At 63.7% G+C, this 56,159-nt stretch carries 53 protein-coding genes (1 of these 53 cut by a window edge); 17 read left to right on the forward strand and 36 right to left on the reverse strand.

From position 1 onward, the window contains the following. Positions 1–951 (reverse strand): acyl-CoA dehydrogenase family protein (locus B2Z70_RS07295; RefSeq protein WP_292982162.1); only part of this gene is annotated, 951 nt, incomplete at its 3' end. Positions 952–1,041: 90 nt separating this feature from the next. Between B2Z70_RS07295 and hemB the strand changes: the two genes are divergently transcribed. The 3 genes from hemB to B2Z70_RS15480 are packed head-to-tail and all read left to right on the forward strand — an operon-like array spanning position 1,042 to position 3,478. Continuing rightward, positions 1,042–2,028, forward strand: a complete 987-nt coding sequence (gene hemB, locus B2Z70_RS07300; RefSeq protein WP_292982163.1) for a porphobilinogen synthase — start codon at positions 1,042–1,044, stop codon at positions 2,026–2,028. Then, positions 2,021–3,157 (forward strand): trans-sulfuration enzyme family protein, encoded by a 1,137-nt coding sequence (locus tag B2Z70_RS07305; protein ID WP_009800786.1) that lies wholly within the window; start codon positions 2,021–2,023, stop codon positions 3,155–3,157. The genes hemB and B2Z70_RS07305 overlap by 8 nt, the downstream gene beginning before the upstream one ends. Positions 3,158–3,196: 39 nt before the next feature. Then, a complete protein-coding gene (locus B2Z70_RS15480; protein ID WP_518167575.1) occupies positions 3,197–3,478 on the forward strand; it encodes an MJ0042-type zinc finger domain-containing protein in 282 nt (93 codons plus the stop codon). Here B2Z70_RS15480 and B2Z70_RS07310 read toward each other — a convergent pair. The 5 genes from B2Z70_RS07310 to B2Z70_RS07330 are packed head-to-tail and all read right to left on the reverse strand — an operon-like array spanning position 3,475 to position 6,857. Further along, on the reverse strand, positions 3,475–4,107 hold the full coding sequence (locus tag B2Z70_RS07310) for a trimeric intracellular cation channel family protein (RefSeq protein ID WP_009800784.1): 633 nt from the start codon (positions 4,105–4,107) through the stop codon (positions 3,475–3,477). The genes B2Z70_RS15480 and B2Z70_RS07310 overlap by 4 nt on opposite strands. Next, positions 4,104–5,111, reverse strand: coding sequence for a TIGR00341 family protein (locus B2Z70_RS07315; RefSeq protein WP_009800783.1), 1,008 nt, complete (start codon positions 5,109–5,111; stop codon positions 4,104–4,106). The genes B2Z70_RS07310 and B2Z70_RS07315 overlap by 4 nt, the downstream gene beginning before the upstream one ends. A 5-nt stretch (positions 5,112–5,116) precedes the next feature. Beyond that, on the reverse strand, positions 5,117–5,986 hold the full coding sequence (locus B2Z70_RS07320; protein ID WP_292982164.1) for an NAD(P)-dependent oxidoreductase: 870 nt from the start codon (positions 5,984–5,986) through the stop codon (positions 5,117–5,119). Between the two features lies 1 nt (position 5,987). Beyond that, positions 5,988–6,377, reverse strand: coding sequence for a cupin domain-containing protein (locus B2Z70_RS07325; protein ID WP_292982165.1), 390 nt, complete (start codon positions 6,375–6,377; stop codon positions 5,988–5,990). A 9-nt stretch (positions 6,378–6,386) separates the two neighbouring features. After that, the gene (locus B2Z70_RS07330) at positions 6,387–6,857 is read right to left on the reverse strand and encodes a flavin reductase family protein (RefSeq protein WP_292982166.1); all 471 of its coding nucleotides are present in this window, start codon (positions 6,855–6,857) and stop codon (positions 6,387–6,389) included. Positions 6,858–6,941: 84 nt separating this feature from the next. Between B2Z70_RS07330 and B2Z70_RS07335 the strand changes: the two genes are divergently transcribed. From B2Z70_RS07335 to B2Z70_RS07365, 7 genes are all read left to right on the forward strand, one after another. Continuing rightward, complete coding sequence (locus tag B2Z70_RS07335) at positions 6,942–7,853, forward strand: flagellar motor protein MotB (RefSeq protein WP_292982167.1); 912 nt, start codon at positions 6,942–6,944, stop codon at positions 7,851–7,853. A gap of 109 nt (positions 7,854–7,962) precedes the next feature. After that, on the forward strand, positions 7,963–9,795 hold the full coding sequence (locus B2Z70_RS07340; protein WP_292982168.1) for an SLC13 family permease: 1,833 nt from the start codon (positions 7,963–7,965) through the stop codon (positions 9,793–9,795). 37 nt (positions 9,796–9,832) lie between these two features. Then, positions 9,833–10,579: an arginyltransferase gene (locus B2Z70_RS07345; RefSeq protein WP_009800777.1), complete on the forward strand. Its 747-nt coding sequence runs from the start codon at positions 9,833–9,835 to the stop codon at positions 10,577–10,579. 60 nt (positions 10,580–10,639) lie between these two features. Then, complete coding sequence (locus B2Z70_RS07350; protein WP_009800776.1) at positions 10,640–11,761, forward strand: TRAP transporter substrate-binding protein; 1,122 nt, start codon at positions 10,640–10,642, stop codon at positions 11,759–11,761. Between the two features lie 3 nt (positions 11,762–11,764). Further along, complete coding sequence (locus B2Z70_RS07355; protein ID WP_292982169.1) at positions 11,765–12,547, forward strand: TRAP transporter small permease subunit; 783 nt, start codon at positions 11,765–11,767, stop codon at positions 12,545–12,547. Positions 12,548–12,557: 10 nt separating this feature from the next. Continuing rightward, positions 12,558–14,132, forward strand: a complete 1,575-nt coding sequence (locus B2Z70_RS07360; protein ID WP_292982170.1) for a TRAP transporter large permease — start codon at positions 12,558–12,560, stop codon at positions 14,130–14,132. After that, positions 14,125–15,267 (forward strand): AI-2E family transporter, encoded by a 1,143-nt coding sequence (locus B2Z70_RS07365; RefSeq protein WP_292982171.1) that lies wholly within the window; start codon positions 14,125–14,127, stop codon positions 15,265–15,267. Before B2Z70_RS07360 ends, B2Z70_RS07365 begins: the two co-directional genes overlap by 8 nt. Before the next feature lie 2 nt (positions 15,268–15,269). Here B2Z70_RS07365 and B2Z70_RS07370 read toward each other — a convergent pair whose 3' ends face one another. The 12 genes from B2Z70_RS07370 to folK form a co-directional block, all read right to left on the reverse strand. After that, on the reverse strand, positions 15,270–16,283 hold the full coding sequence (locus B2Z70_RS07370) for a M48 family metallopeptidase (protein ID WP_292982172.1): 1,014 nt from the start codon (positions 16,281–16,283) through the stop codon (positions 15,270–15,272). Positions 16,284–16,310: 27 nt separating this feature from the next. Next, positions 16,311–16,871 carry a LemA family protein gene (locus tag B2Z70_RS07375; RefSeq protein WP_292982173.1) on the reverse strand — a complete coding sequence of 187 codons (561 nt, stop codon included), beginning with the start codon at positions 16,869–16,871 and terminating at the stop codon, positions 16,311–16,313. Positions 16,872–16,959: 88 nt separating this feature from the next. Further along, positions 16,960–19,200: a DNA topoisomerase IV subunit A gene (parC, locus tag B2Z70_RS07380; protein ID WP_292982174.1), complete on the reverse strand. Its 2,241-nt coding sequence runs from the start codon at positions 19,198–19,200 to the stop codon at positions 16,960–16,962. Positions 19,201–19,309: 109 nt separating this feature from the next. After that, positions 19,310–20,038 (reverse strand): DNA repair protein RecO, encoded by a 729-nt coding sequence (recO, locus tag B2Z70_RS07385; RefSeq protein WP_009800769.1) that lies wholly within the window; start codon positions 20,036–20,038, stop codon positions 19,310–19,312. Beyond that, a complete protein-coding gene (era, locus tag B2Z70_RS07390) occupies positions 20,038–20,961 on the reverse strand; it encodes a GTPase Era (protein WP_292982175.1) in 924 nt (307 codons plus the stop codon). Before era ends, recO begins: the two co-directional genes overlap by 1 nt. Beyond that, a complete protein-coding gene (gene rnc / locus B2Z70_RS07395; protein WP_009800767.1) occupies positions 20,954–21,640 on the reverse strand; it encodes a ribonuclease III in 687 nt (228 codons plus the stop codon). The genes era and rnc overlap by 8 nt, the downstream gene beginning before the upstream one ends. Positions 21,641–21,658: 18 nt before the next feature. Continuing rightward, a complete protein-coding gene (gene acpS / locus B2Z70_RS07400) occupies positions 21,659–22,066 on the reverse strand; it encodes a holo-ACP synthase (protein WP_009800766.1) in 408 nt (135 codons plus the stop codon). Further along, a complete protein-coding gene (locus B2Z70_RS07405) occupies positions 22,063–22,821 on the reverse strand; it encodes a pyridoxine 5'-phosphate synthase (protein WP_292982176.1) in 759 nt (252 codons plus the stop codon). Before B2Z70_RS07405 ends, acpS begins: the two co-directional genes overlap by 4 nt. Then, a complete protein-coding gene (gene pyrE / locus B2Z70_RS07410; RefSeq protein ID WP_292982177.1) occupies positions 22,821–23,405 on the reverse strand; it encodes an orotate phosphoribosyltransferase in 585 nt (194 codons plus the stop codon). Before pyrE ends, B2Z70_RS07405 begins: the two co-directional genes overlap by 1 nt. Beyond that, positions 23,402–25,645 (reverse strand): RelA/SpoT family protein, encoded by a 2,244-nt coding sequence (locus B2Z70_RS07415; protein WP_292982178.1) that lies wholly within the window; start codon positions 25,643–25,645, stop codon positions 23,402–23,404. Before B2Z70_RS07415 ends, pyrE begins: the two co-directional genes overlap by 4 nt. A gap of 5 nt (positions 25,646–25,650) precedes the next feature. Beyond that, positions 25,651–26,028 (reverse strand): DNA-directed RNA polymerase subunit omega, encoded by a 378-nt coding sequence (gene rpoZ, locus B2Z70_RS07420; protein ID WP_009800762.1) that lies wholly within the window; start codon positions 26,026–26,028, stop codon positions 25,651–25,653. Between the two features lie 49 nt (positions 26,029–26,077). Then, positions 26,078–26,671 carry a 2-amino-4-hydroxy-6-hydroxymethyldihydropteridine diphosphokinase gene (gene folK, locus B2Z70_RS15455; RefSeq protein ID WP_293011636.1) on the reverse strand — a complete coding sequence of 198 codons (594 nt, stop codon included), beginning with the start codon at positions 26,669–26,671 and terminating at the stop codon, positions 26,078–26,080. Between the two features lie 4 nt (positions 26,672–26,675). Between folK and B2Z70_RS07425 the strand changes: the two genes are divergently transcribed. Both B2Z70_RS07425 and B2Z70_RS07430 read left to right on the forward strand, forming a co-directional pair. Then, positions 26,676–27,248, forward strand: coding sequence for a LabA-like NYN domain-containing protein (locus B2Z70_RS07425; RefSeq protein WP_009800760.1), 573 nt, complete (start codon positions 26,676–26,678; stop codon positions 27,246–27,248). Then, on the forward strand, positions 27,238–27,900 hold the full coding sequence (locus B2Z70_RS07430) for a uracil-DNA glycosylase (protein ID WP_292982179.1): 663 nt from the start codon (positions 27,238–27,240) through the stop codon (positions 27,898–27,900). The genes B2Z70_RS07425 and B2Z70_RS07430 overlap by 11 nt, the downstream gene beginning before the upstream one ends. 12 nt (positions 27,901–27,912) lie before the next feature. On the opposite strand, the gene smpB is transcribed toward B2Z70_RS07430, so the two are convergent. Both smpB and dapA read right to left on the reverse strand, forming a co-directional pair. After that, positions 27,913–28,383 (reverse strand): SsrA-binding protein SmpB, encoded by a 471-nt coding sequence (gene smpB / locus B2Z70_RS07435; protein ID WP_009800758.1) that lies wholly within the window; start codon positions 28,381–28,383, stop codon positions 27,913–27,915. Further along, complete coding sequence (dapA, locus tag B2Z70_RS07440) at positions 28,380–29,252, reverse strand: 4-hydroxy-tetrahydrodipicolinate synthase (RefSeq protein ID WP_009800757.1); 873 nt, start codon at positions 29,250–29,252, stop codon at positions 28,380–28,382. Before dapA ends, smpB begins: the two co-directional genes overlap by 4 nt. Positions 29,253–29,398: 146 nt before the next feature. On the opposite strand from dapA, the gene B2Z70_RS07445 reads away from it, so the two are divergent. Next, on the forward strand, positions 29,399–31,579 hold the full coding sequence (locus B2Z70_RS07445; RefSeq protein WP_292982180.1) for a lytic transglycosylase domain-containing protein: 2,181 nt from the start codon (positions 29,399–29,401) through the stop codon (positions 31,577–31,579). A 2-nt stretch (positions 31,580–31,581) separates the two neighbouring features. Here the strand turns inward: B2Z70_RS07445 and B2Z70_RS07450 are convergent, their stop codons facing one another. Further along, positions 31,582–32,562: a threonine ammonia-lyase gene (locus B2Z70_RS07450; RefSeq protein WP_292982181.1), complete on the reverse strand. Its 981-nt coding sequence runs from the start codon at positions 32,560–32,562 to the stop codon at positions 31,582–31,584. A 107-nt stretch (positions 32,563–32,669) separates the two neighbouring features. Between B2Z70_RS07450 and B2Z70_RS07455 the strand changes: the two genes are divergently transcribed. From B2Z70_RS07455 to B2Z70_RS07465, 3 genes are all read left to right on the forward strand, one after another. Continuing rightward, positions 32,670–34,343, forward strand: a complete 1,674-nt coding sequence (locus tag B2Z70_RS07455; protein ID WP_009800754.1) for a long-chain-fatty-acid--CoA ligase — start codon at positions 32,670–32,672, stop codon at positions 34,341–34,343. A gap of 137 nt (positions 34,344–34,480) precedes the next feature. Beyond that, complete coding sequence (locus tag B2Z70_RS07460; protein WP_009800753.1) at positions 34,481–34,663, forward strand: superinfection immunity protein; 183 nt, start codon at positions 34,481–34,483, stop codon at positions 34,661–34,663. A 65-nt stretch (positions 34,664–34,728) separates the two neighbouring features. Continuing rightward, positions 34,729–36,141: a methyl-accepting chemotaxis protein gene (locus tag B2Z70_RS07465; protein WP_292982183.1), complete on the forward strand. Its 1,413-nt coding sequence runs from the start codon at positions 34,729–34,731 to the stop codon at positions 36,139–36,141. Between the two features lie 60 nt (positions 36,142–36,201). Here B2Z70_RS07465 and B2Z70_RS07470 read toward each other — a convergent pair whose 3' ends face one another. The 8 genes from B2Z70_RS07470 to B2Z70_RS07505 all read right to left on the reverse strand — a co-directional run bounded on the left by B2Z70_RS07470 (position 36,202) and on the right by B2Z70_RS07505 (position 47,627). After that, entirely contained in the window at positions 36,202–36,870 is a 669-nt protein-coding gene (locus tag B2Z70_RS07470; protein ID WP_292982184.1) for a nitroreductase family protein, read from the reverse strand. Between the two features lie 47 nt (positions 36,871–36,917). Then, entirely contained in the window at positions 36,918–37,952 is a 1,035-nt protein-coding gene (gene tdh, locus B2Z70_RS07475) for an L-threonine 3-dehydrogenase (RefSeq protein ID WP_009800750.1), read from the reverse strand. Positions 37,953–38,048: 96 nt separating this feature from the next. Further along, entirely contained in the window at positions 38,049–39,239 is a 1,191-nt protein-coding gene (locus tag B2Z70_RS07480) for a hypothetical protein (RefSeq protein ID WP_292982186.1), read from the reverse strand. 83 nt (positions 39,240–39,322) lie between these two features. Beyond that, positions 39,323–40,738 carry an amidohydrolase family protein gene (locus tag B2Z70_RS07485; protein ID WP_292982188.1) on the reverse strand — a complete coding sequence of 472 codons (1,416 nt, stop codon included), beginning with the start codon at positions 40,736–40,738 and terminating at the stop codon, positions 39,323–39,325. 88 nt (positions 40,739–40,826) lie between these two features. Beyond that, positions 40,827–42,032, reverse strand: coding sequence for a glycine C-acetyltransferase (locus B2Z70_RS07490; RefSeq protein ID WP_009800747.1), 1,206 nt, complete (start codon positions 42,030–42,032; stop codon positions 40,827–40,829). 38 nt (positions 42,033–42,070) lie between these two features. Next, positions 42,071–43,717 (reverse strand): thiamine pyrophosphate-dependent enzyme, encoded by a 1,647-nt coding sequence (locus B2Z70_RS07495; protein ID WP_292982190.1) that lies wholly within the window; start codon positions 43,715–43,717, stop codon positions 42,071–42,073. 63 nt (positions 43,718–43,780) lie between these two features. Beyond that, on the reverse strand, positions 43,781–45,460 hold the full coding sequence (locus B2Z70_RS07500; protein WP_292982192.1) for a cache domain-containing protein: 1,680 nt from the start codon (positions 45,458–45,460) through the stop codon (positions 43,781–43,783). Between the two features lie 91 nt (positions 45,461–45,551). Then, positions 45,552–47,627, reverse strand: a complete 2,076-nt coding sequence (locus B2Z70_RS07505; RefSeq protein ID WP_292982194.1) for a TonB-dependent receptor — start codon at positions 47,625–47,627, stop codon at positions 45,552–45,554. 124 nt (positions 47,628–47,751) lie between these two features. On the opposite strand from B2Z70_RS07505, the gene B2Z70_RS07510 reads away from it, so the two are divergent. Continuing rightward, complete coding sequence (locus B2Z70_RS07510) at positions 47,752–50,355, forward strand: M14 family metallopeptidase (RefSeq protein WP_292982196.1); 2,604 nt, start codon at positions 47,752–47,754, stop codon at positions 50,353–50,355. 58 nt (positions 50,356–50,413) lie between these two features. Here B2Z70_RS07510 and hisIE read toward each other — a convergent pair whose 3' ends face one another. The 7 genes in view from hisIE to hisG are tightly spaced (at most 1 nt apart) and all read right to left on the reverse strand, a layout consistent with a single transcriptional unit that may run on beyond the window. Next, entirely contained in the window at positions 50,414–51,022 is a 609-nt protein-coding gene (gene hisIE / locus B2Z70_RS07515) for a bifunctional phosphoribosyl-AMP cyclohydrolase/phosphoribosyl-ATP diphosphatase HisIE (protein ID WP_009800741.1), read from the reverse strand. After that, a complete protein-coding gene (gene hisF, locus B2Z70_RS07520; protein WP_009800740.1) occupies positions 51,019–51,786 on the reverse strand; it encodes an imidazole glycerol phosphate synthase subunit HisF in 768 nt (255 codons plus the stop codon). The genes hisIE and hisF overlap by 4 nt, the downstream gene beginning before the upstream one ends. Next, a complete protein-coding gene (gene hisA, locus B2Z70_RS07525) occupies positions 51,780–52,505 on the reverse strand; it encodes a 1-(5-phosphoribosyl)-5-[(5-phosphoribosylamino)methylideneamino]imidazole-4-carboxamide isomerase (protein WP_292982199.1) in 726 nt (241 codons plus the stop codon). Before hisA ends, hisF begins: the two co-directional genes overlap by 7 nt. Continuing rightward, positions 52,502–53,101 carry an imidazole glycerol phosphate synthase subunit HisH gene (gene hisH / locus B2Z70_RS07530; protein WP_292982201.1) on the reverse strand — a complete coding sequence of 200 codons (600 nt, stop codon included), beginning with the start codon at positions 53,099–53,101 and terminating at the stop codon, positions 52,502–52,504. The genes hisA and hisH overlap by 4 nt, the downstream gene beginning before the upstream one ends. Then, positions 53,101–54,297: an imidazoleglycerol-phosphate dehydratase HisB gene (hisB, locus tag B2Z70_RS07535; RefSeq protein WP_292982203.1), complete on the reverse strand. Its 1,197-nt coding sequence runs from the start codon at positions 54,295–54,297 to the stop codon at positions 53,101–53,103. The genes hisH and hisB overlap by 1 nt, the downstream gene beginning before the upstream one ends. Continuing rightward, positions 54,294–55,598, reverse strand: coding sequence for a histidinol dehydrogenase (gene hisD / locus B2Z70_RS07540; protein WP_292982205.1), 1,305 nt, complete (start codon positions 55,596–55,598; stop codon positions 54,294–54,296). Before hisD ends, hisB begins: the two co-directional genes overlap by 4 nt. A gap of 1 nt (position 55,599) precedes the next feature. Then, positions 55,600–56,159, reverse strand: the 3' portion of a protein-coding gene (gene hisG, locus B2Z70_RS07545; protein WP_292982207.1) for an ATP phosphoribosyltransferase. The gene runs 328 nt beyond the window's last position; 560 of the gene's 888 nt are visible here — the last part of the coding sequence; its start codon lies off the right edge, out of view; its stop codon occupies positions 55,600–55,602.

The following is a 56,159-nucleotide window of genomic DNA, read 5'->3' on the forward strand; positions in this document are numbered from 1 at the left end:
CATGGCGCAATGCATGGCGGCTGACGGATCCTTGCGATCCACGCTGTCAGCCGCACGCAAGAGCATCATGCGCGACGCATCAAGCTCGGTGACCATGTCGGCCAGCTTGAACTGGGTGGCCTGGAAGTCTGCGATATTGCGACCGAACTGGCTGCGCTCCTTGGCGTATTGTGTGGCGAGATCCACGGCTTCCGCGGCGCCGCCCAGCGAACAGGCGCCGATATTGATGCGACCGCCATTCAGGCCCTGCATGGCGAAGCCGAAGCCCTGCCCTTCCTCACCGATCCGGTTCTCGACCGGCACACGGCAATCTTCAAAGGTGACCACGCGGGTCGGCTGGGAATTCCAGCCCATCTTGCGCTCATTCGCCCCGAAGCTCAGGCCGGGCGTGTCCTTCTCCACGATGATTGTGGAAATGCCCTTGGGGCCATCCTCGCCGGTGCGGCACATCACGGCGTAAAGATCGCTCGTCCCTGCGCCGGATATGAAGGCCTTCGAGCCATTAAGCACATAATGATCGCCATCCCGCACCGCCTTGGTGCGCAGATTGGCGGCGTCGGACCCTGCGCCCGGCTCGGTCAGGCAATAGGATGCGATCTTGTCCATCCGGGTCATTTCAGGCAGCCAGCGCTGGCGCTGTTCGTCATTGCCCCAGCTGTCGATCATCCAGCTGACCATGTTGTGGATGGAGATGAAGGCTGCAGTGGATACGCAACCGCGCGAAAGTTGTTCAAAGATCAGGGCTGCATCAACCCGGCTCATGGCCGACCCGCCTACATCCTCACGGGTGTAGATGCCGGCGAACCCCATCTCGGCCGCCTCGCGCAGCACATCCACGGGGAAGTGCTTGTCCTCGTCCCATTGCGCCGCATGGGGCTTGAGACGATCGTCGGCGAACTTGCGGGCTGCGTCCTGAATCAGCGCTTGCTCTTCTGACAGCTCGAAATGCACGGGGAAACCTCCTAAACAGACCGGGTTGGACCGGCTCCGACCGCGAAAAACGCGATGTGTTCTGATTTGCTGCAAGCGAGATAGACCAAGATGGCCGCTTTTCCCACCACCCGTATGCGCCGAATGCGCGCTCATGACTGGTCTCGCCGCCTGATGCGCGAACATGCGCTGACGCCGAACGACCTGATCTGGACGCTGGTGGTGTCTGACAAGGCGGACCCGACCGAGCCTGTCGCCTCCATGCCGGGCGTGGAGCGCCTGAGCGTGAAGGCGGCCGCCGACGCGGCCCGTCGGGCCCGCGATCTGGGCATTCCGGCCATTGCGATCTTCCCCCATATCGATCCGTCCCTGAAGGATGAAAACGGGCGTGAGGCGGACAATCCGGACGGTCTGGTGGCGCAGGCCATCAAGGCGATGAAGGATGCGGCTCCTGAAGTGGGAATCATCTGCGACGTCGCGCTCGACCCCTTCACCGACCATGGCCATGACGGTTTGATCGAGGATGGCGTCATCCTCAATGACGCGACAGTCGAACGCCTGTGCAGCCAGGCGCTCATGCAGGCGGCTTCGGGCGCCGACGTGGTCGCTCCGTCGGACATGATGGATGGGCGAATCGGATCGATTCGCGAGGCGCTCGACGCTGAGGGCTTCCAGGACACGATGATCATGTCCTACGCCGCAAAATACGCTTCGGCCTTCTATGGCCCCTATCGCGACGCCATTGGCAGCGCCACCGCGCTCCAGGGCGACAAGAAGACCTACCAGATGGACCCCGCCAATACCGACGAGGCGATCCGCGAAGTCGCGCTCGATATCGATGAAGGCGCGGACATGATCATGGTCAAACCGGGATTGCCCTATCTCGATATCGTGGCGCGCCTGAAAGCGACCTTCGAGATGCCGACCTATGCCTTTCAGGTCTCGGGCGAATACGCCATGATCCAGGCCGCCGCGCAAAACGGCTGGATTGATGGCGAACGCGCCATGCTCGAAAGCCTCCTGGCGTTCAAACGCGCCGGCGCAGACGGCGTCCTGACCTATTTTGCACCGAAAGCGGCGGAACTCCTCAATGGCTAAGCGTCCCGAAACTCTCGCCGCCCAGGCCCTGCATCAGACCGACCGGGAGACCGGCGCGGTGATCCCGCCTGTCCACCCCGCCACCACGTTCATGCGCGACCAGAAGAACGCGCTGGTGGGCGAGATGGATTATCGCCGCCCTCAGGGCCCGACCGAAGTGCAGGCCGCCAAGGTCCTGGCCGCTCTTGAGAATGCTGCGGATGCGCGCCTGTTCAGCTCCGGCCTGGCGGCGATCTCCGCCGTGCTCGACACGCTGGAGGTCGGCGCGCATGTGGTTGCGCAGACCGAGATGTATTACGGCGCGAAGAAGCTCCTGCATCACCTCGCCTCAAAGGGCCTCATCTCGCTGAGCTTCTTTGAACCGCACGATATCAATGGTCTGAAAAAAGCGGTCCAGGGCGGCCGGACCGAGCTTGTGTGGATCGAGACGCCCGCCAACCCCAGCTGGGCGATCGTCGATATCGCGCGCGCCGCCGAGATCGCGCATGAGGCCGGGGCGATGCTGGGCGTTGACAGCACATGCGCCCCGCCCTGCACCACACGCGCTCTGGATCTGGGGGCCGACCTCGTCATGCATTCGGCCACCAAATATCTCAACGGGCATTCCGACGTGCTGATGGGGGCTGTGGCGACGAAGGAACACAATGAGCGTTGGGAAAGACTGTGCACGGGACACAGCCTGTCAGGGGCGATCCCGAGCGCGTTCGACAGCTGGCTGATGATGCGTGGCCTGCGCACCCTGTTCGTCCGTTACGAACGCCAGAGTCGCAACGCCATGCAGCTCGCGCAGACCCTGAGCCAGCACAAGGCGGTCAGCCATGTGCTCTATCCTGGTCTGGAAAGCCATCCGGGCCATGCCGTCGCCGCGCGTCAGATGACGGGCGGTTTTGGCGGCCTTCTCTCGATCCGGCTCAAGGGCGGCGCGGATGCAGCACGCAAGCTGTGCGCCTCCACCAGGGTGTTCCTGCAAGCCACATCCATTGGCGGCGTGGAGAGCCTGATCGAGCATCGCAAGCCGATTGAAGGGCCTAGCAGCCCGACACCGGACGATCTTGTACGGCTGTCATGCGGAATAGAAGCGGCTGAAGACCTGATAGACGACCTTGTGGTTGTTCTTGACCATCTGTGATATACCTCAGAGACGAATTCGCATGTTTTGAGGATTATTATGTACAGGTGTCCGAATTGTCAGACGCCGCTTGAAGTGTCCGCACTTTTCAGCCTGATCTCATCCAGACACGCACGATGTTCGACGTGCGGTCACCTCTATCGATGGGAGTTTTCGCCGCCCATCTTGTTGTTGATGCTGGCTCTGGTCGGGACAAGCGCAATTGGATTGATGCTGACTTTGCAGCAGATCAGCACAGGCATCCTTCTGGTCGGCGTCGCCGCCATCGCAGCGGCGTCCGCCTATCTCGCGACTTGCGCGGTGCGTCCCGTCATCCGCTAGTCCACGCGTCCGATCGGCGGGATCGACCATCTGAACTGGATTGCGCAACCCCGCAGCACAAACGCTGCGAGGGCGGCCCCGACAGCCGCGGCGCCGGTCGGAACATCCAGAGAGACGGCGCCCACATAGACCGACGCGCCAAAAAGCGCCGCGAGCGCATACACGTCCGCGCGCAGGATCAGCGGCACATCATTGACTATGATGTCGCGCACCAGCCCGCCGAATGCGGCGCTCATCACCCCTGTCACCAACGCAATGGTCCAGTGCGCGCCCGCCGTCAGGCCTGCCTGGGCTCCCAGCACGCAGAACACCGCCAGTCCCGCGCCGTCCGCCCAGACAAGGGCGCGATAGCGCGCGCCCTCTTCACCCCGCACGAGTTCGGAGCCGTAATAGCCAATCACGCCGCCCGCGAGCGCGAGCAGAAGATAATGCGGCGCATCGATCCAGTAGACCGGCAACCGCCCCAGCAGCATGTCGCGCAGCGTGCCGCCGCCCATGCCGGTGACAGCGCCGATCACGGCGGCGCCGAACGGATCGAGATGCTTGCGCGCCGACAGGATTCCGCCTGAGAGGGCGAACACGAAGATGCCGATATAGTTCAGGGTCAGGAACACGAAGGCGACATTCATAGCTGGACACCCTCACCGCCCGTCGCCGCGAAATGGGCCGCCAGCGCAGACAGGATCACGATCAGGGTGATCCAGACGCCTGCATTCACATAGACCGAGCGCTTGGCGGATCGGCGCTCCAGCCAGGTGCGCGGCCTCACGCCCTTGAAATAGTAGACCATGAGCGCGCTGAGATTGACCGCCACCACATTGATCGACAGGAGCAGGGTCGCCCGCCCGGCCAGCTCCCACGCCCCGCTGCCCGCGAGCAAGCCTGCAGCGGAGGCCGGCGGCAACAGCGCCACCGCCACCATCACGCCCACGAGCGCGGCCGGCAGACCGGTCGCGATCGACAAGGCGGCGGCCGCGCCCGCGGCCAAGGCGAGCGCTGCGGAGTCAGGTCCCACCACGGTGCGGCTCATCAGCTCGTCGGAAAACAGATTGGGTTCGTAGATCAGCCCCACCACGAAACTGAGCGCCAGCCCCAGGGCGAGGCCCGTGACAGCCGTCTTCGCCGCTTTCAGCATCAAGGCCAGATCACCCAGGGCGGATCCGAAGGAAAAGGCGAGGATGGGCCCCAGCAGCGGCGCGATCACCATGGCCCCGATCACCGCGGCGACATTGTCCGCAGACAGGCCGAACACCACCACGACCGTGGACAGCGCGGTCAGCATCAGGAAGTCGGAATTGATCTCGGCGCCCTTGGCGATGTCCTGATACATCTCCTCGCGCAACGCCAGACGACGCTTTGTGCGAGTCTCCTCGTCAGGGTTTTCCTCAAGGCGCGGCACGCTCGCCTCGATGGGTATGACGACGAGCCGCCAGTTCTGCTCGCCCTCCAGAATGGCCTGGACGGCATCGATCGCCTTTTGTCCATCCCCGTCCCGAAACGTCAGGCGCAACAGGCGCTTGCCCTGATTGTCCGGCTCGGTCAGGCGATGGTCGAGCGGATTGGTCTTCAAGGTGGCCTTGAGGATCGGCTGGACTTTCTCGCCATCGGGAAAGGTGACTTCAATCAGGCGCATGAGCGTCAGGTCCGATCGGCGTTTTCCAGACGGGCGATCAGGCTGGAGGTGTCCCAGCGATCCCCGCCCATGGCCTCGATCTCGGCATAGAACTGATCAACCAGCGCTGCCGCCGGCAGGCGCGCACCATTGTTGCGCGCCTCTTCGAGTGCAATTCGAAGATCCTTGCGCATCCAGTTCACTGCAAATCCGAAATTGAATTCACCGTTGACCATGGTCTGCCAGCGGTTCTCCATCTGCCAGCTTTGAGCAGCGCCCTTGGAGACTGCGGAGATCACCGTTTCCGGATCAAGTCCCGCGCGCTTGGCGAAGTGAAGGCCCTCGGCCAGCCCTTGCACCACACCGGCGATGCAGATCTGGTTGACCATCTTTGTCAGCTGGCCTGCGCCTGCCGGTCCGGCGTGGACCATGGCCTTGGCGTAACAGCTCATGATCGCTTCGGCCTTCGCGAACACCTCCGGCTCGCCGCCGCACATGATCGACAACTGGCCATTCTCGGCGCCCGCCTGACCGCCGGAGACCGGCGCGTCGAGGAAGCCGATGCCCATCGCTTTCGCCGTTTCAGCGAGTTGACGCGCCAGCTCGGCGGACGCCGTGGTGTGATCGACCAGCGCCGCGCCCGACTTCATGGCAGGCAAGGCCAGATCCGCCACCACACGCACATCTGGATCGTCACCCAGGCACATGAAGACGCAATCGGCGCCATCGACCGCCGCTTCCACAGAGTCGCAGGCCGCGCCGTCATACCTCGTCGCCCAGTCTCTCGCCTTCTTCGCCGTGCGGTTCCACACCCTGACCTCATGACCGGCCTTGCTCAGATGCCCCGCCATGGGGAACCCCATCACGCCAAGACCCAGGAATGCGACAACCGCCATTTTATGCTCCTTCAAGGCCGCTACCGGCCAATTGCTCGTCCAGACTGCGGGTCCTGTCCGCCATCACATCGCCTGTGTGCTTGGTCTCGACCGGCTCGACCAGCATGACCCAGCATTCCTCTTGCGCGACGGGATTGTGCTGGACGCCTTTGGGAACGACATGCATGTCGCCTTCGGACAGGGCCACAGTCCTGTCCTCATATTGCATCTCTAGCCGCCCCTTCACGATGAAGAACAACTCGTCCTCTTGCGCATGATCATGCCAGACAAACTCGCCCTTGAGCTTGGCGAGCTTGACATACTGGTCATTGACACGGGCGATGACCCGCGGCGACCAGTGCTCGTGGATTTGGGCGAACTCGGCCTCTAGGCGTTTGACGTCTGCGAACATGATGCTGTCTCAGATCTGCTTGTAACCCGAACGAACGAAAACCAGCGCTTCTGCATCCCGCGGCCGGTCCACGTTCAGCACTTCGCCCAGAATGATCTCATGGTCGCCGCCAGGCATGACGGCATGGCGACGGCATTCAAAACGCGCAATCGCGTCCTTGAGCAGGGGCGCGCCATTGTCCGCCAGCGTCCACTGGCCTCCATTGGCGTGAAGATCGTCATTGCGCGCACAGGCGGCGGACAGATCCGCCTGATCGGCCGCGAGGATGTTCACGGCGAAGTTCTGCGCATTCAGGAAGCGATCATAGCGATGACTATCCTTGGCGAGCGACCAGAGGATCAGCGGCGGATCCAGGGACACCGAGGCGAACGAATTGATCGTCATCGCCCGCGCAGACCCTTCATCCATAACCGTGATCAGGGCCACTCCGGTCGCGAAGCGGCCAAGGCAATCACGGAATTCGCGCTCGAACAGTGACAAATTTCACTCCTGATTCGTTTTGACAACGCAGATTTAACCCTGTTGCGCCAAGGTGTCCGCCAGAAAAGCCGAAGGTGGGTGGATATGAGTTCGGATCAACCGATCGTCATCAAGAAAGTCAAGAAGGGCGGCGGCCATGGTCACCATGGCGGCGCCTGGAAGGTCGCCTATGCCGACTTCGTGACGGCAATGATGGCGTTCTTCCTCATGATGTGGCTGATCAATAACACAGAACCCGAACAGCGTCAGGGCATCGCGGACTATTTCGCACCCGCAAGCGTCAGCCGCACCACGTCCGGTTCGGGCGGCGTTCTGGGCGGCACCAGCTTTGGCGATGACGGCGCGCGGGGATCAGGTTCCTCCTCCATCGTTGAACGCCTCGCGCCCCGCTCCGAACAGGATGTCTCACGCGAACAGGAGGCCGATCAGGCCTCAGGCGCAGCCGGCGGCCAGCCCGAGGCGTCCTCTGACGCCTTCGCCAGCGCCGTCGCGCGTCGTGAAGCGGCGCAATTCGCAAGCGCCGAGCAATCCCTGCGTCAGGCGCTGCAGGACATGCCCGAACTCGCCGAGCTGTCGCGTCATGTCCTCATTGAGGAAACGCCTGAAGGGCTGCGCATCCAGCTGATCGACCAGGAAGGCCGCCCGATGTTCGAGCCGGGCGCGATCGAACCCAACAGCCGCGCCCGCGTGTTGTTGCGCACGATCTCCGAGATCGTTCTGCGCCTGCCGAACCGGATCACGATTTCCGGCCATACCGACGCCAGCCCGGCTCCGGTCGGCGGCGTGTCCAACTGGGAATTGTCCTCCGCGCGCGCCAACGCCGCGCTGAACATCATGACCGAGGCCGGCATTCCCGATCACCGGATTGCGGAAGTCCGCGGCAAGGCCGGCGCCGAGCCGCTCTTCCCCGACGACCCCTATCTGCCGGGCAATCGACGCCTGTCGATCACGCTGCTGCGTGAAGCGCCCGCCATACCGCCGGGTCACTCCCTCTAGCCCTCCACACCCGATTGGCCCGGATGCAGCGCTTGACGCTCGCATCCGGGCGCAAAGACGTTAACCTGAAGCCTTTGGCGCGAATCCGCGTGCGGCAAGAGTGACAGGCATGGACGATCTTTCCGTCCTTTCGGACTGGCGGATGTGGGCGGTACTGCTCGGCGTTTGCGGAGCCATCGTCTTTTACTGCTGGGAAAAGTTCGCCCTCGAGCTGGTCTCGGTGGTGATCCTGTGCGTCGCTCTTGTCTTCTTCGAGTTCTTCGGCGCGCCGGATGCGCCCACAGCCGCCACGCTGCTGGCCGGATTCGCCAATCCGGCGCTTCTGACCATCATGGCGCTGCTCGTCGTGGGTCAGGGCATCTTCCACACCGGCGCGCTGGACGGACCGACCCGGACGCTTCTGTCGATGTTCGACGTGCGGCCCAAGCTGACCATCATCACGCTGTTCGCGCTGGTCTTCGGGGTCTCCGCCTTCATCAACAATACGCCTGTCGTGGTGATGTTCATTCCCATTCTGGGCGCTGTGGCGGCGCGGATGGGAGGGTCGGCGTCCATCTTCATGATGCCGCTCAGCTTTGTGTGCATCTTCGCGGGCATGACCACGCTGATCGGCTCGTCCACCAACCTTCTTGTGGCGGACAGCCTGCTGGCGACCACGGGGGAGAAGCTGGGCTTCTTCGAGCCGGGCCGCATCGGCATGATCCTCTCTGCGGTGGGCATACTCTACATCACCTTCATCATGCCCCGACTCTTGCCCGAGCGGGAGGAAGCCGAGGACGACAAGGGCGGCTCCCCCGGCAAGCAGTATATCGCCCAGATCGAAGTCACGGCCGGTCACCCCATGATCGGCGCCAAACCGGTCGCCGGCATGTTCACCGAGCTGGGCGACATCACCGTGCGCATGATCCAGCGCGGAGAGGACGCCTTCCTGCCGCCCTTTGACGAGATCGAGCTCAAGCAGGGTGATCTCATCATCATCGCGGCGACGCGCAAGAAACTGACCGAACTGCTCTCGAGCCGGGCCGAATTTGTTGAGGGCGTTCTGCGCTCGGCCGGCCCCGCCGACCTGCCCACCCGGGGCGAACGCCTGGCTCTGACAGAAGCGGTGGTGTCTCCCGGCTCACGCCTGATCGGCCGCACCGTGCGTCAGATCGGGTTCCGTCACGCGGTGGGCGCCATCGTGCTGGGCGTGCAGCGCCGCTCGCGCATGATCCGGGCGAAGTTGGGGGAAATCCGTCTCGAGGCCGGCGATGTCCTCTTGCTGTTCGGCGGCGCGGACGCCATGCGTCGCTTGCGTCTGGACCGGGACGTGCTGCTGATGGACTGGGCGACGTCAGACCTGCCCGACATCCGCAAGGCCTCGATCGCCCGGCTCATTCTGGCGGGCGTCATTCTCACCGCTTCCACCGGCATCCTGCCCATTGTGGCCGCGTCGCTTATCGGCGCCGCCGCGATGATCGGCACGGGATGTCTGAATGTGCGCCAGGCTGCTCGCGCCTTCGACCTCAAGCTCTACCTGCTCATCGGATCGGCGTTCGCCCTTGGAACAGCGATGGAAGCGACCGGCGGCGCCGCCGTGCTCGCCATGGGCGTGGTGCATGTGTTCTCCCCCCTCGGAACGACGGCGCTGGTCTCTGCGCTGTTCTTCCTGGTGATGGTGCTGACCAACGTGCTCTCCAACAACGCCACCGCGATCCTGTTCACACCCATCGCAGTCACGGCGGCCAATTCGGTGGGCGCAGACCCGCACCTGTTCGCCTTGACGGTGCTGTTCGCCGCCAACACCTGCTTCGCTACCCCGATCGGCTATCAGACCAATCTTCTGGTCATGGGGCCCGGCAAATACCGGTTCGCCGACTTCATTCGCGCCGGCGCGCCGCTCGCTGTCTTGATCTGGCTGGCCTTCACGGTTTTGGTGGCGATCAGTTTCACGCTGACCTAGCTCAGGTTAGACTGGCTCGACTCGTAACGCGCAGAGGATGTCCGTGACCCGACCGTTCGCCACCCGTCAATTGCCGTTCTTCCTGACGGCGCCGACGCCCTGCCCCTATCTTGAGGGCCGGATGGAGCGGAAGATCTTCACGCGCGTGGACAATGACCAGACCGCGCATCTGAACAACATCCTCACCCATGCCGGCTTTCGGCGGTCCCAGTCCATTCTCTACCGTCCGGCCTGCGAGCTGTGTTCGGCGTGCAAATCGGCGCGCATTCCGGTCGCCGACTTCGAACCCTCGCGCACCCAACGACGGGTGTCCCGGCGGAATGCGGACCTCTTGCGTATGGCGCGTCCGGCCGAAGCCATGCCCGAGCAGTTCGCGCTTCTAAGCCGCTATCTCAATACGCGTCATGGCGACGGCGACATGGCGGGGATGGATTTCTTCGACTTCGCGTCGATGGTCGAGGACGGGTCGGAACAGACCGAACTGGTGGAATACCGCGATAGCGCAGGCCAGCTCATCGCCTGCGTTCTCGTTGACCGGCTGATCGACGGGTTCTCGCTGGTCTACAGCTTCTTTGCGCCGGAACGCGCGAAGGACAGCCTCGGGGCCCATATCATTCTGGACCACGTGGAAAGGGCGAAGGCGGAAAACCTGCCGTTCGTGTATCTGGGATACTGGGTGCAAGGCAGTCCGAAAATGGACTACAAGGCTCAGTACAAACCGCTTGAAGTGCTTGAACCTGAAGGCTGGCGCATATTGCAGCCGCCCGGGGACGCGCACGATTGATCAGACGCAACACCGGATGAGGACCTGAACCATAATCAGGCCATCCAAGGGGGAGGAACCATGGATCGTCGTACATTCCTGTCCGGCGCGGCGGTGGTCGCCGCTGGCGCCGCATCGGCCTGTTCTCAGGAAAATGGCGCGCAGAGCGCTCCGGCCGCCCCGGCGGTGAACCGCAATCGCACGCGCCGTTTGCGCATGGTCACCACCTGGCCCACCGGATTTCCGGGACTGGGTTCGGCGGCGGAGCGCACCGCGCAATTCATCACCGAGATGAGCGGCGGCGCTCTGGACGTCGAGGTCTATGGCGCAGGTGAGATCGTGGGCGCGTTCGAGGTCTTCGACGCAGTCTCGAACGGCGTCGCCGACATGTATCATGGCGCGGAATACTACTGGCAGGGCCGCTCGCCCGCCTTCAACTTCTATTGCGCCGTCCCCATGGGCATGACCGCCCATGAAATCATGGGCTGGGTCGAATATGGCGGCGGTCAGGAGCTCTGGGAGGAGTTGTCCGGCCAGTTCGGCCTGATCGCCTTCCAGGCCGGCAATTCGGGCCACCAGATGGGCGGCTGGTTCAAGCGCGAGGTGAACACGCTCGAGGATTTCCGCGGCCTGCGCATGCGCATTCCGGGCCTGGGCGGTTCGGTGCTGCGCGAACTGGGCGGCGCCGCCGTGGCGCTGTCGGGCGGCGAGATCTATCAATCCCTGCAATCGGGCGCGATCGACGCCACCGAATGGGTGGGCCCGTGGAACGATCTGGCGTTCGGCTTCTATCGTGAGGCGCCCTATTATTACGGTCCGGGATTCCACGAGCCGGGCTCGGCGCTCGCCGTCGGCCTGAATCGCGGCGTCTGGGACTCCCTGCCCGCCGATCAGCAGGCCATCGTCCGCGCTGCAGCGCGCGCCGCCAACAACCAGTCGCTCGCCGAATTCACCTATCAGAACGGCCTCGCCTTGCGCACCCTGACGGGAGAGCATGGCGTGCAGCTGCGTCAGTTCTCTGAAGAGATCTGGCGCGAAGTCGGGCGCATTTCCGAACAGGTGGTGGCCGATACGGCAAATGCCGATCCGCTCAGCCGTCGCGTCTATGAGAGCTATCGCGAAGCGCGCCGTCTGGGACGGGACTGGGCCAATGTGTCCGAAGCGCCCTATTATCAGAACCGCGAACTCGTGCTTGGTCGCTAGACCATGAAGCTCGCCGACCTCCTGTTGCTCGCCCTGATCGGGATCACGGTCCTGTTGCTCGGTGTGGACGCTATCAGCGGCGGAGCCGTGGGCGCCCTTCTGGACGCCCATCTGCGCGGTGTCGCCGCCCAGGCCGGCACGGGGCTCGGCTGGCTCGGTCTGGGACTCAGCCCGTTTCTTCTCATCGCCCTTCTGAGCGCGCTCTACGGGCGTTTCAGAGGCTTGCCGCAGCCGGTTTCAAAGCTCTTGAGACGTCTGATCGCGCTCTTTGATGCGATCTCCCTGACCGTCGGGGACATGGTGCGCTGGGCGGCGCTGGGCCTTGTTCTCGTGACCGGCCTGATCGTCGTGCAGCGCTATGTCTTCGGCGTCTCGATCACCAAGCTGCAGGAAAGCGTGATCTATCTTCACGCGATCCTGTTCCTGCTGTCGAGCGCGGCGACGCTCTATCATGGCGGCCATGTCCGCGTGGACATTCTCTACACAAGGCTGTCCGAGCGCGGCAAAGCCTGGACGGACCTTCTGGGCGTCTATCTGGCGCTCATTCCGATGTGCTGGCTGATCCTGATGACGTCCGAAAGCTATGTGGGCGGCGCCTGGCGCATTCTCGAGCGCTCGCGCGAAAGCGACGGCCTGCCGCTGGTCTTCCTTCTGAAAACCGCCATTCCAGTCTTCGCCGTGATGATGATCGCGCAGGGTTTCGCCATGGCCTCTCGCGCCGCCCTGACCCTGTCTGGCGAGACGCCGCCGCCTGCCGGCCAAGATGATGCAGAACATGAGCTTTAGAGGCTAATCCATGGACTTGATTATCTCTCTTCTGCCCTTCGCCATGTTCGTTGCAGCGTTTGTGGCCTTGCTGCGCGGCTTTCCCGTGGCGTTCACGCTGGCGGGCGTCGGGCTTGCCTTCGCCCTCATCGGACTGGCGCTGGGGCTCTTTGACCCCTTCCATCTGCGCGCCTTCCCGCAGCGCATCTACGGCAACATCATGGAGATGGACAAAGCCATTCTCGTGGCCGTGCCGCTCTTCGTGTTCATGGGAGTGATGCTGGAAAAATCCCGCATCGCCGAACAATTGCTCGACGCCATGGGCTCGCTCTTCGGCTCGCTACGCGGCGGACTGGGGATCTCTGTCGTGATTGTGGGCGCACTGCTCGCCGCCTCCACCGGCATTGTCGGCGCCACGGTGGTGACCATGGGCCTTCTGTCCCTGCCCACCATGCTCAAGCGCGGCTATTCGCCCTCACTGGCGGCGGGCTCGATCGCCGCGGCCGGCACGCTCGGCCAGATCATTCCGCCCTCCATCGTTCTGGTGCTGCTGGGCGATCAACTCTCATCCGCCTATGCCGAGGCGCAGCGCGCCCAGGGCATCTTCTCGCCCGACATCGTCTCTGTGGGCGATCTCTTCGCAGGGGCTTTGATCCCGGGTTTGCTGCTGGTGGTGGTCTATGTGCTCTATCAGGTCGGCGTCGCGATCCTTCGCCCGTCCGCCTCGCCCGCCATTCCGAAAGAGGAGATGCACGCGGACTGGGGCAAGCTGCTGCAGGCGCTCGTCCCGCCGCTCATCCTGATCATCGCGGTGCTGGGCTCGATCTTGGGCGGTCTCGCCACCCCGACCGAGGCGGCAGGCGTGGGCGCTCTGGGCGCGATACTTCTCGCGGGCTATCGCAATAGCGGCGCGACGCGCAATCCCGTCTTTGGCCAGCGCCTGATCCTTCTCAGCGCCATCGCCCTCTTCGCCCTGTTGCTCTCACCCTTGCTTTTTGATCTGCGGGCAGGCGCGACGGTGCTTCAGACCGGCGTGGCCTACGCCCTCTCCGCGCTCGCCATTCTCGGCGTGCTCTTCGCCTGCATCCGGTTGTTCCGAACCGGCGTGCTCGACGCTGTCATGCGGTCCACCGCGCAAATCTCGGCCATGGTGTTCGTCATCCTGATCGGGGCGAGCCTGTTCGCGCTCGTCTTCCGAGAGCTCGGCGGAGACCACACCGTCCGCGCGGCGCTCGAGGCCGCGCCCGGCGGCGCGACCGGCGCGCTCATCGTGGTCATGGTGGTGATGTTCCTGCTGGGCTTCTTCCTCGACTTCATCGAGATCACATTCGTCGTGGTGCCGATCGTTGCGCCCGTCCTGTTCATGATGGGCGTGGATCCGGTCTGGCTCGGCGTGATGATGGCGCTCAATCTTCAGACCAGCTTCCTGACCCCGCCCTTCGGCTTTGCGCTGTTCTATCTGCGCGGCGTCGCGCCGCCGGAAGTGACTTCAGCCGCGATCTATCGGGGCGCGGCGCCTTTCGTCATAATCCAGCTTCTGATGATCGCGACCGTGGCGGCTCTGCCCTGGCTCGCGACAGCGCTGCCTGGACTGCTTTATGACTGACGACACAGAGACGGACTCATCCTCTGGAGACAGCAATCTGTCCGCCCTGATGTCGGACCGGCAGGCGCTGCAGCGGGTCTTCATCGTGCTGCTGGCGCTGGGCGTCTCGGTCATCTTCATCTGGATGATCCGCGGCTTTCTCAGCCCGCTTTTCATGGCGGCGGTCTTTGCGATGTTCCTCAACCCCGTGCATCGTTTCCTCAAACCCATCACCTTCGGCTCTTCATCTGCAGCCGCGGGCCTTGTGTTGGTTCTGGCCGTCTTCGTCGTCCTGATCCCGCTGACCGCCATCCTCGCGCTCGTGGCCGATCAGGCCGTGCAGGTGACCGGCACGGTCGCGCCCTGGCTGCAAGAACAGATCCGGCTCATCCGCGAAGGCGACATCGAGGCCCTGCCCGACTGGCTGCCCTTCCGTGAAAGTCTCGCCCCTTACCAACAGGACATCACCAATCAGGCTGCACAATTCGCCTCCAATGCCGGCGGCTGGCTGGTGGACGGTTTGCGCAAGGCCACATCGGGAACCTTCGGAGCGTTTCTCGATCTGGTGGTGATGCTGTTCGCGCTGTTCTTCTTTCTCACGCGTGGGCCGTCGCTGGCCGAGCACGGCCTCAAGCTGATGCCCATGCCGCGAGAGGATCGCGATCTGCTGGTCGAGCGCGCCATGTCGACCATTCGCGCCACGGTGAAGGGCACGTTCGTCATCGCCATCATCCAGGGCGTGCTGACAGGCATCGCGCTCGCGCTCGCCGGCGTGCCCGGCGCGCTGTTCTGGGCGACCGTGACGACCGTGCTGTCGGTCATTCCGGGCATAGGACCGCCTCTGGTCTGGGGACCGGCGGGCATCTGGCTGATCGCCAGCGGTCATTATGTCGCCGGCGGCCTTCTGATCGCCTGGGGCGCGCTGGTGGTGGGTCTGATCGACAATCTGCTGCGCCCGCGCCTCGTGGGTCAGGACGCAAAGCTGCCGGACCTGATGATCCTGATCTCCACGCTGGGCGGGCTGACGCTGTTTGGCGCGGTGGGGATCATTGTCGGACCGATGATCGCCGCCCTCTTCTCCTCGATCTGGTATCTCTACGCCCAGTCCTATGCGCTCTTGCTCAGCGAGGACCATCCCGAAGAGCTGAGGGACTAGGCTCAGATTTCAGGGATCGAGGTCTCGCGCACCCGTCGATGACCGCCCGCATAGTCGACCAGCGCCTCGATGCGTTTCTCGATGGGCGGGTGCGTGGCGAAGAGGCCCGCGAAACTCGCCTGGGTCTCATTGTCGATGAACATCTGACGCACCTCCTTGGGCGCGTCCTTGATCTCGCTATGGCCGGAGATTTTCTCCAAGGCCGAAATCATGGCGTCCGGGTTTTTCGTCAGCTCCACCGCGCCTGCGTCCGCCATGTATTCGCGAGAACGGGAAAGCGCGAAACGGATGACGATGGCGAGGCCATACGCCAACGCCACGATCAGGCCCGCCACCAGCAGAATGACGCCCGCATTGCCGGACCGGCCGCGTCTGCCGCCCCCGGCGCGCGACAGGGAGCCGTAGAACACGCTGCGAGCGGCGATCTCCACGGTGAAGGAGATGATGCCGACAAAGATCACCGCTATGACCAGCAGGCGCACATCACGGTTGATCACATGGCTCAACTCATGGGCCAGCACCGCTTCGAGCTCATCGCGATCCAGCCGCTCCATCAGGCCGCGCGTGACGGTGATCACGGCTTTCTTCTCGCTCAGGCCGGACGCATAGGCGTTCAGCGCATCGGTCTCGATAACGCGCAGCGACGGCATCGGCATGCCGCGCGAAATCGTGAGGTTCTCAAGAAGGTTGTAAAGCTCGGGCGCGTCGGTGCGACTGACTTTCCTCGCCCCGGTCGAGGCGTCGATAATCGCCTGATGACTGAACCAGGCGATGGCGAACCAGATCGCCACCCCGATCACCACAAAGGGAAAGGCGCTGAGCGTCCAGTCGAGCGCCGCCAGCATCACGTCCTCGCCCGCGCCGCCCTTGACCGTGGGCGCGCCCGGCTCGACCAGGATCAGCGCCGCCGCGAAGACGAGCGCCAGGACCAGAACCGGAAATCCGGCCAGCAGCAGGATGGATTTGAGGTTGTTGTTCCAGATATGGGTGCGCAGGCCCGTGGCGGCGATCATCATGCGCCTCCCTCAGACCTGCGCATCGCCCTAGAACTTCACCGACGGCGCAGCGTTGACCGCCGCGCGTTCATTGGCGGCGACTTCAAAGAAGTCCGCCTCGTTGAAGCCGAATGAGTTCGCCAGGATCACCGCCGGGAACTGCTCGCGCGCCGTGTTGTATTCGCTGACCGCATTGTTGAAGAAGCGGCGCGCGGCGGCGATCTTGTTCTCAAGATCGGCGAGCTCGTTCTGCAGCGACAGGAAGTTCTGGTTCGCCTTCAGATCCGGATAGCTTTCAGACAGCGCGAAGAGCTGACGCAGCGCGCCGGACAGCACGTTCTCGGCCTGGGCCAGGTCCTTGACCGAACTGGCGTCCACCGCCTGCTGGCGGGCCTTCACGACGCTTTCCAGCGTCTCTTTCTCGTGACCGGCATAGCCCTTGACGGTCTCGACAAGGTTCGGAACCAGATCGTGCCGCTGCTTGAGCTGCACATCGATATCGCCCCAGGCCTGGCGCGTCGTCTGACGCAGCGCCACCAGCCGGTTGTAGATCATCATCACGAACAGGCCGATCAGGACGATCACACCGAAAACAATCAGCAATTCCATGTAACGCTCCTTGATGGCGCTGAGGGGAAACCCATCAAAGCCTTACTCCGATTGGGGGAGAAGGCCAAGTTATGGTTCGGTAAAAGCCCTAACGTCCGCCAAAGCTCTTTGATGAGAAGCCGCGGGGGGCGAGCTTGCCGGCCTGGGCGCGCTTGCCTTCGTAATAGCGCCAGTCTTCCACAAGATGGCGACGGCCCGCCGGATCGACCCGCACAAGGCCCTCTTCGGCATTGAACACGGTGATGTCGGCGACCTCGCCCGCCTTTCCGCCCAGAAGGCGCACGCCCTTGCCGCGCACCATTTCAGGGATCTCGTCAGCGGCGAAGACCAGAAGCTTCTTGTTCTCGCCCAGCACCGCAATGCGGTCGCCCGTCATGGGCAGGGCCATCATGGCCTTGTGCCCGGCGATAACGTTGAGCACCTGCCGGCCCGCGCGCTTGATGGCGGGCAGTTCCTTCTCCGCCACCACAAAACCATGCCCGGAGGTGGAGGCCAGCAGCAGCTTGCGATCAGGCGAGTATTTGAACAGCGCGACCGGCTCGGCGCTCTCATCCATGTCGATCAACAGACGTACCGGCTCGCCAAAACCGCGCCCGCCGGGAAGCTTGGAGGCGTCCAGCGTATAGACCCGGCCATCGGTGGTGAGCATCAGGATCTTGTCGGTCGTCTCGGCCTTTAGCGAGAAGGCGGTTTCGTCGCCATCCTTGTGCTTGATGCCCGTGACGTCATCGGTATGGCCCTTGAGCGCGCGCACCCAGCCCATGCGCGACAGCACAATGGTGATCGGCTCGCGCGGGATCAGCGCTTCCTCGACCATGTCGGCGAGGTCGGCCGCCGGGGCGTCTGCAAAGGTCGTGCGGCGCTTGCCCAGCTCGGTGTTCGGGCCGAAGCGCTTCTTCACGTCCGCGACTTCGCTGTCGACCTTCTTCCACTGCAGGCTTTCATCGGCAATCAGCGCATTGAGCTCGTCGCGCTCGCCTTCCAGACGGGACTGCTCGTCACGGATTTCCATTTCCTCGAGCTTGCGCAAGCTGCGCAGACGCATGTTGAGGATGGCCTCGGCCTGACGGTCGGTCAGGGAGAAGGTCTTGATCAGTTCATCCTTGGGATGATCCTCGAACCGGATGATCCGGATGACCTCATCGAGATTGAGATAGGCGACCATGAAGCCCGACAGGACTTCCAACCGGTCTTCCACATGCTCAAGGCGCGTCGTCGCGCGGCGCACCACCACAACCCGGCGGTGGTCGAGCCAGATCTGCAGCGCCTCCTTCAGACCCACCACGCGCGGCGCGCCTGTGGGGTCCAGCACGTTCAGGTTCAGCGCAAAGCGGACCTCGAGATCAGTGAGCTTGAACACGGACTCCATCAGGAGCGCGGGATCAATCGTGCGCGATTTGGGCTCCAGGATCAGGCGCACATCCTCGGCGCTCTCATCCATGACATCGGCGAGCAGCGGCAGTTTCTTCTGGTCCAGAAGCGCGGCGATGCGCTCGATCAGCTTGGCCTTCTGCACGAGATACGGAATCTCGGTGACGACGATCTGCCACTGGCCGCGGCCAAGCTCCTCGACCTCCCAGCGGGCGCGCAGGCGGAAGCCGCCCCGGCCTGTTTCATAGGCCTCGAGGATGTTCTCGCGCGTCTCCACGCACACCCCGCCCGTGGGGAAATCCGGGCCCTGCACATAGTTCAGAAGGGTCTCGGTGGCGGCGCCCGGCGTCTTGATCAGATGACGGGCGGCGTCACACAGCTCTGCGGCGTTGTGAGGCGGGATATTGGTCGCCATGCCCACCGCGATGCCGGCGGAACCATTCGCGAGCAGGTTCGGGAAGGCCGCAGGCAGGACCAGCGGCTCCTTGTCCTCGCCGTCATAGGTCTCGCGAAAATCGACCGTGCCTTCGTCATAATCCTGCAGGATGAGGATCGCGGCTTCGGTCAGACGCGCTTCGGTGTATCGCATGGCCGCGGCGCCATCGCCGTCCACATTGCCGAAATTGCCCTGACCTTCGACCAGCGGATAGCGCGAGGCGAAATCCTGCGCCAGACGCACCAGCGCCTCATACACCGCCTGATCGCCATGGGGATGGAACCGGCCGATAACGTCGCCGACCACGCGGGCGCATTTCTTGAAGGCGGTGTCGGGCGACAGCTTGAGAAGCCGCATGGCGTAGAGAAGACGGCGGTGAACCGGCTTCAGACCGTCGCGCGCATCGGGCAAGGCCCGCTGGGTGATGGTGGAGAGCGCATAGGCGAGATAGCGCGAGGAGAGCGCGTCATTGAAGCTCTCATCGAAGATACGGCCGCCATCGCCGGGAAATTGCTCGCCCATCCAGATCCCCTCAGGTCATCCAAGTGATTCGATCACACCCCAGTATGGAGCGGATCGCCCTGTCAGGGCAGGTCAGGACGCAGGCTTTTCAACAGTTGTTGCTTCGGACTCAAAGCCGCCCGACAGCCTCTAGCCGTTCGATCATCCGCGTGCGGGCGTCCGGCAGCATGCGATCAGCGGGCCAGAGCACGCGGCGTTCGATGAAATGGGCGGTCAGTTTCAGCCCTGCCCCCACATCGCCCTCGGACACCTGCCCGCCGCCCTTCATGAAGCCCGGCAGCGCCAGCATGCGGTCCCTGTAGGGCTCGCCCGCCTCGGCGCTGACCGCCCGCCCGGATTTGGGGCTGACATAGACCAGCCCGGTCTCAACGCCTGTCGCCGCGCAACGCCGCAGATCGAGGCCATATCCCAGATCCGCCAGAAGCCCGGCCTCCCATCGCACATAGAGCGCAGGCCAGAGATCAGGGTCTTCCAGCGCGCTGATCAGCACTTCAAACGCGTCGGCGACGGCCGGGTGCTCTTCACGTTCGGGCAGGCAGATCGAGGCCATGGCGCAGGCGGCGTTCAGCCCTGAAAGCGCCAGCGGGTCTTCCATGAGAACGCCGGCGGAAAGGTCTTCAGCCTCGACCGCAAACCCGCCCAGATGGCTTTCGAGTCGGGCGCGCCAGACCGCGCGGATGCGATTGCCCGGCTGCAATATGGGCCGCATCGCCTTGGACCGACCGCCGCGCACCAGACCGGCATGACGGCCATGCTCCGCCGTCAGCACCTCGATCACCGCGCTCGTCTCCCCATGGGGGCGCACGGCGACGATCCGGCCTGAGGCGGTCCATTCCATCAGGCGTCGAAATCGAGCCCGAGCGCGTTGAAGCGGGCGCGCTCATCGCCCCAGTTCGGGCGCACCTTCACGAACAGGAAGAGGTGCACCTTGCGATCAAGCTGCTCTTCAAGATCGGTGCGCGCGGCGGTGGAGACCCATTTGATGGTCTGTCCGCCCTTGCCCAGAATGATCGGTTTGTGGCCTTCGCGCTCGACATAAACGGTCTGCTCGATCCGGACCGAGCCGTCCTTGTTGTCCTTCCAGCTGTCGGTCTCCACTGTCAGCCCGTAGGGCAGCTCGTCATGAACGCGCAGATAGAGCTTTTCGCGTGTGACTTCAGCGGCCAGCATGCGCTCGGACAAGTCTGCAATCTGGTCCTCGGGATAGAGGTACGGGCTTTCCGGCATCAGGGTGACGAGGAAGTCCGCCAGGTCCTTGATGCGGTCGCCATTGCTTGCGCTGATCATGAAGACATCGCTGTAAACACCTGTTTCAAAGAGTTTTTGCGATAAATCAAGAAGCTCTTCGCGTTTGATCAGGTCGATCTTGTTGAGCACCAGAACGGCCTTCAGCTCATGCGCTTTGAGGCCGTCGATCACACGCTCCACATCCTCGACGGTGCGGCGCGCCTGGCTCAGCTGGGCGGCCGCGTCGACCACATGGACAATCGCGTCCGCATCATCCGCGCCTTCCCAGGCGCTGGCCACCATGGCGCGATCCAGACGCCGACGCGGCGCGAACACGCCGGGCGTGTCCACAAGCACCAGCTGGGCGGAGCCGTGCATCATCACGCCGCGCACCTGGAAGCGCGTGGTCTGGACCTTGGGGGTGACGATGGAGACCTTGCGGCCCACCAGCGCGTTCACAAGGGTGGATTTTCCGGCGTTCGGCGCGCCAATGATGGCGACAAAGCCGGCGCGCGTCGCATTCTGATCAGCCATCTGCGGCCTCCCGTTTGAGCATTTCCGAGGCCGCGGCGCGTTGGGCGTCCTGTTTGGACCCGCCCTCGCCGCGCGCCGGCGCGACGCCGTCGAGCCGGACTTCAATTTCAAAGACCGGACGATGGTCCGGCCCCTTGCGCGCCACAGTCTCATAGACCGGCACGCCATAGCCTTTTTGCGCCGCCCATTCCTGAAGCTGGGACTTGGCGTCCTTGGGGCGGCGGGTCAGCTGGTCAATCTCATCCGCCCAGAAGGTCGTGAAGAACGCCCAGGCGGCGTCCAGCCCGCCATCAAGATACAACGCCCCGATCACCGCTTCACACGCATCGGCGATGATGGATTCCTTCTCGCGTCCGCCCAGGCGTTCCTCGGCAGCGGACAGCCGAAGCCCTTCGCCCAGATCGCAGCGCCGTGCGGCGCGTGCGCAGGCGGACTTATTGACGACCGCATTGAGACGCTGGGCGAGACCACCCTCTTCGAGGTTGGGAAAGGTCTCATACAGGCGCTGGCTCGCCATCAGCCCCAGCACGCGGTCTCCGAGAAACTCAAGACGCTCGTTGGAGGCCGCCCGAGAGCGGCCATCGCCGTGCGAGGCATGGGTCAGCGCACGCTCGAGAAGCTCCCGGTCCTTGAACCGGTAGTTGATGCGCGCTTCAAAATCTTTGATCCGATCACTCATGATACGGGCTTCATTCTCTCAAGCCGGCCCCGGGTCAACCGCTTCAATCACCACAAAGGCCTGCGCATAGGGCGGCTCATCACTCATGGTCAGGTGAAACCGGGCGGCGCGGTCTTGCGGGATGCGCGCCGCCAGCTGGGCCTGCGCTTCACCGGTCAGGGTGATCACCGGTCTGCCGCCCTTCAGGTTCAGCACCTCGATATCGGTGAAGCTGACCCCGCGCCACAGACCGCCCCCAATGGCCTTTGCGCAGGCTTCCTTGGCGGCGAACCGCTTGGCGTAGGTGTTGATCCGGCCCGGACGCCCTTCCGCGCGGGCCTGCTCGGCCCTGGTATAGATCCGATCGAGAAACCGCGCGCCGAACCGCTCGATCGCACGCTCGATCCGGCGAATATCGGTCAGGTCGGATCCGACGCCCAGAATCACAGGGCGCTCTCCGCGCGCGCCTCGTCCATCAGCGCGCGCATGCGCTTCACGGCCGCGTCGAGTCCGGTGAAGATCGCCTCGCCGATCAGGAAATGGCCAATATTGAGCTCGGCGATCTCGGCAATGGCTGCGACCGGTTTCACATTGTCAAACGTCAGACCGTGCCCGGCATGAGGCTCCAGCCCCCGCTTGCGCGCCTCGACGGCCGCCATCCGGATGCGCTCAAGCTCTGCCGCCGCGGCATCCTGACCGCCTTCGAGCCAGAGCTCGGCATAGCGGCCCGTATGCAGCTCCACCACCGGCGCGCCAAGAACTTCCGCCACAGCGATCTGCACCGGGTCGGGTTCGATGAAGAGAGAGACCCGGCAGCCTGCGTCTGAGAGCTGGCGGACCACGGGCGCGATCTGGTGATGCAGACCGGCGACATCGAGTCCGCCTTCCGTGGTCCGCTCTTCCCGCTTTTCAGGAACGATGCAGGCCGCATGTGGCTTGAAGCCGACCGCAATCGCGGTCATCTCTTCAGTCGCCGCCATTTCAAGATTGATGGGCAAATCAGAGGCTTGTCGCACCTGCTGAAGATCCGCGTCCTGGATATGCCGCCGGTCTTCGCGCAAATGGATTGTCAGACCGTCGGCGCCGGCCGCCTGGGCCATGGCCGCCGCGCGTGCGGGGTCGGGATGCAGACCGCCGCGGGCGTTCCTGATGGTCGCCACATGGTCGATATTCAGTCCCAGTCGCTGGCGCGGCGCGCTCATCAGGCCAGTCCCCGGCTGCCCGGCTTGATGGCCGGTATCCGTTCCAGCTCTTCAGGCAGATCGTCTGCGGGATAGGCCGGGAAGTTCACGGTTGCGAGCGCCACCAGAGGCACGCCCACATCGGCCTTGCCGCCCGAACGGTCCACGAGACAGCCTTCAGCGACAACCTTGGCGCCCGATTTCTCGATGGCGGTGATGCATTCGCGCGAGCTGAGCCCGGTGGTGACAATATCCTCGATCACCAACACCCGATCCGCCGCCGTGAGCTCAAAGCCGCGACGCAGGGCGAATTCGCCATTTTCGCGTTCGACGAACATGAAGGGCAACGCCATGTGACGGCTGGTTTCATAGCCCGGGATGATCCCGCCCATGGCGGGCGAGACGATAGCGGTGAACGGGCCATGACCTGCCGCCTTCAACGCCTCGGCCAGCGCCTTGCACAGGCGTTCGGTTCGCGCCGCATCGCGAAACACCAGGGCCTTTTGCAAAAAGACCGGACTGCGCAGCCCGGACGAGAGAATGAAATGACCTTCAAGAAGGGCGCCCGCCTCCTTGAACTCCGCCAGCACGTCCTCGGTGGTCATGCGGTCTCCTTTAAGGCAGGGTCTTCGGACAGGCGCGCACGCTCGGCCGAGACGACACGGTCGCTGGTCTTCAGCGCCGATACGATATTGTTCAGGTGGCGCGCGTCAAAGACCTCGACGTCAAACGCCATCTCGAAGAAATCTCGCGTGCGGGTCAGCGTCTTCACATCCGTGATATTGCCGCGCGCGTCGCCCACAACGCCGGCGATCTCCGCCAGCACGCCCGGCTCGTTGCGGACCGTGGCGTGGATCCGCCCCACCGAGACGCCGCGCGTATCCGCCTCCGGCGTCCATTTGAGATCGATCCAGTTGGCAAGACTGGCCTCATCTTCCCAGGCGGCCAGACGCTCGCAATCAATCACATGCACCTGCACGCCGCGGCCCGGCTGCAACACGCCCACAATCCGGTCTCCCGGCATGGGGGAGCAGCATTCGGCGAAATGCAGGGACACGCCCGGCGTCAAGCCGCGGCCATGGACAAACAGGGCGCCCTTCTCGTCCTCGATCAGTTCGCGATCCGAAACGCTGTCGCCGCGATGCTCGCGCTGGCCTGGGAAGACCGCGTCGAGCATTTCCGATGAACTGACAGTGCCGCGCCCCAAAGCGATCAGCAGGGCCTCCGGCGTTTCAAGCTCCAGCCGCTTCAGGGCGTCGCCCAGGGCGTTCTCGCGGAATTCCTTGCCTTCACGGGCGAAGGCGTGCTCGGCGATGACCCGTCCGATACGAGCGAACTCCTCGCTCTCGGACTCGCGGATCAGCTTGCGGATGGCGGCGCGGGCGCGCCCTGTAACGGCCACCTCCTCCCAGCCCGCAGGCGGCTGGCGCTCGCCCCCTTTGACGATCTCCACCACATCGCCATTGGACAGGCGCTGGCGCAGCGGGCGTTCGCGACCATTGATGCGGGCGCCGATGGCGGTGTAGCCGAGCTCGGTATGCACGGCGAAGGCGAAATCGAGCGGGGTCGCTCCGCTCGGCAGCGCGATCAGGCGGCCCTTGGGCGTGAAGCAATAGACTTGGTCGGAAAACATCTCGAGCTTGGCGTGCTCGAGAAATTCATCCGGGTCCCCGCCCTGCTCCAGGATCTCGACGAAGGGACGCAGGCGATCCAGCGGATCGCCGCCCGCCTCGCGCGCCGCCTTGGGATCATAGGCATAGCCGTTTTCGGTCTTGTAGCGCCAGTGCGCCGCAACGCCCGTATCAGCGACACGCTCCATCTCCTCGGTGCGGATCTGAAGCTCGACGCGAATATTGCCCGGCCCGATGATCGTGGTGTGCAGCGAGCGGTAATTGTTGGGTTTGGGCGTGGAGATGTAATCGTGGAAACGCTCGGGCACGCAGCGCCAGGTCCGGTGCACCACGCCGAGAGCGGCGTAACAGTCTTCCGGGGTCTCGGTGAGGATCCGGAAGGCGTAGATGTCGGCGATATCGTCGAAGGAGACGCCCTTCTTCTCAAGCTTTCGCCAGATCGAATAGGGCCGTTTCTCACGGCCGAAGACGCGGCATTCGATGCCCGCCTCGGTCAGTCGCTCTGACAGCGTCGAGGACACGATGGCCACAGCATCCGCGCGGGTTTCGCGCAATTCGGTCAGGCGGCGGGTGACAGACTCATAGGCGGCCGGATTGACGTTCTTGAAGGACAGGTTCTCGAGCTCGACGCAGACCCGGTTCACACCAATGCGTCGCGCAAGGGGCGCATAGATTTCAAGGGTCTCCAGCGCGATGCGCTCACGCTTTTCCGGCTTGGGCACATAATGCAGCGTACGCATGTTGTGCAGGCGGTCGCACAGCTTGACGAGAAGCACCCGGACATCACGGGTGATCGCCACGACCAGCTTCTGGAGGTTTTCAGCCTGCTTGGTGCGCTTGGAGGCGAGCTCCATCTGCCCCAGCTTGGTGACGCCGTCGACCAGCTTGGCCACATCGGATCCGAAAAGACGCTCGATGTCCTCAAGCGTCGCCGGCGTGTCCTCGACCGTGTCGTGCAGGAGCCCCGTGCACACCGTCGCCACGTCAAGGCGCAGCTCCGCCAGCAACATGGCGACCGCGACGACGTGGGAATAGTAGGGCTGCCCGGACTGGCGCGTCTGACCCTCATGGCTGTCGCGCGCAAAATCGTAGGCGCGACGGATCAGCTCCGCGTCAGCCTGAGGGTAATACGCCTGAACGCGCGCAACCAGATCGTCGGCGCTCGGGATTGCGTCGGCGGAAGCGAGCGCAGACGGAGACGCCAGCGCACTCATGAGGCTTAAAGTCGGCCGTCGGCCGGACCGTCACGGTCAGACTGCAGCGCCTTGAGCATGGCGGTTTCGTCCATCTCCGGCGCCGGGAGAGCCGGAGCAGCGGGCGCTTCGGTTTGCGGCACGCGTTCCTCGATGCCGCCCTCGTCATCGTCAGAGGGGATGACGCGCTGCAGACCGGACACCAGGCTTTCGCCCAGGGTCTCAAGGTCCAGCTTCTCGTCAGCAATCTCACGCAGGGCGACGACCGGGTTCTTGTCGTTGTCGCGATCCAGGGTCAGCTCCGCGCCGGCGGAGATGTTACGGGCGCGATGCGCGGCCAGAAGAACCAGACGGAACCGGTTATCGACCTTGTCAATGCAATCTTCGACGGTAACGCGAGCCATGCCGGGGGGCGCTCCTTGAATACGTAAGAGTTGAAAGAATGCTGATAGCTTAACTGGACGCGCGCTTCAACCTGTGCGTCGCAGCATGCAACACCCCGCCCGCAGGGCGACAGCCCTTGCGGTCCTCCCAGCTGAGCCGTCCGATAAGACGATCGATCGGATCGGCTGAAACCGGACAGCGCCAGTGTGGCGCAATTTCCCGCAGAGGCAAGAGCACAAAGGCGCGCGCGGTTGCGCGCGGGTGCGGCAGAACCAGTCCGTCAGATGATTCCGGCGTGCGGAGGCTTGCCCTGAAGTCAATCAGGTCCAGATCCAGTGTTCTGGGCGCATTCGGAGTGGAACGCACCCGGCCGCAAGCCGTTTCCACACCGTGCAGGATCTGCAGGAGACGCTCAGGATCATCCTCTGGCCAGTCAATCTGGGCCGCCGCGTTGAGGAAAGGAGGCTGGTCCGGATCCGGCCAGGCCGGCGTGCGCCAGGGTCGCGAGCATGACTGGACCTCAACGCCTTCGTGACTCAACAGCTGCAATGCACGACGCAGGTTTTCAAAGGCCGTGCAACGGCGGTAGGGTTGATTGGCTCCCAGGGCGACGAATATGCCCGGTCGGGCCTCATTCCCACTCAGTGATTTTTGGAAAGGCATAGAAATGACCTTCTACCCGAACGAGAAGCTCGGACTCTTCATCGATGGCGCAAACTTGTATTCAGCTGCGCGAAACCTTGATTTCGACATCGATTACAAGCGCTTGCTGGAGGAGTTCCGCAAACGCGGCCGCCTCATTCGCGCCAACTACTACACCGCTTTGATTGAAAGCGAAGAGTACACCCCCATCCGCCCCCTGATCGACTGGCTTGATTATAACGGATTCAAGGTCATCACGAAGGCGGCCAAGGAATATACCGACGACTCCGGACGCCGTCGCATCAAGGGCGACATGGATGTCGATCTCGCCATCGATGTCATGGAAGCTGCGGATTATCTCGATCACATCGTCCTGTTCTCTGGCGATGGCGATTTCAAGAAGGTGGTCGAGGCCGTCCAGCGCAAGGGCGTGCGGGTCTCCGTCGTCTCGACGCTGAAATCCTCCCCGCCCATGGCGGCGGACGACCTGCGTCGTCAGGCCGACACCTTCATCGAGCTTCAGGATCTGGGCAAGCTGGTCGGTCGCGAACGCCGTCAGCGCGATTATGACGACTCCGATTCCGACGATGACGAATAGGACCATCCCGGCGGAGCCCGCGGCTGATTGCGCGCTCTGCCCCCGCCTTGTCGCGTATCGCCTTGAGAATGTCGCCGCGGAACCGGACTGGTTCAACGGCGCCGTTCCAAGTTTCGGCGATGAGCAGGCGCGTCTTCTGGTGGTCGGGCTCGCGCCCGGCCGCGGCGGCGCCAACCGCACGGCGCGGCCGTTCACAGGCGACTGGGCAGGTGATCTTCTCTACCCGACGCTTGAGGCATTCGGCTTTTCCAAAGGCCGTTTTGATCCGGACGGGAATGACGATCTGCGACTGGTGGACGCCATGATCACCAACGCCGTGCGCTGCGTGCCGCCCCAGAACAAGCCCATTGGCGCGGAAATGAACAATTGCCGGCCATTCCTGGCGTCACGCATGGACGCCCTGCCCCGTCTGACGACCCTGATCTGTCTGGGACGCGTCTCACACGAGAACACGCTCAAGGCCCTCGGCTATAAACAGTCCGCCTTCAAGTTCGCCCATGGCGCGCGCCATGATGTGGACGGGCCGAACGGGCCTCTGGCGCTGTTCGACAGCTATCACTGCTCGCGCTACAACACGAACACCGGGCGGCTGACTGAAGCCATGTTCCACGACGTATTCCGCGACGCCCGCGCCCATGTGGACTCGCGCTAGACGGCCCACGCTCTAGCCGAAAGTCTTCATCAGGCGCGATTTCTGGCGCTGCCAGTCACGCTCTTTCTTGGTTTCGCGCTTGTCCACGGTCTTCTTGCCCTTGGCGAGGGCGATCTGGAGCTTGGCGATGCCACGCTCGTTGAAGTACATGCGCAGGGGCACGACCGTGCGTCCTTCGCGGGCGACAGACCCCGCGATCTTGTTGATTTCCTTCTTCTTCAGAAGGAGCTTCCGGCGACGGCGCGGCGCGTGGTTGAAACGGTTGCCATGATCATAGGGCGGAATGTCCGAATTGATCAGATACACCTCGCCATCTTCCGGGCTGACATAGGACTCGGCGATATTGGCCTTGCCTGCGCGCAGGGATTTCACCTCGGTGCCCACAAGCTGGATGCCGGCCTCGAAAGTCTCCTCGATTTCATAGTCGAAACGGGCGCGCCGATTGACGGCGACCAACCCGGCATCCTCTTTCTTCTTGCTCATAGCAGACCACAGCCTTCCATCGCCGCGCGCACTTTTTGCTTCACCGGATCCGGGCACTCCACCAGCGGCAGTCGGACTTCCTCCTCGCACAATCCCAGTAGCGAGAGGGCATATTTGCTGGGCCCCGGGCTCGGTGCGGAGAAGAGCGCTTCATGCAGGGGCTGCAGCTGATCGTTCAACATCCTCGCCTCATCCCAGCGACCGTCCAGACAGGCGTTCTGGAAACGGGCGCACAGATCCGGCGCGACATTGGAGGTCACCGAAATGGCGCCCTGTCCGCCATGGGCGTTATAGCCAAGCGCCGTGGCGTCATCGCCGGATAGCTGGATGAAGGCGTCGCCAATCAGGTTGCGATGACGGGTGACGCGCGACATGTCGCCCGTGGCATCCTTGACCCCGATGACATTGGGATGGCGCGCCATCTCCGCCATGGTTTCAGGCGTGATGTCGACGATGGACCGTCCGGGAATGTTATAGACGAAGATGGGCAGGGCGACGGCGTCCGCAATGGCGGTGAAATGCGCCAGAATCCCGGCCTGGGACGGTTTGTTGTAGTACGGGGCCACGACCAGTCCGGCGTCCGCGCCCTTTTCCTTGGCGTGTTGCTGCAGCTGGATGGAAGCCGCCGTGGCGTTCACGCCAGTGCCCGCAATCACGGGAACGCGGCCGCCCGACACCTCTATGCAGAGCTCGACAACGCTCAGACGCTCCTCGAGCGTGAGCGCAGGCGTTTCACCGGTTGTTCCGGCTGGTACGAGCGCATGGGTTCCCGCTGCGATCTGGCGCTCGACCAGGGCAGCGAAGGCCTTCTCGTCAACGGCGCCATTCTTGAACGGAGTGACCAGCGCTGTCATGGAGCCTTTGAACATGGGGCTAACCTTCATCGGAACTTCAAATTCGGGCGCGGACCATACGCGCGCCATTGTTTTGCGCCAAGTGCAGAGGACAACCATGGACAGCCGCTTGCACTTGCCTCACCCTGATCCTCATCTGGCCTCAATATAGGACGTTAGCCGTGACCTCGTACCGCGCCGCGCTGCTCATGCTCGCCCTGGCCCTGCCCGTTTCCGCTGCGGACGCGCAAACGCCGTCCCCGCGCCTGAAGCCCCCTGTTCCCAACCATTCCCTGTTGCTCGACGATGCGGACTTCACGGCTTTCCGTCATGGCATGCGCGACGCCGATGATGATGACTGGGACGCTGTGCGCCAGGCCATCCTCACGACCGACAACCCGGTCGCGGACAATATCCTGCTCTGGCGGGTCGCGGTTAGTGACGCCCGAGCGCCCTTTTCCGATCTGGATCGCGCCATCGACGAGCTGGAGGGCTGGCCGCGGCATGACTCCATCCGGCGCGAGGCGGAATGGAAGATCGAGGATTCCGGTCTCAGCCCGGCCCTGATCGCGGCCTGGTTCGAGGATCGCGAACCGGTCACCGGCGAAGGCCGTGTGGCCCTGGGCGAAGCCCTGATCGAGCTGGGTCGGGCCGAAGAAGGCGCCGAGCAGATCCGCACCGCCTGGCGCACCCAGACCCTGAGACTGTCCAATCAGAACCAGGTGCTGCGCGAACATGGCGACCTTCTGGCCGGTGAAGACCACGCGGCACGGGTGGATTTTCTGCTTTGGGCCGGGCAGCGCACGGCCGCGAGCCGGTTGTTGCCGGAGCTGTCCGCAGGCGAACGCCGTCTGGCCGAAGCCCGCATCAGCCTCGCCAGCCGGTCCTATGGCGTGGACAGTGCGGTGGCCGCCGTTCCGGATTCGCTGAGCACGGCGCCCGGTCTTGTGTATGAGCGCGCCCGCTGGCGCCGGCAGCGCGGGCTCGACACCTCGCTCGAGCTGCTGCTCGAACTGCCCGACAGCTATGACAACGACGCCGCGCTTGAATCCATGTGGACCGAGCGCAAGCTGATGATCCTGGACCTGATCCGGGATCGTGACTTCGAAACCGCCTATGAGCTGGCCGCCGCCAACGGCATGGAGCGGGGCGTGGATTTCGCCGACGCCGAATTCCTGGCCGGATGGCTGGCGCTCACCAAGCTGGACCAGCCCGGCGTCGCTTTCGCCCATTTCGAACGGCTTGAAGAGGGCGTGACGACCCCCGTCTCCACCTCGCGCGCCCTCTACTGGCAAGGACGGGCTGCAGAAGCCTCGGGCGAGCTGGATCTGGCGTCAGAGCGTTTCGCCGCCGCGGCGGGCTATCCGACCGCATACTATGGCCAGCTCGCCATTCTCGCCCTGGGTCCGGACGCGGCGCAGCTCGATTTGCCGCCGGACCCCCAGCCCAGCGAGGAGGAGCGCGCCGCGTTCAACGCCCGGCCCGAAATCCAGGCCCTGCGCCTTCTGGCCGAGGTCGATGCGGACTATCTGTTCCGGGTCTTCATGTACCATTTCGACGACGAGATGCAGACGCCGGAAGAACAGGCGATGATCACCGATATCGCGCTGGAATACCTGCAGATCCGCCAGGCGGTGCGCGCCGCCAAGGCCGGACGCCTGCAGGGCATGATCCTGGCCGAACGCGCCTATCCGGTGATCGACCTGCCGGACACCGCGCCCGTCGCGCCCGAAGCCGCGCTGACCTATTCTGTCATCCGTCAGGAGACCGAGTTCGACCCGCAGGCGATTTCCGGCGCGGGCGCCCGGGGCCTGATGCAGATGATGCCGGCGACGGCCCGTCAGACCGCGCGTCAGCTCGATCTGCCCTACAGCTTTCACTGGCTGACCGATGATCCCAGCTACAACCTCACCCTCGGCATGGCGCACCTTCAGGAGGTGGTCACCGATTATGAGGGGTCGCTGGTGATGGCGCTCGCCGCCTATAATGCGGGCGGCCATCGCGTTCGGCGCTGGGTCGACAATTATGGCGATCCGCGCACCGACGACATCGACCCGATCGACTGGGTGGAGTCCATCCCCTTCTCCGAAACCCGCAACTACGTTCAGCGCATCATCGAGAACCTGCAGGTCTATCGGGCCCGTCTGAACGACGGGCAGACCACGCCGCTCAACATCACAGAGGATATGGCCGGCCAGTTCGCCCGGGATCTGCCGGCCCTGCCCGACGACTTCGTCGCCGCCCTGCGCGAAGCCCAGGCCGCAGAAGCCGCGATGGAAGAAGCCCAGGTCGAACAAGGCCCGGACGCCCCGGTTCTGACCGGGCCGGAAACCGGTGAAGATGGCGGCGCAGACCGACGCTAGGGCTAGCTGGACAGCGCCTGTTGAAAGACGGCGCTGTCCACATTGCCGCCCGTGAGAACGACAACCGTCGTCTTGTCCTTCACGTCGATCTTGCCCGACAGGACCGCCGCCAGCGCGGCCGCGCCACCCGGCTCCAGAACCAGTTTGAGCGTGTCAAACCCGTAGCGAACGGCCTGCAGCGCTTCGAGATCGCTGATGACGCCCACGCCTGCCAGCCGCGGCTGGTTGATCGCATAGGTCAGCTCGCCCGGCGTTTCGGTGAGCAGCGCGTCGCACAGCGATCCGCCCTTGCGGGCATTCACGACCTTCTTGCCGCTATCCAGAGAGCGCGCATGATCATCAAAGCCTTCGGGTTCGGCGCCGAAGACGCGCGTCCGGGGCGAGAGCGCCTCCGCCGCCAGATTGATGCCGCCAATCAGACCGCCGCCGCCGACACAGCAGACAAGCTGATCGGCCGTCTCGCCCCGGGCTTTCATGGTTTCGAAGATTTCCAGCCCGCACGTGCCCTGCCCGGCGATGACGTCGGGATGATCAAAGGACGGGATCAGGGCCGCGCCGCTTGTCTCGCAGAGCGCCTGCGCGATCTCGACCCGGCTCTCGGTTTCACGGTCATAAGCGCGGATTTCCGCACCCCGCGCCAGCACGCCCGCCTTCTTCACCTCGGGCGCGTCTTCAGGCATCACAATGATCGCCTTGATCCCCAGAATGCGAGCGGCTTCGGCCACGCCCTGGGCGTGATTGCCGGAGGAAAACGCCACGACCCCGGCCTGTCTTTGCGAATCATCCAGTCGCGCAAGGGCGTTGAAGGCCCCGCGAAACTTGAAGGTGCCGGTGCGCTGCAGGCATTCCGCTTTTAAAAATATGCGTCCGCCCATCCGTTCATTCAGGGCGTGGTTCATCAGGAGCGGCGTCTGAACCGCCTGATCTTTCAGGCGTGCGGCAGCTGCACGGACATCTTCGAACACGGGAAGCGGATGGGTCATGGTCACAAAGCCTTTCGCGGAGTTGTGCAGCTGCAAGAAACTGATGTGAAAGGGATTGCGTAGTGCGCTTTCGGGCCTTTTGATAGAGCCAACAACAAAACGAGCCGATGCGCGGCCTCGCGCATCAGGTGACAGGGGAGGACTACGACGTGCTACGCGGTCAGATGATGAACCGTCCGCTGATGATTGCGGACATCTTGCGCCATGCTGCCTTCAACCACGGTCAACGCGAGATCGTGTCTCGGCTTCCCGATACCGGAGAGATCCATCGCTACGGGTATGCCGATTGCTACAAGCGCACCCAGCAACTCGCCAACGTCCTGACAGGCCCTTTGAAAGTGAAGCCCGGCGACCGGATCACCACCATCGCCTGGAACACGCACCGGCATATGGAGCTGTATTACGCGGTCTCCGGCATCGGGGCCGTGGTGCACACCGCCAATCCGCGCCTGAGCCCGGAGCAGCTCGCCTGGATCATCGATCACGCCAAGGCCAAGCATGTCTTCTTTGACGTGACCTTCGCCCCGCTGGTCGACGCCGTCGCCAAGCATTGCAAGACGGTGAAGCGCTGGGTCGCAATGACCGGCGAAGCGACCAAGCCGGAAACCAAGACCAAGATCGACGTCTATGAGACCCTGCTGTCCAATGCCGACGATCATTACGACTTCCCCGAGTTTGACGAGAACGCCGCAGCGGGCCTGTGCTACACCTCTGGCACCACGGGCGATCCCAAGGGCGCGCTCTATTCGCACCGCTCAACGGTTCTGCACGCCATGGCGTGCTGCAGCGTCGACGCCATCGGCGTGGGCGCGGACGGCGTGGTGATGCCGGTCGTTCCCATGTTCCACGTCAACGCCTGGGGCGTGCCCTATGCCGCCGCCATGGCCGGCGCCAAGCTGGTGATGCCTGGCGCGCAGCTTGATGGCGAAAGCCTGCAATCCCTGATCGAGGGCGAGACCGTCAACCAGGTGCTGGGCGTGCCCACGGTCTGGCTGGGTCTGCTGCAGTATCTGCGCGATAGCGGCAAACGCATCGATTGCGTCCAGAAGGTGCTGATGGGCGGCTCGGCCATGCCCGAAGCCCTGATGCGCGCCTATCAGGACGAGTATGGCGTCGAGATGCAGCAAGGCTGGGGCATGACCGAGATGAGCCCGCTGGGCACGGTCGGCAAGCTGCTGCCCAAGCACGAGGACCTGACCGAGGACGAGAAGGTCGGCATCAAGCTCAAGCAGGGCCGCCTCCTGTTCGGCGTCGAGATGCGCACCGTGGATGATGACGGCAATGTCCTGCCGCGCGACGGCCAGTCCGCCGGTCACATCCATGTCCGCGGCCCGTGGATCATCGATAGCTATTATCGCGGCGCCGGCCCGGACAGCTTCACCGATGACGGCTGGTTCAAGACCGGCGATGTCGGCCATATTGACCAGGACGGCTACATGACCATCACCGACCGCTCCAAGGACGTGATCAAGTCCGGCGGCGAATGGGTCAGCTCCATCGATCTGGAAAACGCGGCCATGGGCCATCCCGATGTGGCGATGGCCGCCGCGATCGGCATGCCGCATCCCAAGTGGCAGGAGCGCCCGCTCCTGATCGTGCAGCCCAAGCCGAACACCAATCCGACCGCGGATTCCATTCGCGACTATCTGGCGACCCGCGTCCCGAAATGGTGGCTGCCGGACGGCGTCGAGTTCATTGATGAAATGCCGATCGGCGCAACGGGCAAGATCCTCAAGACCAAGCTGCGCGAGATGTTCAAGGACTACACCTTCCCTGAATAACACGCGTCCTTTTGCAAGACGTGAAACCCCGGTCCTGCCAGGCCGGGGTTTTTCGTGTCCGGGACCTTACGGGATCGTCACTTGAAGTCCGGACCCGCCATCCCCACTTTTATCGACAAACAATAAGGAGGTTGGTCATGGACGTTTTGATTCTGCTGGTGGTGCTGAATTTTCTGCCCACGGTGATTGCGCTCTTGCGCGGTCATCACAACAGCTTTGCGATCTTTCTGACAAACCTGTTGCTGGGCTGGACGGTTGTCGGCTGGATCATCGCCCTGATCTGGTCCTTCACCGCAGTGGCGCGGCCGGTCCGGGCGTAAGAGTATAAACGAGGCGTTTACCATCTGAGTATTACCCCTGTGATATTGAACACACGGGGAAATTCATGCTCAGCTTCGGTCGCAAACCTGACGCGAACGCGTCGGCCACTCTCGGAACGGCCACACCGGCGAACGCGCCTGCACCTGACTGGGCCAACGCCCTGTCGACGGCGATCCGCGAGATACGATGCGGTCGCTCGCCCGAGCTGAGCGGCTTGCCGCCGCAAGCGGCGAGCGCCCTCGCCGAGCTGCATCAGGAGCTCAGGGCGCGAAACGCCGCCGAGCTTGAGCGCACGGTCAACGCCTCGGTTCAAAACTCGGAAGCCATGGCCGCCGTCGCCCGCGCGACAGGTGAAGTGCGCAAGATGGACACCCATGTGTCGGGCATGTCCACGGCGGTGGAGGAGCTGGACTTCTCCATTCACTCGATCACCAAGCTGGCCAATACCGGCGCCGACTCTCTCAGCGCCTGCGTTGAGCAATCCCAGACCGGTCTTGAGGCCGTGCGTCTGACCCGCTCGGAAACCGAGCAGCTGGGCGGCGCCTTCGAAACCATCACCGGGCGGGTCACCGATCTCGAACAGGCCTCCCGCCAGATCGCGGAAATCGTCGACACGATCGCCGCCATCGCCGACCAGACCAATCTTCTGGCCCTGAACGCCACGATCGAAGCCGCACGCGCCGGTGAAGCCGGACGTGGCTTTGCAGTCGTTGCGGGCGAGGTGAAGGCGCTCTCGGGCCAGACCGCGAAAGCGACCGAGGATATTCGCCAGCGCATGGATCATCTGCAGCAGCAGGTGGCCGCCATCACCGAAGCCGTCTCCAATTCCTCCGGTTCTGTTCAGGAAGGGATCAATGCAGCGAACGCCTCAGAAAACGCCGTAAACTCGGTGACGGACACCATGCGCGAGAGTGCGCGGATCGTCTCGGAAATCGCCCAGCTGATCACCGAACAGTCGAGCGCCACCACGAACCTGTCGAGTTCTGTCAGCGAGATCGCCAGCGGCGCCACCCGCGCGCGCGAGCGTGTTGAACATGTGGTGGAGGCCAGCGCCGGCACCGAATCCACGATCGGCCAGACCCTGGCGGCCCTGAGCGAGCGCAATATCGACAACTTCGTCCTGCACTGCGCCAAGTCCGACCATCTGCTCTGGAAGAAGCGGCTCAACAGCATGCTGGTCGGGGCCACGAAACTCAGCGAGAGCGAACTCTCAGATCACCGCTCCTGCCGTCTGGGCAAATGGTATGAATCCGCCCGGTCCGAATATGGCCGCATCCCGGCCTTCCAGGCGATCGAGGCGCCGCACGCCAGGGCGCATGAATGCGGCAAGCGCGCCGCGCGCCTGTGCGCCCAGGGCGATTACGCCGGCGCCGAAGCGGCCGTTGAAGAAATGGAAGCGGCTTCCGAAGAGGTGATCAAGACGCTCGACCGGCTTATTGGCGAGCTGAGCGCCGATACGGTCAGCAAGGCGTCCTGACGCTTCCCGGTTCTGAACCATCACGGGCGGCGGAGCAATCCGCCGCCCGCGTCTTATCCGCTAACGAAAATCGCTAATTTCGGAGAGCGCCTTTTTCTGAAGTGCGTGAAGCGGGACTTGCGCACCCTCCTGGGGATAGCCGCAGACGATCAGCATCATTGGCTTCTCAGATGCAGGGCGTTCGCAGATCTCGGTCAGGAAGCCCATCGGATTGGGCGTATGGGTCAGGGTCGCCAGGCCCGCCTGGTGCAGGCTGGCGATCAGCAGGCCGCAGGCGATACCGACGCTTTCAGAGACATAATAATTCTTCCGGTCATCGCCCGGCTTCGGTCCGCCGCGGCGTTGGGCGAACACGGCGATGATCCATGGCGCGGTTTCCAGAAACGGCTTGCTGGCGTCGGTGCCCAAAGGCTCCAGCGCCTCAAGCCATTCCGCGCTGGCCTTGCCCTCATAGAAGGCGCGTTCTTCCGCTTCCGCCGCTTCGCGCAATTGCGTCCTCAAAGGACCCTGCCCCAGAACGGTGAAATGCCAGGGCTGGTGATTGGCGCCATTGGGCGCGGTGCCCGCCGTCAGGATCGCCGTCTCGATGATCTCACGCGGGACCGAGCGGTCGGAGAAATCGCGCACCGTGCGCCGCTGGCGCATGGTCTCGTAAAACGCCTCCGCCCGGGCGCGCATTTCGGCTTCGGGCAGTTCGGAAAATTCAAGCGGGGTCACGGGATGGGTCATGGGCGCATTCTTATCGCGAATGCGCCCGGACGCCATTCACGAATGAACTACACCTGCGTCCAGTCGAGGATCACCTTGCCTGCCTTGCCCGAGCGCATGGCGTCAAAGCCGGTCTGGAAATCGGTCGCCGGCAGGCGATGGGTGATGAGCTGGCTGACATCGAGGCCGGACTGCAGCATGGCCAGCATCTTGTGCCAGGTCTCGAACATTTCCCGGCCATAGATGCCCTTGAAGGTGATCGCGCGCATGATCAGGCTGCCCATGTCGAGATTGAACGGCTTGCCGGGCAGGCCCAGCATGGCGATCTTGCCGCCCATCACCATGTTCTCGACCATCTGGGTGAAGGCCGGCTCCGCGCCCGACATTTCAAGCCCGACGTCAAAGCCCTCGGTCATTTTCAGTCGCGCGCGCACATCCTTGAGATCATCCTTGGTGGTGTTCACCGGAACAGCCGTAGGGCAGACCTTTTCCAGAAGCGCCAGACGATCCGGATTGATGTCGGTCACAGCGATATGGCGCGCGCCGCAATGACGCGCCACCGCGGCGGCCATGATGCCGATCGGGCCTGCGCCCGTGATCAGCACGTCCTCGCCCACAAGATCAAAGGCGGTGGCGGTGTGAACCGCATTGCCCAGCGGATCCAGGAAGGCCGCCTGCTCCATCGCGACTTCATCGGGCAGCGGCACAACGTTGAAGGCCGGGATGACGAGGTATTCGGCGAAGGCGCCGGGCATGTTCACGCCAATACCCTTGGTGTCGGGATCGAGGTGGAAGCGCCCCGCGCGCACAGCGCGCGATTTCTGGCCTACCACATGGCCTTCGCCGGACACGCGCATGCCGGGGCTGACCCGGGTCACGTCCGCGCCGACCTCTTCGATCACGCCACCGAATTCATGGCCCACAACCATGGGCACCGGCACGTTCTTCTGCGCCCAGCTATCCCAGTTGTAGATGTGCACATCGGTGCCGCAGATGGCGGTATTGTGCACGCGGATCAGGACATCGTCCGGTCCCACGACCGGCTTGTCGACCTCCTGCAACCACAGACCTTCTTCGGCTTTGGCTTTGACGAGGGCTTTCATGAGGGGGCTCCCGGATTGAGAGGTGGACGTCTCGGCTCGGTTTGATCACGCCCCGCGCGGAAAGAAAAGAGCGCCCCTCATTGATGTGCTTCCGGATCAGCCCTCATGCCCGTGCGCGACCGGCGGAATGATCCGCGCAATCACGCCAGAGCTGGGGAACGGCGCCGTCAGAACGCCGCGCACCGGCGTCCAGGCGACCCCCAGGAGCACCACAATGCCGCCCAGCACCAGCAGCGTCACGGCAGCCACGCCCGCGCCATCAAGGCCCAGCTGATTGACCAGCACAGCCAGCGCCACGCCGGTCGTCAGCAGACCCGAGACGATCAGGGCCCGCCTGTTGATCAGGAGGGAGATGAGCGCAAAAACGGCGATGACGACCAGGGAGACAATGGCGGCGCGCAGCGCATATCCATCCTCGGTCATGGGCATGAATACAGGCCCTGTCCCCAGAGGCGACTCGCCGTCCGCCTGCGCACCCGTAATCGCCAGGGTGACAGCGGCCGATAGCAGCATCGGGGCGGCAAAGAAGTGCAGCCAGAACCCCGTTCCCGACAATCGCGTTGTCCGCGCCGGGTCCCGCGCATCGAAGGCGATGCCGCCCAGGAACAGCGCCAGCCCCATCAGGAGATTGATCAACGGATTGAACCGCACAACCGTATAGGGATCGATCACCAGCCAGGCCAGCATGGCGAAGCTGACAAGCGCCAGTCCGGTCAAACCGCCCGCAAACGGCAGACGGAAGCTTGAATAGTAAAAGGCGCTGACGACCAGCGCCGATCCGCCAAACACAATGGGCATCAGACGGATCGTCCAGGGCAGATCCGCCAGCATGGCGTCGAACGCCTCCCGCGACAGCGCGCTCGTGCTGGTGATGCTGTCGACCGCCGCATCAAAGGCGGCGGAGTCAAACTGCGCCATGATCAGCCGGATATAGATCCAGCTCAGGGCAAGACTTGCGAACACCACAAACACGCAGCACAGGACAATGCCGGGAAGGATGCGGCGCTGGCGTCCGACGAGGAGCGCCGACAAGCCCCAGGCCATGAGACCGATCAGCGCCAGCAGCGTGATGGCGGCGGCATGAGAACTGAGCGAGCCCGCTTCCAGTCTCAGGGATTCATGAAATTGCGCGCCGCCCAGGCTCAGTCCCGCGAACAGGATCACCACGCCAATGGTGGTGAAGATGTCGTGGAAGTTATTGAGGAAGGGCAGCATCTCATCGCCCGGTCGCGCGCTGTTGGCGGCGCCTTCATCGGCCGCAATCGCTGCAGTCTGAGTTTCGGTCATGGCGTCCCCCTGCCTGACTTGCATCAACGCCAGACTGACACGCGCACACGCAAAGCGCACCTTAAACCGTACGCATTCCCTGATCAGGGCGCTCGCAGGCTGTCGCGCTCGATGACTTCGCCATGCAGGATAACTGCGTCAATGCTGCGCCAGGCGCTCACGCTCTCGAACGGGTTCTCCTTCAAAAGCACCAGATTGGCGATGAAGCCCGGTGCGATCTGGCCGTACTCGGTTTCAAGACCGAACTGGTTGGCAATGGTCAGCGTGCCGGAGCGGAAGATATCGGTCGCGCTCATGCCCGCCGCGGCCATGGCTTCCATTTCCAGAAGCGTGCAAAGCCCGGGCTGATTGATCGCGGTGGGGCTGCCGGGGCAGTCGCTCGCCAGCATCACCTTATGGCCCTGGCCGTGCAGATAGGCGAGCGCGCGCTGACCGCGCTGCACGCCGAAGCCGAAAATGCCGGCGATTTCCTCGCGCGGCATGTCGGCGGGGAAATCAGACGCCAGCTCATCGGCGAACCAGTCCGCCCCGCCCTGACGATAGAAGATCATCAGGTCAGACGGCGTCACGGATACAAGGTCAGGATTGTCCAGTGCGCCGGGGCGCACATGGTCAGAAAGGCCGCCCATCACGCGCAGGGTCGGCATATAGCCCACATGACCCGCGACAACCCGGTCGAGAGTGTCCACTACTGGCGGATCGCCCTCGGGCCATTGCCAATTCCACAGGCCATGCGCCATCACACCCAAGCCGTGATCAAGCGCGATCTCGTACATGTCGATGGCGTTGGCGTGCACGAGAACCGGCATGGTGCGGGCATCCGCTTCGGCCTTGATGGCGTCGAGCGTCTCCCCACTCATCAAGGGCCAATCATTGGCGGCCCCAAATCCGTCCTCGAGATAGACCTTCACGCATATTGCGCCGTCAGTCTGCATGCGCTCGATCACCGATGCGGCGTCTTCGGGCGTATCGATGTCATAGGGATAAGCGTCTTCCGGGTTTTCGCCCGCGCGCTGATTGACCGGATAGCCATCATGCGGCCCCGGAACCTCGCCACAGCGCAGCAAATCGGGATGATGCGGCTGATCGGTAAAGATCTCCCAGCCTGTCAGCGGGGCCGGGTCGAGCACTTGCGTCACGCCATGATAGAGCAGGCTGCGCGGCTGTTGCGCCATATAGGCCGCGACCAGAGCGGGATGCTCATTTGCTGGCGGCAGTCCCGCCGCGCCCATGCCCGGCACGAAGGAGACGTGGTGGTGGCTGTCCGTCAGGCCGGGCGCCAGATAACGCCCCTGCCCGTCCAGCAGCATTTCCTCGCCTTGCGGCTCAAGCAGCTGCTCGCTGATCTCGACGATCCGGCCATCGCGAATCCTTACAGACTGATCCGCCAGGACCGCATCGCGTTCCGGGCTGGCGATCGTGACATTGCGAATGACGAGATCATCAGACGGAACCGCCTGAACGGTGAGGAGCGCAAGAGCGAGCGCAGAAATTGACATGATGTAAACTCCCGGTTTGAGCCGGGGTCTACATCACGTCAAATCACCCTGGAACCCTGACAGATGTCAGGTCAGGCTCAAATTTGGATCAGATAACCCCCAGCTCCTTGCCCACCTTGGTGAAGGCGGCGACGGCGCGGTCGATCATTTCGGGGGTGTGGGCGGCGCTCATCTGGGTGCGGATACGGGCCTGGCCCTTGGGCACCACGGGATAGAAGAAGCCGATCACATAGACGCCCTCCTCCATGAGCTTGTCGGCCATCTTCTGGCTCAGCGACGCATCGCCCAGCATCACCGGGATAATCGGGTGTTCGCCCGGCAGCAGGTCAAATCCCGCTTCGGTCATGCCGGTGCGGAAGCGTTTGGCGTTGTCAAACAGGCGGGCGCGCAGATCATCGCCCTCACGCACCATTTCGAGCGCCTTGAGGCTCGCGCCCGCAATGGCCGGGGCCAGAGAGTTCGAGAACAGATAGGGACGCGAACGCTGGCGCAGAATGTCGATGACCGGCTTCTTTGCGGCGGTGAAACCGCCCATGGCGCCGCCAAGCGCCTTGCCCAGCGTGCCGGTGATGATGTCCACCCGACCCATCACGCCGCAATGTTCGACCGAGCCGCGACCGTTCGGGCCCATGAAGCCGTGGGCGTGACAATCATCGACCATGGTCAGCGCGTCATACTTGTCCGCCAGATCACAGATGTCCTTGAGATTGGCGATATAGCCATCCATCGAGAACACGCCATCGGTGACGACCAGAATAGTGCGCGCGCCATCCTCGCGGGCCTGCTTGAGCTGGGCCTCGAGATCATTCATATCCGAGTTGGCGTAGCGATAGCGCTTGGCCTTGCACAGGCGCACGCCATCGATGATGGAGGCGTGGTTCAGCGCGTCGGAGATGATCGCGTCTTCCGGGCCCAGCAGCGGTTCGAACACGCCGCCATTGGCGTCAAACGCGGCGGCATAAAGGATCGCGTCTTCCTGGCCGGTGAAGTCGGCGATCGCCGCCTCAAGCTCTTTATGGACCTCCTGCGCGCCGCAGATGAAGCGCACGGACGCCACGCCATAACCATAGCGATCCAGCGCAGTCTTCGCCGCCTCGATCAGCTCGGGCCGGTTGGCGAGGCCCAGGTAATTGTTGGCGCAGAAGTTCAGCACATGGCGCTCGGCGCCATCGGTTCCGCGCACATCGATCTCGGAGAATTGCTGCGAAGTGATGGTGCGTTCGCGCTTGTAGAGACCCTCCGCTTCGATCTCGGACAGGGTCTCGGTCAGGCGGTCGTAAAAACTCTGGGACATGGGTGGACTCCCTTCAAAGATCGAAACTGGAAAGCAATCTAGCTCAGCGACAGCGTCTTGCCCGGCGCGATGTCCGCGAGGCTCTGCTTGACATGGATCAGAGCGGGCTTGCCGGCATTGAGCGCTTGATCGAGGGCTGCGGCGAAGTCTTCGGTCTTGTCGACGAAATAACCCGCACAGCCACACGCTTCCGCCATCAGCTTGAAGTCGGGATTGGCCAGATCCGTACCGCTGACCCGCCCCGGATAAGCGCGCTCTTGGTGCATGCGAATGGTGCCATAGGCGCCATTGTCAAAGACGCAAACGACAATGTTCGCGCCGTGCTGAACGGCGGTGGCGAGCTCCGGCGCCGCCATCATGAAATCTCCATCCCCGCACACCGCGATCACCGGGCGGTCCGGGCAATGCAACTTGGCGGCGATCGCCGCCGGCAAGCCATAGCCCATCGCGCCCGAGGTCGGGGCGAGCTGGCTGGGGCAGCACTGGTGCACCCAGAAGCGATGCAGCCAGGCGGCGAAGTTCCCTGCGCCATTGGTCATGATCGCTTGACCGCCAAGCTTCTCGGACGTTTCACGCCAGATGATTGACGGGTTCACATCGCCGGTCACCTCGACCGGCTCGATCCAGGCGTCATAGGCGGCGCGGCACTGCTTGACCCACTCGCTGCGCGTGGCGGCGCGCTCTGGCCTGGAGGCCGCGTGGATACTGCTCAGCGCGGGGCCAGCCTGGGCGGTGACTGCGAGCTTCGGCCGGTAGACCCGCCCCAGCTCTTCTCCGCCCGGATGGATATGGACCAGACGGTCCGCCACGCCTTCGGGCACATCGAACAGATCATAGCTCTGGGTGGTCATCTCGCCGAGGCGAGGACCAATGGCGACGATCAGGTCCGCCTCACGCAGCGCCCCCACGACAGCGGGGCAAGCGCCAATGCCCGCCTCACCGCCATAATGGGAATGCTTGTTATCAAACAGGTGCTTGACGCGGAAACTTGTTATGACGGGGCAATTCATCTGCTCGGCAAATGCGTGCAGAGCCGTCCGGTCTTCATCGCGCCAGCCCGGCCCGCCGACCATCACGACCGGGCGGTCTGCCGCATCGATCATCTGGGCGATTTCGGCGGCAGTGCTGGCGGACACTTCACTGCGCGCCATCGGCAAAGCCGCTGCTGCGGGCGCGTCCGCGATCTCGGTCAGCATGTCTTCAGGCAAGCCGACAACCACCGGGCCCGGACGACCATTCATGGCGAGCGAGAAGGCGCGCATCATCATTTCGGGCACGCGGGCGGGATCACGGATCTCGAACGCCGCCTTGGCGAGACCGGCGAAGGCCTGCCCGTAATCAAGCTCCTGGAACGCCTCGCGGCCCTCATCCTCGCGCCGGACCTGACCGACGAGAAGGATCATGGGGGTGGAGTCCTGAAGCGCGGTGTGTACGCCCACAGCGGCCTGGGTGGCGCCTGGTCCGCGCGTGACGAAACAGATGCCCGGCCTGCCGGTCAGCTTGCCATGGGCTTCGGCCATGTTCGCTGCGCCCGCCTCGTGACGACATTGAATGAACGGGATGCCTGCATCCACCAATGCATCAAGAGCCGCCAGGTAACTCTCTCCCGGAACACCGAAAATCCGTTCAACGCCATTGGCGGACAAGGCGTCGATAAGGTGCTGGGCGCCGGTGCGGGAAGGCATGATGTGGGTCTCCAGGATTGTTGACCCGATCTGCTAACGCGCACCGGCGGTGCAAGGCAAGCGTCAGGCGGCGCGCACGCCAGCGAGGAAGCGCTCGATCGTCGCCTTCAGACCCTGGGCTTCACCGGCGACGGCGACGCTGGCCTGATCGAGATCCCGCGCGCCCTGGCTCGCCTGATCGGCCCTTTGCTGCGCCTGACTGACCTCAGAGCGCACTTCGCCTGTGGCTGCTGCGGCGTTCTGCGCGGAGCTTGAGATTTCCGCGGCCGCCGCCCGCTGCTCTTCCATGGCGGCGGAAATGGCGGTGGCGATCTCATAGGTCTCGCCAATGACGCCGGTAATCTTTTCGATGGCGGCGACCGAGGCTTCGGTCGCGTTCTGAATGCCCTTGATCTCGGTGGAAATACTCTCGGTGGCGTGCGCAGTCTGCTCGGCTAGCGCTTTCACTTCGCTGGCCACCACGGCAAACCCCTTGCCGGCCTCGCCGGCGCGCGCGGCCTCGATGGTGGCGTTGAGCGCCAGAAGATTGGTCTGTTCGGTGACGCCGGCGATCAACTGGATAATGCCATCGATCTTCTGAGCCGCCTCCGCCAGCTTCTGCACGTCGGCGCGGGTCAGATCCGCTTGCTCCACGGCAGCCTTCGAGACCTCGGAGGAGCGCAGCGATTGCTGGTTGATCTCACTGATCGCCGCCGTCAGCTCCTCAGCCGCCGCCGCCACAACCTCGACGCTCTCGGCCGAGGTTTGCGCAGCGCCATCCAGAACGCGCGCTCCATCGGCGGTCGCGCCCGCATTGGACTTCATGCCATCAGACGAGGCGCGCAGTTGTTCGCCCGCCGCCTCAAAGGCCGAAATCGCCAGCGCAGCGCTATTGTCGAATTCGGAAACCAGCGCCTCGATCTGCTCCGCCCGGCGAAGTTGCGCCTCCCGAGCCGCCTTGGCCTCGGCTTCCAGCCGTTCACGCTCCTGCGCGGAGGCCTGCAGGACTTTGACCGATCTCGTGAGGTCCGTCACTTCCTTGCCATCCGGCTCGGGCAGAGCCGTGTACGTATCACCTTGCGCCAGCCGCTCCACGGCGCCGCAGAGACGCGCCACGGGTCGCTGAATGGAACGGTTGAGCAGAAAGGCGCCGGCAAACAGAAGAAGGATCACGACCAGATTGCCGACCGCCAGCACCATGATGTTGGACCAGATCCGCGCCTGGACATCATCCACATAGACTCCGGCCCCGACAATCAGCCCCCAGGGCTCGAACAGCTCGACATAGCTGCGCTTGGGCACCGGCGCATCAGACCCTGCGCGCGGCCAGCCATAATCCACATAACCGGCGCCGTCCGCCCGGGCGACCTGCGCCATCTCGCGGAACAGATACAGGCCGTTCGGGTCCTGATTGCCATACATGGACTGGCCGTTGAGATCGGGACGCACAGCGTGCATCACCATCACGTGGTCCAGATCAAAGACGAAGTAGTAATTGTCGCCCTCAAACCGCATATCGCCCAGGACCCGCATGGCGGCGGCTTGCGCTTCAGGCTGCGACATCTCTCCGGAGTCCACGCGGGCCTGATAGGAGTTCATCGTTGTCGATGCGATTTCTATGATATCGCTAAGTGACTGATCAACTTCATGAAGTATTCCGCGCCTAAGCTCCACGGCGCTCACAGTCGTCAGGGCGACGAGCAAACACGCCATGACGGCGCCCGCAAGATAGAGCTTCTGACCAATGGATGCATTCTTCAGCATGGTTCTGTATCCCGGAGCCGTATGCCCGGAGAGTTCAGAGCGAGTCTGTTAACGCATCATTATTTATTGAATTCATTGCCAGAAAGAGCGATCAAAACCCGTAACGGACACCCAGATTCAAGGTCAGAGGCTCACCCGGGAAATATCTGTATTGCCCAAAAGCAAAGTCGGCGCGCTCTGCATATCGTTCATCCAGAACATTTCTTGCTGCGAGATATACGGACAGATTGTCCCGCACTTCCACAGCAGCCCTGACATGCAACAGATCGTGGCCGTCATAGAGCGCGGTATTGCCAGCATCCGCAAAATACTCGCCCACATGCACCCATTCGGTCTCGAAGCGGAGCCGGTCTGTCGCATCCCAGATCAGACGCAGGTTTGACAGCCATTCCGGCGCCGTATCGATCCGCGCCCCCTTGCGGATCTGCTCTGATCCTGCACTGGCCCCGCCATTGAAATCATATTCATGCACGGCCCAGCTGACTGCGCCTTGCAGACGGATTTGATCGGTCAGCGAAACCCCTGCTTCAAGCTCGACGCCGTGATGACGGGTCTTCGCACCCGTAACAGTCAAACCGTCCGCATCACGCAGAATGACATTGTCCTTGCGCATGACATACCCCGTCAGCTCCACCCGGTAACGCCCGCTCGTCGAATTGAGGCGAATGCCGCTCTCCAGGCTGTCCAGGGTTTCAGGCTCGATGCCTTCAACGCTCTGACCGGGTTGAAGCCGATAGAGCTCTGCGGTCTGGGGGGCGCGGACGCCTCGCGCGGCGCGCCCGAACACGGAGACCACGTCATTGACCGTATAGATCCAGCCGGCATGGGGAGCCAATGTGTCAAAGGAATCCTGCCGATCCGGAAGCCGAAGATAACGACCGACCACGCCATCCGGGGCAGCGTTGGCGTAGTCATAGCGCGTGCCTTCCCACCGCACGCCAGCGTCGAGCCGCAAGCGGGGCGTCACCTGCCGCTCGGCCATCAGGAAGCTTGCAAGAGTCCGGGCGCTGACCTCGTAATCATAGTGAACGCCCTGAACAAAAGGCCCGAGAGTTGGACGGGTCTGGATTTCGCTCAGAACGCCCTCCGTCAAATCTGCATCAACCCCGAGACGGATCACGCTGCGATCCAGCGTCCAGACCAGTGCGGACTGAATCCCAACGGAATCGTGACCGCTGTCTTCCAGCGCTTCGGACGGCAGGAAATGCATTCTGAACTGCATGTCGTTGCTGCGTGCGAAAAGCACTGTCTGCGCACTGAGCGTCTCGGACAGCGGGCGTTCGAGATGCAGCGCCGCCCGCAAGGCATAAGCGTTGCGGAAGGCTTCCGGGTCGGCGTTCCGACGTGACGCGCCTTCATCCTCATAGGCCCGGAATCCGTTGACGAAGGTCGCGGTCTCCTGCTCGAGATCCACAGCCGAGACCCGCAATGACCAGTCGGTCTGACCGGAGCGGCCATCCAGACGCGCCTGCAGGACCCGACGGTCCAGGGCGGCGTCATCGCGCCAGCCATCCTCATGACGCAGCCCCAACCCCAGCCAGCCCGATCCGAAGCGGGTGTCGCCGCCCAGCGAAGCGCGCAGGCCGGCACGGCCGTATGAACCAGCCTCAAGAGACACTGTGCGCCCCGCGGTTTCCGGCTCGGGCGTAAGGACATTCACAAGACCATGCAGCGCATTAGACCCGTAGGCCGCAGAGCCGGGACCGCGGACGACCTCGATGCGGCCCGCCAGGCTGTCGGCGGCTTCAAACAGACCATTGATATTGGCGAAGCCAGCGGCGCGCAGCGGCACCCCGTCCTCAAGATAGAGAAAACTGCCAGCCCCCTGGCTGCCTGTGAGGACAGGCGAGCGGATCGCAGTGAGATGCTCGGCGCCGTTCCCGCGATGCAGATTGACGCCCGGCAGGCGATTGAGCGCCTCGCTGACATGATGAGCGCCGATCTGCTGGATCTCTTCACGATCCAGCACTGCAGTCGCCAGCGGGGACTGGCTTTGCAGCGCTTCGCTGCGGGTCCCCGTCACCACGACCACATCACGAAGGATCCCGCTATCCTGAGCATCCGCAGCAAAACCGCTCCCGGACACCCAGGCCAGACCGGCGACAGAACCAAACAGATGCGTGAGGACAAGGCGGGGCATGGCGAACAATCCCTGGACGGCGGACATGATCGGACCTGCTCTAGGGCAGGCGCGCGCCTCAACATAGAGCGGAAAGACATTCAGACATGCTTGACCACGGGCGTGGCCTCTATACCGTTACAAATTAACAACAATAAGGGGAGCTGCACTCATGCTGCGCGCGCTTGCACTATCGCTGGCCCTGGCCTTGCCCACGGCTGGCGCCGCATCGGCCTATTTCGAGCCGGACTACACGCCCAAACCTATTGCGGACCTGCTGGATTTTGACGCCCGCTATGATGCGGCGATCCCGACACCCGAAGCGGTTCTGGGGTATCAGAGCGGCGAGATCATTTTCACGCCTGAAATGCATGCGGCCTACATACAGGCCGTCGCCGCCGCGTCGGACCGCGTTAGCGTACAGACCATCGGCCGCAGTCATTTCGGCCGTCCCATCCTGCGCGTCACCATCACCTCGCCCGCCAACCAGGCTCGGCTTGAAGAGATCCGACAGACCCAGCTCACCCTGAGCGAGCCCAACGCTCAGATCCCGGAAGATCAGCCGGTCGTTGTCCAGTTCACCCACGGCGTGCACGGCTCGGAATCCTCTGGCTATGATTCCGCGCCGCTCATTCTCTATCACCTGGCCGCGGCGCAAGGCGCCGAGATCGAGACGCTTCTGGACGAGACCGTCATCCACCAGATCGTGATGATCAACCCCGATGGCGCCAACCGGTTCGCCCAGTGGACGAACATGCATCACGCCAATGTCCCCGTGGCCGATCCGCAGCATCGCGAGCACTATTACGAATGGCCCTGGGGCCGCACCAACCATTACTGGTTCGACATCAACCGCCAGTGGCTGCCTGTCACCCAGCCCGAAGCGCGGGCACTTGTCAGCGCGACCCAGGACTGGCGCCCCAATGTCGCCGCCGACCTTCACGAGATGGGCGAGAACTCCAGCTTCTTCATCTCGCCGGGACCGCGCGAAGGGCTTCACCCGCTTTTGAGCCAGTCCGGTTTCGACCTCAATCTTGAACTCAACCAGACCCTGAACACCCAACTGGATGAAGAAGGGGCGGTCTATGTCAGTGAGGAGCTCTTTGATGACTTCTATCTGGGATATGGCTCGAGCTATCCGGGGCTGATCGGTTCGATCCCCTATCTGTTCGAGCAGAGCTCAGTGCGCGGCATCGTCCAGGAGACCGAGTACGGGGTTCAGCGCTATGACGACAAGATCGCCCAGCAAGCCCGCACGGCGATCGCCCTGATCCGCTCGGCCCACGACCATCGCGCTGAACTGCAAGGCCATATGCGCGAATTCTTTGGCGAAACCCGGCAAATGGCGAATTCCGATGCGGTTCGCGCCTATGTGTTCGGCTCGTCCGATCGCGGTCGTCTGTCGGACTTCATCGACATGCTGGCGACGCATCGCATCGAGGTGAGAGAGCTGGCGCAGAGCTTTACCCATCAGGGCCATGAGTATCGTCCCGGCGAGGCGTTCATCGTACCCTTGCGACAGGATCAGTACCGCACGGTGCGCGCCCTCTTCGAGACCCGCGTGATCACCAACAAGGTCGAATTCTACGATGTGTCGGGCTGGACCCAGCCCCTCGCCTACGATCTTGACTATGCAGAGCTGCGCGGCGGCCAGTTCCGCAGCCAGCTCACGGGTGACGTGGTCACGGGGTTCGAGATGGCGGAAGCCGCGCCAGACACCAGCGCACTCGGCTATGTGATGGAGTGGGACAATTACTACGCCCCGCGCGCTCTTTACCGACTGCTGGATGCCGGCGTTCGCGCCCGTGTCATTCCGGATGAGACCACGATCCGCACCACCCGCGGCGCTCAGGAAATCGGACGCGGCGCGGTGATGATCGAGTTGCGCCGCCAGCCGGTGAACGCACAGGACATCCACGCCCTTTTGACCCGCGCCGCGCTGGAGGACGGCGTGAAGGTGCATGCGGTCACCTCGGGCAGCACCAGCCGGGGATCAGACCTTGGCGGCTTCGCCCTCTCCAATGTGGAGAAGCCCGAAGTGTTGCTGGTGACCGGGCGCGGCATCAGCCCTGGCGATGCCGGGGAAGTCTGGCACCTCCTCGATCATGACATGCACATGCCGGTCAGCATGATCGATCAGTCCGAACTCGGCGGCGCTGATCTGAGCCGATACACGCATATCATCCTGCCCCATGGCCGACTGAACCGGTTGAGCGATGACTTTCCTGAAGCTCTGGGACGCTGGGTGCGCAGCGGCGGCACGCTGATCGCAACCGGCAACGCCGCCCGGTGGGCGATCGACCACGAGCTTTCCGGCGCGACCATCGCCGAGCTTGAGACCCCGGAAGCGGACGCGGCGCCGGCGCCCCGTTATGAGGACATCGCCGCCTGGGATGCGGAAATGCAGATCTCGGGCGCCATCTTCGACACCCGGATCGACACCAGCCATCCGCTGGCGTTCGGGTTCCGCGATGATCGTCTGCCGAGCCATCGCTCCAGTGATCTGGCGTTTGCGGTCGGCGACAACCCGCTCGCCCTGCCGGTTCGCTACGCCCCCGAGGATCCGATCCTGAGCGGGTATGCCTCCGAGGAGCTGCGGCGCGCACTGTCAGGCCAGGGCGCGCTCTACGCCGAACGCCGCGGCTCGGGATCGGTCATCCTGTTTGCTGATGATCCCTATTACCGGGCGTATTATCGCGGCACGGCGCGTCTTATGATGAACGCCATCTTCTTCGGGAATGACTTCCGGAACGCCTACCGTCGAACCGACGGTTAGAGAGGAAAAGGCCCGGTCTCCGGACCGGGCCTTTTTTTCCAAGTCTGCGACGACAGTCTCAGCGCTTGCCGGCGTGTCTCTGCTCCAGGACGCCCACCACATCCGAGAGCGACAAGCCGCGCGCCTTCAGCGTCACCATCAGGTGGAAGACGAGGTCCGCGGCCTCTCCCAGCAAGGCTTCATCGTCCTCAGCAGCGGCTGCAAGCGCCGTCTCCACGCCCTCCTCGCCCACTTTCTGGGCGCATTTCAGAACGCCCTTGGACAGGAGCTTGGCGGTATAGCTGTCCTTGGGAGCCTCCTTGGCGCGGGTCTCGATCACCTGCTGCAACTCGCCCAGAAAGCCGATCTCCGGCCCCGGCGCTTCTCCGAAACAGGTATGGCTGCCCGTATGGCAGGTCGGTCCGGCCGGGCGCGCCTGCACCAGGATCGCGTCGGCGTCACAATCGGTTGCGACTGACACCAGGGTCAGCGTGTTGCCGGAGGTTTCCCCCTTCGTCCACAGCCGCTCCTTGGAGCGCGACCAGAAGGTGACCAACCCCTTTTCCTGGGTCTCGTCGAGCGCCTTGGCGTTCATGTAGCCCAGCATCAGCACTTCGCCGGTATCGGCGTGCTGAACAATGGCCGGAGCCAGCCCCCCGCCCTTCTTCCAGTCGATCTGCAGGCTCATACCCGTATCTCCACGCCTTCATCGGACAACCAGGCCTTAAGGTCCGGTATGGCGATGACAGCCTTATGAAACACGCTCGCGGCAAGTGCGCCATCTACATCCGCCTGCTGAAAGACGTCGCGGAAATGCTCCATGGCGCCTGCGCCGCCCGAGGCGATGAGCGGTACGGAACAGACCTCGCGAGCGGCCGCCAGCTGCTCAATGTCATAACCTTCGCGCACCCCGTCCTGATCCATGCAGTTGAGCACGATCTCGCCGGCGCCGCGATCAATCACCTCGCGGATCCAGTCGAGCGTCTTGCGATGTTCGGTCGAGGTCCGGGAGGGATCACCGGTATTCTTGTGACAGCGCCAGTCACCATCGATCACCCGGCTGTCAATTCCGACCACGACGCATTGGGAGCCGAATTCCTTCGCCATGGCGTCGATGAGATCGGGATTTTCCAGAGCGGGCGTATTGATCGAGATCTTGTCCGCCCCGCCAAACAAGCGCGCGCGGGCATGCTCAAGCGAGCGAATGCCGCCCGCGACACAGAAGGGAATGTCGATGGCCTTCGCCACTCGGCCCACCCATTCAGGCTCGACCGTTCGTCCCGCAGGGCTGGCGCTGATATCGTAGAAGACCAGCTCGTCCGCCCCTTCATGGGCGTAACGCTGGGCCAGCTCCTCGATTCCGCCCACATCCTCATGGTTCTGGAACCGCACGCCCTTCACCACGCGACCGTCGCGCACATCAAGGCAGGGAATGATCCGACGCGCTAGCATGCCAGCGCCTCCTCGAGCGTGAAGCGGCCCTCGAACAGGGCGCGCCCGATGATGACGCCGGAGAGGCCTTGCGCCTTCAGGGCGCGCAGGTCGTCAAGGGAGGACACGCCGCCCGACGCCTGCCAGTTCATGTCAGCCCGAATGTGTGCGAGGTCCTGATAAAGCTCCAGATTGGGGCCTTCGAGCATGCCGTCTCGCGCCACATCCGTCGCCAGAGCGTGGCTCAAACCGCCCAGACGATATTCGGACAACAGATCCGCGAGCGGGGTGACCGATTGCTCGGTCCATCCGCGCAGGGTGGGATAGGCCACCCCGTTATCGGCGATCTTCACATCGAAGGCCGCCGCAATCTGTTCAGAACCGAACTCCGCGATCCAACCGATGACGGTCTGAGGCTCGCTTACCGCGAGGCTGCCAATGACGGCGCGGCTGGCGCCGGCCTTGAGGATGGCGTGCACGTCTTCTCGCGTGCGCACGCCGCCGCCGGTCTGCACCTTCAGCCCCACATCGGCGATGGCGCGGACCAGATCCTGCTGTCGCCGCGCGCCGTCACGCGCGCCAGACAGGTCGACCAGATGCAGCCAGTCCGCACCCGCAGCCTTGAACTGCTCGGCCACTGCGACCGGATTATCGCCATACTCGGTGACGGCGTCGAAATCGCCCTTGGCCAGGCGCACGACACGCCCGTCAAGAACATCAATGGCGGGATAGAGGATCATGCCGCGCCCTTTACAAAATTGGTCAGGATCTGAGCGCCGGTCTTGGCCGAGCGCTCGGGGTGGAACTGGCATCCGGCCACATGGCCCTTGCGAGCGATGGCGGTGATGCCTGTTCCGTATTGCGTCGAGGCGGCGGTATGCGCCCCGATCGGCGCATAGAAACCGTGCACGAAATAGACATGAGCCCCGGCGGGAACCCCCTCGAGCAGGGGCTCGTCCGATTTGACCGGCGTCAGCGTATTCCAGCCCATGTGCGGCCAGGGTCCGTCCGCGCCCGGATCCAGCCGTTCAATCCGCCCGGGGATCAGTCCCAGCATCTCGCAATCGCTCTCGGCCGAGTAGTCATACAGCAATTGCATGCCCAGGCAGACTCCCAGAAGAGGACGCTGGTCTTTCCTGAGCGCCTGCGCCCAACCCGTCGCGATCAGCCGCTTCATGGCGGGGCCCGCAGCGCCCACGCCGGGCAGGATGATGCGGTCGCACTCCTGCGCCTCCTCCGGTGTTTCCGTCAGCCGATAGCGCGCGCCCAGCCGCTCAAGCGCATAGCGCACCGAGGCGATATTGGCCGTGGAGGTGTCGACAATGGCGGTCGTCATCACAACACCCCCTTGGTGGATGGCAAGGCGTCGCCTTCAACCCGAACCGCCATGCGCAGTGCACGCCCGAAGGCCTTGAAGGTGCTTTCAATCATGTGGTGCGCATTCTCGCCTTCGACTTTCACATGCAGGGCCGCCTTGAGACTCTCCGCGATCGAGCGGAAGGCGTGCGGACACATCTCGACTGGGAAGTCCCCGACGCGTTCGCCGGGAATCTCGCCCTCGAAGACGGCATAGGGCCGGCCTGACAGATCAATCCAGACGCCCGCGCGCGTCTCGTCCATGGGCAGTTCGAAACCGAACCGGCCAATGCCGCGCTTGTCGCCGAGCGCCTTGCGCAAGCCTTCGCCGAGCGCCAGACACACATCCTCGATCGTGTGGTGCGCGTCGACCTCGAGATCGCCCTGGCACGAAACGCTCAGCGCGATGCCGCCATGGCGCGCGATCTGCTCGAGCATGTGATCAAAGAAGGCGTTGCCGGTCTCGATCGCAGCGCCTTCGCGATCCAGATCCACGCTCAGGGTGATTTCGGTCTCCTTGGTGACCCGGCGCACGGTCGCGATCCGCCTCTGGGCCTTGTAACCCAGGAAATCCCGCAGATCGCGCGCCGTCTGGGCGTCGCGGACATGCCCCACCAGCCCCTCGCCGTCTTCCGCGAGGACCAGCCCCAGACGCTTGAGCGTCATGGGATTGGAATGTTCATAGACCAGCCCCCGAGGCGTCACCTGTCCAACCTCGCCCAGTTCTTCGGACAGGGCCTGGGCGATATCAGCCAGAATGGCGTCGCGCTCTTCGCGATCCTTGCGCGCCGCCAGACGCGCGCCGGGGCTCAGCTGCGTCATGCCAACTTCCAGCAGGCAGCACGGCACGGCATTCAGCTTGGTGCGCAATAGCGCAGCCTGCTCGGCGTCCATGGCGCAGAGCACGGTGATGGGGGTCTGCTGACCGCCGATCCGATAGAGCGTGAGCCCTGGCTGGGCGGGTTCGTCCAGTGCGATCACGCCATCAGCCCCGAAATCGTGGGCCAGCGTCAGATCACTGCTCCAAACCGCTTGTCGAGCCTCATCCGTACTGGAGGCGAGCGCCAGATTGGCCTGAGGAATTTCCAACAGGCTCTCAAGGCGGTCGAGCAACAAGGCTTCGCCCATGGCCCGCATGTCTTCCGGGCGATGGGACAGGTCAAAAACGCCGCTCATCTGTCAATCTTCCTCTTTCGGCGCAGCGCCATGGCGAGGCGGTGCGCATCCAGACCTTCAAGGGCGGCCAGCCCTTCCACCACAGGCCCCAGGGTCTCGAGCGACTGCTGGGTCAACTCCAGCATGGTCGTCGTTTTCTGGAACATCTCGACGGTCACGCCCCCATAGGCGCGCGCCGCGCCCGCCGTCGGGAGCGCGTGATTGGGCCCGGCGGCGTAGTCGCCCGCCGCTTCCGGCGTCCAGGGCCCCAGAAAGATCGAACCGGCGTGACGCACCCTGGTCGCCAGCCCGCGCGGATCCCGTGTCTGTATGATCAGGTGTTCACTGGCATAGGCGTTCGCCGCCTCCGCGGCTTCATCGTCCGTTCCGACCAGAACGACACGGGAGTTGGCGAGCGCGGCGCGGGCCGTGTCGGCGCGGGGCAGACCCCCCAGCAGGCGTTCGATCTCGGCCTCAACCCGGCTGGCGAACGCCTCCGAGTACGCGACGAGGACAACCTGGGCCAGTACGTCATGCTCAGCCTGACTCAGGAGATCGATCGCCACAAGCTCAGCATCAGCGGCGTCGTCCGCAATCACCATCACTTCGCTCGGGCCCGCAGGCAAATCAGTCGCCGCGCCATCCGGGCTTTGCGCCAACAGCGCCTTGGCGGCGGCCACATAGGCATTGCCCGGGCCGAATATCTTGTCAGCCTTGGGCAGACCGGCGACGCCCAGGCCAAGCGCAGCAACGCCATGAGCGCCGCCAATCGCATAGACTTCCTCGACCCCCAGCAAGAACGCCGCTGCCAGGACGGTCGGCTCGACGCCGCTCCCCTTGCGCGGGGGAGCGATCACCGCGATCCGAGGCACGCCGGCCAGCTGAGCGGGAACCGCCAGCATGATCAGGGTGGAGACGAGCGGGGCCGTGCCGGCGGGGACATAAAGTCCCGCCACATCCAGAGGCGTGACCCGCCGACCCGCGCGTGCGCCGGGCCAGGTCTGCACCTCATAGGCGCGATACCCCTGCTCGGCGTGAAACGTCCGCACGGCGTCCGCAGCGGCCAGGATCGCCTCGCGGTCCGCGTCCGACAGCGCATCCGCCGCCGCCTTCAGCTCCGACGTCGGAACCTGAAAGCCCGTATCAGGCGCCCAGCCATCCAGACGCTCGGCATACTCGCGAACCGCCTGATCCCCGCGTTCGCGCACGTCATTCAGGATGGACTGCGCCACCGTCACGGCGTCGGAACCCAGAGACGGTCGCTCGAACAGACGCCGACGCGTTTGCGCGTCCGCCTGGCTCCACTCAATTCGGGTCAACATGTCAGGCCATCATCTTTTCAATCGGCATCACGAGAATGGATCGCGCGCCAACAGCCTTCAGCTGTTCGAGCGTCGACCAGAACACGGCCTCGGTGCACACAGCATGAACGGCGACGACATCTTCACGACCGACCACCGGAGCGACGGTCGGCGCATCGGTTCCGGGCAGGATGGCGCGCACCTCTTCGAGCCGGTCTCGCGGCGCATTGAGCAGGATATACTTGGTCTGACGCGAGGCGATGACGCCCTTGAAGCGTTCGATCAGACGTTCTGCGGTTTCAGCGATGATCCCGCTTGAGGGCGTCTTGCGGCGTACAAGCACGGCTTCGCTTTCAAGAACGGTTTCGAAGGCGGCGAGACCGTTCGATTCAAGGGTCGCGCCGGTCGAGACTAGATCGCAAATGGCGTCCGCAACGCCCATGCGCGGGGCGACCTCGACGCTGCCGCCCATTTCCACGATCTCGGCGGTCACGCCGCGATCCTTGAGATAGGCTGCAGTAAGCGCAGGATAGCTCGTGGCGATCGTCTTGCCTTCCAGATCACTCACGCTCTTGATGTCGC

The organism is Oceanicaulis sp. UBA6590 (assembly GCF_002433705.1).
GTDB lineage: Bacteria > Pseudomonadota > Alphaproteobacteria > Caulobacterales > Maricaulaceae > Oceanicaulis.

Excerpts from the sequence above, each read along its gene's own strand:
- hemB (WP_292982163.1), top strand. The coding sequence starts at position 1,042 with ATGGCCGCTTTTCCCACCACCCGTATGCGCCGAATGCGCGCTCATGAC.
- B2Z70_RS07305 (WP_009800786.1), top strand. The coding sequence starts at position 2,021 with ATGGCTAAGCGTCCCGAAACTCTCGCCGCCCAGGCCCTGCATCAGACC.
- B2Z70_RS15480 (WP_518167575.1), top strand. The coding sequence starts at position 3,197 with ATGTACAGGTGTCCGAATTGTCAGACGCCGCTTGAAGTGTCCGCACTT.
- B2Z70_RS07310 (WP_009800784.1), bottom strand. The coding sequence starts at position 4,107 with ATGAATGTCGCCTTCGTGTTCCTGACCCTGAACTATATCGGCATCTTC.
- B2Z70_RS07315 (WP_009800783.1), bottom strand. The coding sequence starts at position 5,111 with ATGCGCCTGATTGAAGTCACCTTTCCCGATGGCGAGAAAGTCCAGCCG.
- B2Z70_RS07320 (WP_292982164.1), bottom strand. The coding sequence starts at position 5,986 with ATGGCGGTTGTCGCATTCCTGGGTCTTGGCGTGATGGGGTTCCCCATG.
- B2Z70_RS07325 (WP_292982165.1), bottom strand. The coding sequence starts at position 6,377 with ATGTTCGCAGACGTCAAACGCCTAGAGGCCGAGTTCGCCCAAATCCAC.
- B2Z70_RS07335 (WP_292982167.1), top strand. The coding sequence starts at position 6,942 with ATGAGTTCGGATCAACCGATCGTCATCAAGAAAGTCAAGAAGGGCGGC.
- B2Z70_RS07340 (WP_292982168.1), top strand. The coding sequence starts at position 7,963 with ATGGACGATCTTTCCGTCCTTTCGGACTGGCGGATGTGGGCGGTACTG.
- B2Z70_RS07345 (WP_009800777.1), top strand. The coding sequence starts at position 9,833 with ATGTCCGTGACCCGACCGTTCGCCACCCGTCAATTGCCGTTCTTCCTG.
- B2Z70_RS07350 (WP_009800776.1), top strand. The coding sequence starts at position 10,640 with ATGGATCGTCGTACATTCCTGTCCGGCGCGGCGGTGGTCGCCGCTGGC.
- B2Z70_RS07355 (WP_292982169.1), top strand. The coding sequence starts at position 11,765 with ATGAAGCTCGCCGACCTCCTGTTGCTCGCCCTGATCGGGATCACGGTC.
- B2Z70_RS07360 (WP_292982170.1), top strand. The coding sequence starts at position 12,558 with ATGGACTTGATTATCTCTCTTCTGCCCTTCGCCATGTTCGTTGCAGCG.
- B2Z70_RS07365 (WP_292982171.1), top strand. The coding sequence starts at position 14,125 with ATGACTGACGACACAGAGACGGACTCATCCTCTGGAGACAGCAATCTG.
- B2Z70_RS07370 (WP_292982172.1), bottom strand. The coding sequence starts at position 16,283 with ATGATGATCGCCGCCACGGGCCTGCGCACCCATATCTGGAACAACAAC.
- B2Z70_RS07375 (WP_292982173.1), bottom strand. The coding sequence starts at position 16,871 with ATGGAATTGCTGATTGTTTTCGGTGTGATCGTCCTGATCGGCCTGTTC.
- parC (WP_292982174.1), bottom strand. The coding sequence starts at position 19,200 with ATGGGCGAGCAATTTCCCGGCGATGGCGGCCGTATCTTCGATGAGAGC.
- recO (WP_009800769.1), bottom strand. The coding sequence starts at position 20,038 with ATGGAATGGACCGCCTCAGGCCGGATCGTCGCCGTGCGCCCCCATGGG.
- era (WP_292982175.1), bottom strand. The coding sequence starts at position 20,961 with ATGGCTGATCAGAATGCGACGCGCGCCGGCTTTGTCGCCATCATTGGC.
- rnc (WP_009800767.1), bottom strand. The coding sequence starts at position 21,640 with ATGAGTGATCGGATCAAAGATTTTGAAGCGCGCATCAACTACCGGTTC.
- B2Z70_RS07405 (WP_292982176.1), bottom strand. The coding sequence starts at position 22,821 with ATGAGCGCGCCGCGCCAGCGACTGGGACTGAATATCGACCATGTGGCG.
- pyrE (WP_292982177.1), bottom strand. The coding sequence starts at position 23,405 with ATGACCACCGAGGACGTGCTGGCGGAGTTCAAGGAGGCGGGCGCCCTT.
- B2Z70_RS07415 (WP_292982178.1), bottom strand. The coding sequence starts at position 25,645 with ATGAGTGCGCTGGCGTCTCCGTCTGCGCTCGCTTCCGCCGACGCAATC.
- rpoZ (WP_009800762.1), bottom strand. The coding sequence starts at position 26,028 with ATGGCTCGCGTTACCGTCGAAGATTGCATTGACAAGGTCGATAACCGG.
- folK (WP_293011636.1), bottom strand. The coding sequence starts at position 26,671 with ATGCCTTTCCAAAAATCACTGAGTGGGAATGAGGCCCGACCGGGCATA.
- B2Z70_RS07425 (WP_009800760.1), top strand. The coding sequence starts at position 26,676 with ATGACCTTCTACCCGAACGAGAAGCTCGGACTCTTCATCGATGGCGCA.
- B2Z70_RS07430 (WP_292982179.1), top strand. The coding sequence starts at position 27,238 with ATGACGAATAGGACCATCCCGGCGGAGCCCGCGGCTGATTGCGCGCTC.
- smpB (WP_009800758.1), bottom strand. The coding sequence starts at position 28,383 with ATGAGCAAGAAGAAAGAGGATGCCGGGTTGGTCGCCGTCAATCGGCGC.
- dapA (WP_009800757.1), bottom strand. The coding sequence starts at position 29,252 with ATGTTCAAAGGCTCCATGACAGCGCTGGTCACTCCGTTCAAGAATGGC.
- B2Z70_RS07450 (WP_292982181.1), bottom strand. The coding sequence starts at position 32,562 with ATGACCCATCCGCTTCCCGTGTTCGAAGATGTCCGTGCAGCTGCCGCA.
- B2Z70_RS07455 (WP_009800754.1), top strand. The coding sequence starts at position 32,670 with ATGCGCGGCCTCGCGCATCAGGTGACAGGGGAGGACTACGACGTGCTA.
- B2Z70_RS07460 (WP_009800753.1), top strand. The coding sequence starts at position 34,481 with ATGGACGTTTTGATTCTGCTGGTGGTGCTGAATTTTCTGCCCACGGTG.
- B2Z70_RS07465 (WP_292982183.1), top strand. The coding sequence starts at position 34,729 with ATGCTCAGCTTCGGTCGCAAACCTGACGCGAACGCGTCGGCCACTCTC.
- B2Z70_RS07470 (WP_292982184.1), bottom strand. The coding sequence starts at position 36,870 with ATGACCCATCCCGTGACCCCGCTTGAATTTTCCGAACTGCCCGAAGCC.
- tdh (WP_009800750.1), bottom strand. The coding sequence starts at position 37,952 with ATGAAAGCCCTCGTCAAAGCCAAAGCCGAAGAAGGTCTGTGGTTGCAG.
- B2Z70_RS07480 (WP_292982186.1), bottom strand. The coding sequence starts at position 39,239 with ATGACCGAAACTCAGACTGCAGCGATTGCGGCCGATGAAGGCGCCGCC.
- B2Z70_RS07485 (WP_292982188.1), bottom strand. The coding sequence starts at position 40,738 with ATGTCAATTTCTGCGCTCGCTCTTGCGCTCCTCACCGTTCAGGCGGTT.
- B2Z70_RS07490 (WP_009800747.1), bottom strand. The coding sequence starts at position 42,032 with ATGTCCCAGAGTTTTTACGACCGCCTGACCGAGACCCTGTCCGAGATC.
- B2Z70_RS07495 (WP_292982190.1), bottom strand. The coding sequence starts at position 43,717 with ATGCCTTCCCGCACCGGCGCCCAGCACCTTATCGACGCCTTGTCCGCC.
- B2Z70_RS07500 (WP_292982192.1), bottom strand. The coding sequence starts at position 45,460 with ATGCTGAAGAATGCATCCATTGGTCAGAAGCTCTATCTTGCGGGCGCC.
- B2Z70_RS07505 (WP_292982194.1), bottom strand. The coding sequence starts at position 47,627 with ATGTCCGCCGTCCAGGGATTGTTCGCCATGCCCCGCCTTGTCCTCACG.
- B2Z70_RS07510 (WP_292982196.1), top strand. The coding sequence starts at position 47,752 with ATGCTGCGCGCGCTTGCACTATCGCTGGCCCTGGCCTTGCCCACGGCT.
- hisIE (WP_009800741.1), bottom strand. The coding sequence starts at position 51,022 with ATGAGCCTGCAGATCGACTGGAAGAAGGGCGGGGGGCTGGCTCCGGCC.
- hisF (WP_009800740.1), bottom strand. The coding sequence starts at position 51,786 with ATGCTAGCGCGTCGGATCATTCCCTGCCTTGATGTGCGCGACGGTCGC.
- hisA (WP_292982199.1), bottom strand. The coding sequence starts at position 52,505 with ATGATCCTCTATCCCGCCATTGATGTTCTTGACGGGCGTGTCGTGCGC.
- hisH (WP_292982201.1), bottom strand. The coding sequence starts at position 53,101 with ATGACGACCGCCATTGTCGACACCTCCACGGCCAATATCGCCTCGGTG.
- hisB (WP_292982203.1), bottom strand. The coding sequence starts at position 54,297 with ATGAGCGGCGTTTTTGACCTGTCCCATCGCCCGGAAGACATGCGGGCC.
- hisD (WP_292982205.1), bottom strand. The coding sequence starts at position 55,598 with ATGTTGACCCGAATTGAGTGGAGCCAGGCGGACGCGCAAACGCGTCGG.